Annotated in this window: 46 protein-coding genes, 1 other RNA gene and 1 pseudogene (2 of these 48 running past the window's edge); 23 read left to right on the top strand and 25 right to left on the bottom strand. The window is 72.8% G+C overall.

Annotated elements, in window-relative coordinates; all coding sequences use genetic code 11:
• Window positions 1–1439 carry the 5' portion of an alkaline phosphatase D family protein gene (locus AB0H82_RS20670; RefSeq protein WP_362994668.1) on the bottom strand. 196 nt of this gene lie to the left of the window's left edge, so 1439 of the gene's 1635 nt are visible here — the first part of the coding sequence; the start codon lies at window positions 1437–1439; its stop codon lies off the left edge, out of view.
• A gap of 133 nt (window positions 1440–1572) precedes the next feature.
• Here AB0H82_RS20670 and AB0H82_RS20665 point away from each other — a divergent pair, with 133 nt between their 5' ends.
• Together AB0H82_RS20665 and AB0H82_RS20660 are read left to right on the top strand one after the other, a co-directional pair.
• Complete coding sequence (locus tag AB0H82_RS20665) at window positions 1573–2358, top strand: SDR family oxidoreductase (protein WP_362994666.1); 786 nt, start codon at window positions 1573–1575, stop codon at window positions 2356–2358.
• Between the two features lie 148 nt (window positions 2359–2506).
• A complete protein-coding gene (locus AB0H82_RS20660; RefSeq protein WP_362994664.1) occupies window positions 2507–2977 on the top strand; it encodes a lamin tail domain-containing protein in 471 nt (156 codons plus the stop codon).
• A 112-nt stretch (window positions 2978–3089) separates the two neighbouring features.
• Here AB0H82_RS20660 and AB0H82_RS20655 read toward each other — a convergent pair whose 3' ends face one another.
• The gene (locus AB0H82_RS20655; RefSeq protein ID WP_362994662.1) at window positions 3090–3413 is read right to left on the bottom strand and encodes a nuclear transport factor 2 family protein; all 324 of its coding nucleotides are present in this window, start codon (window positions 3411–3413) and stop codon (window positions 3090–3092) included.
• A 176-nt stretch (window positions 3414–3589) separates the two neighbouring features.
• On the opposite strand from AB0H82_RS20655, the gene AB0H82_RS20650 reads away from it, so the two are divergent.
• The 4 genes from AB0H82_RS20650 to AB0H82_RS20635 all read left to right on the top strand — a co-directional run bounded on the left by AB0H82_RS20650 (window position 3590) and on the right by AB0H82_RS20635 (window position 6011).
• Window positions 3590–4153, top strand: coding sequence for a DoxX family protein (locus AB0H82_RS20650; protein ID WP_362994660.1), 564 nt, complete (start codon window positions 3590–3592; stop codon window positions 4151–4153).
• Window positions 4154–4289: 136 nt separating this feature from the next.
• The gene (locus AB0H82_RS20645) at window positions 4290–5057 is read left to right on the top strand and encodes a class I SAM-dependent methyltransferase (protein ID WP_362994658.1); all 768 of its coding nucleotides are present in this window, start codon (window positions 4290–4292) and stop codon (window positions 5055–5057) included.
• A 69-nt stretch (window positions 5058–5126) separates the two neighbouring features.
• Window positions 5127–5669, top strand: coding sequence for an MOSC domain-containing protein (locus AB0H82_RS20640; RefSeq protein WP_362994656.1), 543 nt, complete (start codon window positions 5127–5129; stop codon window positions 5667–5669).
• A gap of 90 nt (window positions 5670–5759) precedes the next feature.
• Entirely contained in the window at window positions 5760–6011 is a 252-nt protein-coding gene (locus tag AB0H82_RS20635) for a hypothetical protein (RefSeq protein WP_362994655.1), read from the top strand.
• Here the strand turns inward: AB0H82_RS20635 and AB0H82_RS20630 are convergent.
• The 4 genes from AB0H82_RS20630 to AB0H82_RS20615 form a co-directional block, all read right to left on the bottom strand.
• The gene (locus AB0H82_RS20630) at window positions 5988–6473 is read right to left on the bottom strand and encodes a hypothetical protein (RefSeq protein ID WP_362994653.1); all 486 of its coding nucleotides are present in this window, start codon (window positions 6471–6473) and stop codon (window positions 5988–5990) included. The two genes, AB0H82_RS20635 and AB0H82_RS20630, sit on opposite strands and share 24 nt — an antisense overlap.
• 165 nt (window positions 6474–6638) lie before the next feature.
• The gene (locus AB0H82_RS20625; protein ID WP_362994652.1) at window positions 6639–14078 is read right to left on the bottom strand and encodes a MupA/Atu3671 family FMN-dependent luciferase-like monooxygenase; all 7440 of its coding nucleotides are present in this window, start codon (window positions 14076–14078) and stop codon (window positions 6639–6641) included.
• Window positions 14075–17374, bottom strand: coding sequence for a beta-ketoacyl synthase N-terminal-like domain-containing protein (locus tag AB0H82_RS20620; RefSeq protein ID WP_362994650.1), 3300 nt, complete (start codon window positions 17372–17374; stop codon window positions 14075–14077). Before AB0H82_RS20620 ends, AB0H82_RS20625 begins: the two co-directional genes overlap by 4 nt.
• Entirely contained in the window at window positions 17371–18705 is a 1335-nt protein-coding gene (locus AB0H82_RS20615; RefSeq protein ID WP_362994648.1) for an MFS transporter, read from the bottom strand. Before AB0H82_RS20615 ends, AB0H82_RS20620 begins: the two co-directional genes overlap by 4 nt.
• A 258-nt stretch (window positions 18706–18963) precedes the next feature.
• Here AB0H82_RS20615 and AB0H82_RS20610 point away from each other — a divergent pair, with 258 nt between their 5' ends.
• Window positions 18964–19182, top strand: a complete 219-nt coding sequence (locus tag AB0H82_RS20610) for a helix-turn-helix transcriptional regulator (RefSeq protein WP_362994646.1) — start codon at window positions 18964–18966, stop codon at window positions 19180–19182.
• 3 nt (window positions 19183–19185) lie between these two features.
• On the opposite strand, the gene AB0H82_RS20605 is transcribed toward AB0H82_RS20610, so the two are convergent.
• The 4 genes from AB0H82_RS20605 to AB0H82_RS20590 all read right to left on the bottom strand — a co-directional run bounded on the left by AB0H82_RS20605 (window position 19186) and on the right by AB0H82_RS20590 (window position 23440).
• On the bottom strand, window positions 19186–20568 hold the full coding sequence (locus tag AB0H82_RS20605; protein WP_362994644.1) for a DEAD/DEAH box helicase: 1383 nt from the start codon (window positions 20566–20568) through the stop codon (window positions 19186–19188).
• 115 nt (window positions 20569–20683) lie between these two features.
• Window positions 20684–21089, bottom strand: an RNA gene (gene rnpB, locus AB0H82_RS20600) — RNase P RNA component class A.
• A 105-nt stretch (window positions 21090–21194) separates the two neighbouring features.
• Complete coding sequence (locus AB0H82_RS20595; RefSeq protein WP_362994733.1) at window positions 21195–21764, bottom strand: Uma2 family endonuclease; 570 nt, start codon at window positions 21762–21764, stop codon at window positions 21195–21197.
• 233 nt (window positions 21765–21997) lie between these two features.
• Window positions 21998–23440 (bottom strand): RNB domain-containing ribonuclease, encoded by a 1443-nt coding sequence (locus AB0H82_RS20590; RefSeq protein ID WP_362994642.1) that lies wholly within the window; start codon window positions 23438–23440, stop codon window positions 21998–22000.
• A gap of 132 nt (window positions 23441–23572) precedes the next feature.
• On the opposite strand from AB0H82_RS20590, the gene yaaA reads away from it, so the two are divergent.
• Together yaaA and AB0H82_RS20580 are read left to right on the top strand one after the other, a co-directional pair.
• Window positions 23573–24379: a peroxide stress protein YaaA gene (yaaA, locus tag AB0H82_RS20585; RefSeq protein WP_362994641.1), complete on the top strand. Its 807-nt coding sequence runs from the start codon at window positions 23573–23575 to the stop codon at window positions 24377–24379.
• An 83-nt stretch (window positions 24380–24462) separates the two neighbouring features.
• Window positions 24463–25080 carry a bifunctional 4-hydroxy-2-oxoglutarate aldolase/2-dehydro-3-deoxy-phosphogluconate aldolase gene (locus tag AB0H82_RS20580; RefSeq protein WP_362994639.1) on the top strand — a complete coding sequence of 206 codons (618 nt, stop codon included), beginning with the start codon at window positions 24463–24465 and terminating at the stop codon, window positions 25078–25080.
• Here AB0H82_RS20580 and AB0H82_RS20575 read toward each other — a convergent pair.
• Genes AB0H82_RS20575 through AB0H82_RS20565 form a run of 3 tightly spaced genes read right to left on the bottom strand, consistent with a single transcriptional unit; the run spans window position 25077 to window position 28188 of the window.
• Window positions 25077–26573, bottom strand: coding sequence for a bifunctional RNase H/acid phosphatase (locus tag AB0H82_RS20575; RefSeq protein WP_362994731.1), 1497 nt, complete (start codon window positions 26571–26573; stop codon window positions 25077–25079). The two genes, AB0H82_RS20580 and AB0H82_RS20575, sit on opposite strands and share 4 nt — an antisense overlap.
• 11 nt (window positions 26574–26584) lie before the next feature.
• Window positions 26585–27328, bottom strand: a complete 744-nt coding sequence (locus AB0H82_RS20570) for a C4-type zinc ribbon domain-containing protein (RefSeq protein WP_362994729.1) — start codon at window positions 27326–27328, stop codon at window positions 26585–26587.
• Complete coding sequence (locus AB0H82_RS20565) at window positions 27325–28188, bottom strand: Nif3-like dinuclear metal center hexameric protein (protein WP_362994638.1); 864 nt, start codon at window positions 28186–28188, stop codon at window positions 27325–27327. The genes AB0H82_RS20570 and AB0H82_RS20565 overlap by 4 nt, the downstream gene beginning before the upstream one ends.
• Window positions 28189–28432: 244 nt before the next feature.
• On the opposite strand from AB0H82_RS20565, the gene AB0H82_RS20560 reads away from it, so the two are divergent.
• Together AB0H82_RS20560 and AB0H82_RS20555 are read left to right on the top strand one after the other, a co-directional pair.
• Window positions 28433–29722: a hypothetical protein gene (locus AB0H82_RS20560; protein ID WP_362994637.1), complete on the top strand. Its 1290-nt coding sequence runs from the start codon at window positions 28433–28435 to the stop codon at window positions 29720–29722.
• A 50-nt stretch (window positions 29723–29772) separates the two neighbouring features.
• Window positions 29773–29940, top strand: coding sequence for a hypothetical protein (locus tag AB0H82_RS20555; protein WP_362994635.1), 168 nt, complete (start codon window positions 29773–29775; stop codon window positions 29938–29940).
• A 112-nt stretch (window positions 29941–30052) separates the two neighbouring features.
• On the opposite strand, the gene AB0H82_RS20550 is transcribed toward AB0H82_RS20555, so the two are convergent.
• From AB0H82_RS20550 to AB0H82_RS20540, 3 genes are all read right to left on the bottom strand, one after another.
• Complete coding sequence (locus AB0H82_RS20550; RefSeq protein WP_362994634.1) at window positions 30053–30994, bottom strand: 3-oxoacyl-ACP reductase; 942 nt, start codon at window positions 30992–30994, stop codon at window positions 30053–30055.
• A gap of 46 nt (window positions 30995–31040) precedes the next feature.
• Entirely contained in the window at window positions 31041–32123 is a 1083-nt protein-coding gene (locus AB0H82_RS20545) for a Zn-dependent alcohol dehydrogenase (RefSeq protein ID WP_362994632.1), read from the bottom strand.
• A 73-nt stretch (window positions 32124–32196) separates the two neighbouring features.
• Window positions 32197–33051, bottom strand: coding sequence for a MaoC/PaaZ C-terminal domain-containing protein (locus tag AB0H82_RS20540; RefSeq protein WP_362994630.1), 855 nt, complete (start codon window positions 33049–33051; stop codon window positions 32197–32199).
• A 350-nt stretch (window positions 33052–33401) separates the two neighbouring features.
• Between AB0H82_RS20540 and AB0H82_RS20535 the strand changes: the two genes are divergently transcribed.
• From AB0H82_RS20535 to AB0H82_RS20525, 3 genes are read left to right on the top strand one after another with little or no spacing between them, the layout of a single operon-like run.
• Complete coding sequence (locus AB0H82_RS20535; RefSeq protein ID WP_362994628.1) at window positions 33402–34331, top strand: ABC transporter ATP-binding protein; 930 nt, start codon at window positions 33402–33404, stop codon at window positions 34329–34331.
• Window positions 34331–35050: an ABC transporter permease gene (locus AB0H82_RS20530; protein ID WP_362994626.1), complete on the top strand. Its 720-nt coding sequence runs from the start codon at window positions 34331–34333 to the stop codon at window positions 35048–35050. The genes AB0H82_RS20535 and AB0H82_RS20530 overlap by 1 nt, the downstream gene beginning before the upstream one ends.
• 57 nt (window positions 35051–35107) lie before the next feature.
• The gene (locus AB0H82_RS20525; RefSeq protein WP_362994624.1) at window positions 35108–36445 is read left to right on the top strand and encodes a histidine kinase; all 1338 of its coding nucleotides are present in this window, start codon (window positions 35108–35110) and stop codon (window positions 36443–36445) included.
• A 143-nt stretch (window positions 36446–36588) separates the two neighbouring features.
• Here AB0H82_RS20525 and AB0H82_RS20520 read toward each other — a convergent pair whose 3' ends face one another.
• Window positions 36589–36759: a hypothetical protein gene (locus tag AB0H82_RS20520; protein ID WP_362994622.1), complete on the bottom strand. Its 171-nt coding sequence runs from the start codon at window positions 36757–36759 to the stop codon at window positions 36589–36591.
• 513 nt (window positions 36760–37272) lie between these two features.
• On the opposite strand from AB0H82_RS20520, the gene AB0H82_RS20515 reads away from it, so the two are divergent.
• Window positions 37273–37914, top strand: coding sequence for a response regulator transcription factor (locus tag AB0H82_RS20515; protein ID WP_362994620.1), 642 nt, complete (start codon window positions 37273–37275; stop codon window positions 37912–37914).
• Window positions 37915–37937: 23 nt separating this feature from the next.
• Here AB0H82_RS20515 and AB0H82_RS20510 read toward each other — a convergent pair whose 3' ends face one another.
• The 3 genes from AB0H82_RS20510 to AB0H82_RS20500 form a co-directional block, all read right to left on the bottom strand.
• Entirely contained in the window at window positions 37938–39410 is a 1473-nt protein-coding gene (locus tag AB0H82_RS20510; RefSeq protein WP_362994618.1) for an MFS transporter, read from the bottom strand.
• A gap of 98 nt (window positions 39411–39508) precedes the next feature.
• The gene (locus AB0H82_RS20505; protein WP_362994616.1) at window positions 39509–40693 is read right to left on the bottom strand and encodes a lipid-transfer protein; all 1185 of its coding nucleotides are present in this window, start codon (window positions 40691–40693) and stop codon (window positions 39509–39511) included.
• A 14-nt stretch (window positions 40694–40707) separates the two neighbouring features.
• Entirely contained in the window at window positions 40708–43101 is a 2394-nt protein-coding gene (locus tag AB0H82_RS20500; protein WP_362994614.1) for an acyl-CoA dehydrogenase family protein, read from the bottom strand.
• 248 nt (window positions 43102–43349) lie between these two features.
• On the opposite strand from AB0H82_RS20500, the gene AB0H82_RS20495 reads away from it, so the two are divergent.
• The 5 genes from AB0H82_RS20495 to AB0H82_RS20475 all read left to right on the top strand — a co-directional run bounded on the left by AB0H82_RS20495 (window position 43350) and on the right by AB0H82_RS20475 (window position 49146).
• Window positions 43350–45089 (top strand): MFS transporter, encoded by a 1740-nt coding sequence (locus tag AB0H82_RS20495; protein ID WP_362994612.1) that lies wholly within the window; start codon window positions 43350–43352, stop codon window positions 45087–45089.
• 109 nt (window positions 45090–45198) lie between these two features.
• Window positions 45199–45849: a class I SAM-dependent methyltransferase gene (locus tag AB0H82_RS20490; RefSeq protein WP_362994610.1), complete on the top strand. Its 651-nt coding sequence runs from the start codon at window positions 45199–45201 to the stop codon at window positions 45847–45849.
• Window positions 45850–45959: 110 nt separating this feature from the next.
• The gene (locus AB0H82_RS20485; protein ID WP_362994608.1) at window positions 45960–46985 is read left to right on the top strand and encodes an N-acetylmuramoyl-L-alanine amidase; all 1026 of its coding nucleotides are present in this window, start codon (window positions 45960–45962) and stop codon (window positions 46983–46985) included.
• Between the two features lie 181 nt (window positions 46986–47166).
• A complete protein-coding gene (locus tag AB0H82_RS20480; protein WP_362994606.1) occupies window positions 47167–48042 on the top strand; it encodes a hypothetical protein in 876 nt (291 codons plus the stop codon).
• A gap of 93 nt (window positions 48043–48135) precedes the next feature.
• Complete coding sequence (locus tag AB0H82_RS20475) at window positions 48136–49146, top strand: LLM class F420-dependent oxidoreductase (RefSeq protein WP_362994604.1); 1011 nt, start codon at window positions 48136–48138, stop codon at window positions 49144–49146.
• A 34-nt stretch (window positions 49147–49180) separates the two neighbouring features.
• Here the strand turns inward: AB0H82_RS20475 and AB0H82_RS20470 are convergent, their stop codons facing one another.
• Window positions 49181–49738, bottom strand: coding sequence for a hypothetical protein (locus AB0H82_RS20470; RefSeq protein WP_362994602.1), 558 nt, complete (start codon window positions 49736–49738; stop codon window positions 49181–49183).
• A 139-nt stretch (window positions 49739–49877) separates the two neighbouring features.
• On the opposite strand from AB0H82_RS20470, the gene AB0H82_RS20465 reads away from it, so the two are divergent.
• Window positions 49878–50171, top strand: coding sequence for a hypothetical protein (locus tag AB0H82_RS20465; protein ID WP_362994600.1), 294 nt, complete (start codon window positions 49878–49880; stop codon window positions 50169–50171).
• An 82-nt stretch (window positions 50172–50253) separates the two neighbouring features.
• Here the strand turns inward: AB0H82_RS20465 and AB0H82_RS20460 are convergent, their stop codons facing one another.
• From AB0H82_RS20460 to AB0H82_RS20450, 3 genes are read right to left on the bottom strand one after another with little or no spacing between them, the layout of a single operon-like run.
• Window positions 50254–51327 carry a prenyltransferase/squalene oxidase repeat-containing protein gene (locus AB0H82_RS20460; RefSeq protein ID WP_362994598.1) on the bottom strand — a complete coding sequence of 358 codons (1074 nt, stop codon included), beginning with the start codon at window positions 51325–51327 and terminating at the stop codon, window positions 50254–50256.
• Window positions 51324–52100 carry a class I SAM-dependent methyltransferase gene (locus AB0H82_RS20455; RefSeq protein WP_362994596.1) on the bottom strand — a complete coding sequence of 259 codons (777 nt, stop codon included), beginning with the start codon at window positions 52098–52100 and terminating at the stop codon, window positions 51324–51326. The genes AB0H82_RS20460 and AB0H82_RS20455 overlap by 4 nt, the downstream gene beginning before the upstream one ends.
• Entirely contained in the window at window positions 52100–53476 is a 1377-nt protein-coding gene (locus AB0H82_RS20450; protein ID WP_362994594.1) for a glycosyltransferase family 4 protein, read from the bottom strand. The genes AB0H82_RS20455 and AB0H82_RS20450 overlap by 1 nt, the downstream gene beginning before the upstream one ends.
• Before the next feature lie 214 nt (window positions 53477–53690).
• Between AB0H82_RS20450 and AB0H82_RS20445 the strand changes: the two genes are divergently transcribed.
• Together AB0H82_RS20445 and AB0H82_RS20440 are read left to right on the top strand one after the other, a co-directional pair.
• A complete protein-coding gene (locus AB0H82_RS20445; protein ID WP_362994592.1) occupies window positions 53691–54311 on the top strand; it encodes a TetR family transcriptional regulator in 621 nt (206 codons plus the stop codon).
• A 114-nt stretch (window positions 54312–54425) separates the two neighbouring features.
• Window positions 54426–55004: pseudogene (locus AB0H82_RS20440) on the top strand (response regulator transcription factor); the annotation flags it as partial.
• On the opposite strand, the gene AB0H82_RS20435 reads toward AB0H82_RS20440, so the two are convergent.
• Window positions 54930–56544, bottom strand: the 3' portion of a protein-coding gene (locus AB0H82_RS20435; RefSeq protein WP_362994727.1) for an ABC transporter ATP-binding protein. Its footprint extends 269 nt past the window's final position; 1615 of the gene's 1884 nt are visible here — the last part of the coding sequence; the start codon falls outside the window, past its right edge; its stop codon occupies window positions 54930–54932. The pseudogene AB0H82_RS20440 and the gene AB0H82_RS20435 overlap by 75 nt on opposite strands.

Genomic DNA, 56544 nt, shown 5'->3' with positions numbered 1-56544 from the left:
CAGTTGGCCGGCTTGTCCGCGCCGTCCTTGCCGCTGGCGATGGACGTGGCGACGATTTCCGTGCCGACGGTCTTCGACGACGGGTCGTCGAAGTCGGCCTTGATGTCGAAGGCGTAGCCGACGTGCACGTCGCCGGTGAGGACCATGAGGTTCTCGATGTCCGCGGAGCGCGCCCCGGCGAGGACCCGCTGCCGGGAGGCGCGGTAGCCGTCCCAGGCGTCCATGGAGAGCTTCGCCTGCGCGTTGAGGTCGAGCTTGCGCTGGGAGAAGGTGACCTGCTGCGGGACGACGTTCCACCGGGCGCGCGAGCGCCGCCAGCCGTCGATGAGCCAGCGCTCCTGCGTGGCGCCGGTGATGGTGCGCCTCGGGTCGTCCGTCTCGGGTCCCGGGACGTGCGCCTTGTCGCCGTACGCCTGGTCGGAGCGGTACTGCCGGGTGTCGAGGATGTCGAACTGGGCGAGGCGGCCCCACTTCAGCCGCCGGTAGAGCTGCGCGTCGGGCCCGCTCGGCAGCTGGCCGCGGCGCAGCGGCTGGTTCTCCCAGTACGCGCGGTAGGCGGCGGCGCGGCGGAGCAGGAACTCGGCCGGGGGGTTGCCGTTCTCGTCGATGTCGTCGGCGTAGTTGTTCTCGGCCTCGTGGTCGTCCCAGGTGACGACGAAGGGGTGCGCGGCGTGGGCGGCGCGCAGGTCGGGGTCGGACTTGTAGAGGGCGTACCGCAGGCGGTAGTCCTCCAGGGTCTGCGTCTCCTTGTTGAAGTGGGCGGGCAGCGTGCGGTCGGTGTAGTTGCGGGCGCCGCCGACCGCGTTGACGGCGTACTCGTAGAGGTAGTCGCCGAGGTGGAAGACGACGTCGACGTCGTCCTTGGCCAGGTGCTTGTACGCGGTGAAGTAGCCGTCGTGGTAGGCCTGGCAGGAGACGGCGGCGAGGGTGAGGGTGCCGGGGCGGCTGCCGGTGGGCGGCGCGGTACGGGTGCGGCCGGTCTCGCTGATCCAACGGCCGGTCCTGAAGCGGAAGTAGTAGGTGCGGCCCGCGTCGAGGTGGTCGGCCTCGACGTGCACGGTGTGGCTGAACTCGGGGTGGGCGACGACCTTGCCGCGTCTGGCGACGCGCCGGAAGCGGGCGTCGTGGGCGAGCTCCCAGTCGACGGTGACGCGTTCCCGGGGCAGGCCGCCGTCGGGCTCGTAGGGGGCGGGGGCGAGCCGGGTCCAGAGCAGGACCGAGGAGGGCTGCGGGTCGCCGGACGCGACGCCGAGCGTGAAGGGGTTCTCGGTGATGCGGCGCGCGTCGAGCTCGGCGGCGCCCGCGACGCCCGCGGTGGGCAGGTTGGTGGCGAAGGCGAGCGCGGCCGCGGCGCCGGTGACGGTGAGGAACCTGCGGCGTCCCAAGTGGCGGGCGGCGGCACGGAGTTCCGGTGCGTGGTGCTGGCCTGCGGGTGTCATGTGGCCCTCCCCTGACGATTGGTGTCAGGGGCATGTAAGTGGCGCGGGACGACGCGGGACTGTCGCGTACACAACAGCCGCATGGCGGGCGGATGATGTCCGCGTGGACAACCCTCCCGTACGCTGCGGGGCCATGAACGCTGAGCGAACCGCATCGCCGAAGACCGCCGTGGTGACCGGAGCCGGCTCCGGAATCGGCCGTTCCGTCGCCCTCGAACTGCTCGCCGCGGGCTGGTCCGTGGCGCTCGCGGGACGCCGCGCGGAGACGCTGGAGGAGACGGCCGCCCTCGCCTCCGCCGAGCCGGGCGCGCGGGACGGCGCCACCCTGTGTGTCCGCACGGACGTGTCGCGGCCCGAGGACGTGGCGGCACTCTTCGCCCGCGTCGGCGAACGCTTCGGCCGCCTTGACCTCCTCTTCAACAACGCCGGCACGTTCGGCCCCGGCGGCGTACCGGTCGAGGAGCTGCCCTACGAGGCGTGGCGGCACGTCGTCGACACCAACCTGAACGGCGCGTTCCTCTGCGCGCAGGCGGCCTTCCGGCAGATGAAGGAGCAGGACCCGCAGGGCGGGCGGATCATCAACAACGGGTCCATCTCGGCGCACGCGCCGCGCCCGAACTCGGTGGCGTACACGGCGACGAAGCACGCCCTGACCGGCCTGACGAAGTCACTCTCGCTGGACGGCAGGCCCTACCGGATCGCGGTCGGCCAGATCGACATCGGCAACGCCGCGACCGACATGACCGCGCGTATGCAGTCCGGCATCCTCCAGGCCAACGGGCAGCTGGCGAGCGAGCCGGTGATGGACGTGGCGGACGTGGCGCGCACGGTGCGGCACATGGCGGAGCTGCCGCTGGAGGCGAATGTCCAGTTCGCGACGGTCCTCGCCACCAACATGCCGTACGTCGGCCGGGGTTGAGGCGCGGGCGGGTCGACGCGGGGCGGGGTCGAGGCGCGGGCGGGGCCGATATCTCCACAAGTGGAATGGGGCATACCGCATCAAGCGCGGTCGGAGATCCCCGTATGCTCAGCTCCTCTCCACGAGAACTTCACACTTGGAGCACTCCTTGCGCATACGCACCACGGCCCCCGCCGTCCTCACCGCCACCGCCCTGTCGGTGGCCCTGCTCGCCGCGTCCCCCGCGTCGGCGGCGACCGCACGCCACCAGGGCGGGCTGCACCTCGGTGCCATCCAGTACGACAGCCCGGGCCGGGACACCCGCTCGAACGCCTCGCTGAACGCGGAGTGGGTGAACATCCACAACAACACGCGCTCCGCGATCCAGCTCAAGGGCTACCAGCTGCAGGACGACACCGGCTACACGTACGTCTTCGGCAGCTACAAGATCGGCGCCGGCAAGACCGTCAAGGTCCGCACCGGCAGGGGCACCAACGCCTCCGGCGTGCGCTACTGGGGCCGCACCAACTACGTCTGGAACAACACCGGCGACAAGGCCCGCCTCCTCAAGCCGAGCGGCGCGCAGCAGGACTCCTGCTCGTGGGCGCGGCTCGGCTCCGGTCACACCAGCTGTCACTGACCACCGTCAGGGGGAAGGGTGACCGCTTCGCGGCGAGGGCCCGTGGTTGGGGCCGCGGGAAGGACCCGCGCCGCGGAGCGGCCGCTCGGAGCCGGGGCCATGCCCCGGGCCCTCAGGCCTGGCCCGTCTCGAAGCGGGAGATCTTGCCGTTGTCGACGGTGAACCACCACTTCGTGCGCATCTCGCCCCAGGTGTCGTTCCGGTAGGAGACGATCAGCTCGCGGCCGCCGTCCGCCTCCGACTCGACGGCCATGTGACCGTGGGAGGAGAAGACCTCGCGGTCCGTCCAGTCCGCGACGTCCCGGTCGGAGCCGTCGTCCGACATGGTCGCGCCGGGCGCGAGCAGGGCATCGAAGGCGGCCTTGTCGTTGGCGTTCACCGCGGCGACGAAGGACCGGACCGTGGGGTCGGAGAGACGGTTCACCTGAATACTCATGGCCTCACGGTCACACCGGCCGGCGCGCGTCGCCACCGCTGCCGCCGCCGTTGCCGTTGTCCTGGCCTGCCACTCACCCGGACGGACCCGCGGGCCGGGTGGCGCGGGCCGGTCCGGTGGACGGTGGATGCGGACGTATCCGCCACCCCGCCGAGGGGCCGAACCGGGAGTTCCCCATGACCACCTGCTGCTCGTGTCCGGACCGCCGAGACGTCGGGCTGCTGCTGCTCCGCGCGGGCACCGGCGGAGTGCTCGCCGCGCACGGCGCCCAGAAGCTGTTCGGCTGGTTCGGGGGCGGGGGCGTCGAGGGCACCGGCGCCTTCATGGAGTCCGTCGGCTACGCGCCGGGCAAGGTGAACGCCGTCGTGGCGGGGCTCGCAGAGGCGGGCGGCGGGGTCCTCCTCGCCCTCGGCCTCGCGACCCCCGCGGCGGGCTCGGCGGCGGCGGGCGCGATGGCCGGCGCCGCGGCCGTGCACGCGCCGAACGGCTTCTTCAGCCAGGGCGGCGGCTACGAGTACCCGGCGTTCCTCGGCATGGTCTCCGCCGCCCTCGCCGTCACCGGCCCCGGCCGCTACTCCGCCGACCACGCCCTCGGCCACACCCTCAACCGAGCCTGGATGGTCCCGGCCGCGCTCGCCGGCACGGCGGTCGGGGTACTGGTGACACTGGGAGCACGGAAGAAGACGGTGGGGGCGGCGGGAGCGGGGGGCGAGGACGACTCGCTCTCGTCCAGCGCGTAGCGGGGCACCGTCGCCCGCCTCAGCCTCCGCCTCCTCCACGAATGGCCGGATTCCCCCAATCGGAAAGTGCAAAGAGGGGGGAGTGGCGCCAAAAGCCTTGGTCTGGGCGTCGGTTGGTGGGTTAGCGTGCCGGGTTATGGCCATTGATACCGATCGTCCTCCGCGGCTCACCCGCCTCACCTTTCACGGGCCGCTCTCCGAGGGCCGCGCGGACCGCCTGGTGGAGCGGCTGGCGGCGGCCGGTCCGCGTACCGTTCTCGACATCGGCTGCGGCTGGGGCGAGGTGATGCTGCGCGTCCTCGAAGCCGTGCCGGAGGCGAGCGGTGTCGGTGTCGACCTCAAGGGCGAGGACCTGGAGCGCGGCCGCCAGAGCGCCGCGGCGCGCGGGCTCGGTGAGCGGGTCGTCTTCGCCGAGGAGTCGGCGACGGACACCACCCGCGGCCCCGCCGACGTCGTCCTGTGCCTCGGCGCGAGCCAGGCCCTCAGCTCCGCCGAGCCGCCCCGGACGACGATCGAGGCCCTGCACGCGCTGCGCCGGCTGGTGAATCCGGGTGGTCGCGTCGTGCTCGGCGAGGGCTTCTGGCAGCGGGAGCCCACCGCGGGGGAGCTCGCCGCGATGTGGCCGGACGCCGACGCGGGCGAGCACCTGTCGCTGGGCGACCTGGTGGACGCGGCGATCGAGGCGGGGTTCCGGCCGCTGTGGGTGGAGACGGCGAGCGTCGACGAGTGGGAGGAGTTCGAGTCCGGCTACCGCTCCGACGTCGAGGAGTGGCTCGCCGCGCACCCCGGCCACGCGCTGGCCGCCGAGACCCGCGAGCGCGTCGACTCGCAGCGTTCCTCCTGGCTGCGCGGCTACCGCCGGGTGCTGGGCATCGCCTACCTCACCTTGGTGCCGGTTGCGTGAGAAGAGTTAGGGTCGCGCAGTAACTCGTCACGAGTCCGACGGAACTGAATGGAACAGGGGGCGCGCACCATGGGCGCCAGGGTCACTGCGGTCAGCAGCAACGGAACGTACTCCTTCTCCAAGCCGAACCGCGAGAGCGTCACGCTGCTCGCCGGCCTCGGCGTCGAGGGGGACGTGCATGCCGGTACGAAGGTGAAGCACCGCTTCCGTGTCGCCCGCGACCCCGACCAGCCGAACCTCCGCCAGGTCCACCTCATGCACGAGGAGCTCTTCGACGAGTTGGCGGACGACGGCTTCGCCGTGGCGGCGGGCGAACTCGGCGAGAACATCACCACGCGCGGCATCGACCTGCTCGGCCTGCCCACGGGTGCGCTCCTGCACATCGGGGACGAGGCCGTCGTCGAGATCACGGGCCTGCGCAACCCGTGCCGCCAGATCGACGGGTTCCGGGCCGGTCTGATGAAGAAGGTCGTCGGCCGCGACGCGTCCGGGGCCGTCCGCCACAAGGCCGGGGTGATGAGTGTGGTCCGGCAGGGCGGCGTGGTCCGGCCCGGCGACGCGGTCCGGATCGTGCTGCCGGAGGGCCCGCACCGCCCCCTCGAAACGGTCTGACGTCCTGACCGTCACATCCGGAACCCTCCGGAGCAGGGCCGCGCCGCGACTTTCGGCGGCTGTGCCGGGCCCGTCCCCGCTCCTAGCGTCTTGGACGAGACGATCGACGGGCGGGGCGGCGTCGAGTTCGTCGGCGGGCTCGACGCCTGCACGGCGATCGCCGGGACGGTGTCGCTGAAGCTGACCGACGAGCAGGTGCGCGTCGAACAGGGCGGCCGGGCACGGACCTTCGAACGCCCCGCCGTCTCGGCCGTATTCCACCTGGCCGAGACGGTGCGGGGGCTCGGCTTCGTCGTACGCGACGAGGGGGCGGCTGTGTCAGAACACGAACGGGCCCGGTGACTGCGGCGACGTGGCGTCGCAGGTGACCGTGATCCCGAAGACCACTATCTTCAGGGACTTTCCTTCCAGGCTGTCGCCCGCGGCGACGGTCCCGGTGAGCGGTCCGGTGGAGACGGCGCCGCCGGCCGGGATGGCCGGGTTGGAGTTGCCGGTGAAGTCGGTCGTCCCTGTGCCGTTCCTGGTGAGGGTGAGGGTGGAGTTGACGGAGCCCGGGCCGAGGTCGATCGGGGCGGTGATCGCCGAGGTGGACACGTTGATGGTGGCGTTGGTGCCGTCCTGGGCGGCGGTGAGGGTCGCCGTCCCGGAACCGTACGAACCGCAGTCGAACGAGAGGGTGGCGCTCTGCGGTTCCACGGCACCGGCCGCGGGCGCCATCGCGAGCCCGCCGACGGCGAACGCGCCGACGCCGAGGGCCGATCCGATGCCTCTGCCGAGCCTGCCGTGCCTGCTGCCGTCTCGCATGGAGGACCTGCCTTCATGAGGTGGGGGGAGTGAGGGGGGACGCGAGGTCCGGCCCGCCACTGGCACCTGACGGCCAGTCAGCAGGCCGGATCGCTGCCCATTGAGGCACAGGGGTCTTGGGGCGACAAGGCCGGGCGCCAAGATTCTTGACATGGCGCAATCAATTCAAGCCGTGGGGGCGCCTCCGTCCCGCAGCGCCTCCGCCGCCTCCCTCGCCAGGAGTTCGACGTACGCGGTGGTCCAGGCCTCGACCGTGGTGCGGTCCCACAGGTCCGTCGAGTACTCCAGGTACCCGGAGAGCACGTCGCCCGTGGGGATCAGCCCGAAGTTGAACTCGGAGCGCGCGCCCGGCACCGCGAGGTCCTCGACCGCCGTGGTCACGCCCGGCAGCTCGATCTCCGTCTCCAGGGAGCTCTGGTACTGGAAGCCGAGCGGCAGCCGTTCCGGCACCTCCGTGCCCAGTGCGGCACTCACGTCCGCCGCCACCGCGCGGATCGGCGCCGCGTGGTCGATGGCCCCGACCGCACTGCGCGCCACCTGGTCCACCAGCGCCCCGAACGACGCGGCCTCGCCGCCCCGCACCCGCAGCGTGAAGGACGAGACCGTGCAGGCCGCGAGCGCCTCGAACTCGCGCCGCTCGCGGTTGGCGTAGGAGATGCCGAGCACGACGTCCGGCCCCTCCCCCACCTCCGCGACCAGCCGCGCCAGCGCGGCCGCCGTCACCACGAAGGGCGTCGTGCGGTGCCGCCGCGCCAGCGCCTCGACGTCGGCGCGCGCGGCCCGGCCCACCGTGAACAGGACCACGTCCCCGGCCCCGCTCAGCTCCGCCGGACGCGGCCTGTCCAGCGGCAGCGGCATCCCGAAGGGGGCGCCCTTCAACTGACGCGTCCAGTAGTCGACGAGCCGGCCCTTGTCCTGCGTACGGCTCCGCTCCCGCTGCCAGCGCGCGTACTCACCCGGCTGCGGGACGTCCTCCGGCAGCCCGTGCGGGGTGCCGGTGACCGCCGCCCGGTACAGCGCGGCGAGTTCCCGCAGCAGGACGCTGACCGACCAGCCGTCGCAGGCCGCGTGGTGCAGGACGAACAGCAGCGCCCACCGGTCGCGTCCGGTGCGCGACAGGCGGAGCACCGGGGCGAGCTCCGCCTCGATGTCGAAGGGGGTCGCGGCCACGTCCGCCGCTGTGCGCTCCGCCTGCTCCTCAGCGGCGGCCGCCGATCCGTGCCGCGCGAACAGATCCTCCTCCGGCAGCTCCACCGGCCGGGCCGGCAGCGCCTCCTGCCACCACTCCCCGCCGTCCTCCACGAAGCGGGTCCGCAAGGCCTCGTGCCGGGCGACGAGCCGGGTGAGCGCGGTGCGCAGGGCCGGTACGTCCAGGGCTCCCGTCAGGGTGAGCCGCATCGCCACGTTGTAGATCTGCGGGCGGGGGTGCGTGCGGTGCCGGGTGATGAAGGCGGCCTGCTGGGCGGTGACGGGGGCGCGCCCCAACACGGTCGCGCCTCCTCCGGTGTCTTCACGGGCGTCTCCGTCCGCGTCTCCGCTCGCGCCTCCTGTGAGGTACGCCGCCATCGCCCGCAGCGTCGGCTCCTCGTAGAAGCGCGCCACCGGGTACTCCGTGCCGAACTCCTCCCGCACACCGTTCGCCAGCCGGATCGCCGTGATCGAGTGGCCGCCCAGCTCGAAGAAGGACGCGTCGGAGTCGATCGACGCCGCGTCCACCTCGAACTCCGCCGCCCAGAGACGCTTCAGGCGCGCCTCGATGTCCGACGTGGAGGGTGGCGGGGCGGTCGAGGTGGTGAGGGTGGGGGCGGGGAGTGCGGCCCGGTTCACCTTGCCGTTGGGGGACAGGGGCAGTTCGGGGAGCACGGCCCAGGCGTGGGGCACCAGGTGGTCCGGGAGGCGGGCCGCCAGTCGTGCTGTCAGGCGGTCGGCCAGGTCCTGGGCCCCGCCCCGGGTTTCGGCATCCGGGGTGGCCGACGACGGTACGACGTAGGCCGCGAGGTAGGCGTCGTCCCGTCGGTCGCGGCGGGCCAGGACGAGCGCGTCCCGGATCTCCGCCAGGCCGTTGAGTGCGCGCGTGACCTCCTCGGGTTCGACGCGGTGGCCTCGTATCTTCACCTGGTCGTCGGCCCGGCCCCGGAACTCAAGCGCACCGTCGCCGGTCCAGCGGACCAGGTCGCCCGTGCGGTACAGCCGCCCTTCGGCGCCCAGCGGGTCGTCGACGAAGCGCTCCGCCGTGAGGTCCGGCCTGCCCAGGTATCCGGCGGCCACACCGGGTCCGCCGACGTACAGCTCCCCCACCTCACCGGCGGGCACCTCCCGGCCGCGCCCGTCGAGGACCCGCAGGGTGACGTTGTCGACGGGGCGGCCGATCGGGATCGGGCCGTCGCCGGAAGGGTCCGGCTCCACTGTCGCGACCGTGCACAGCACGGTCACCTCGGTGGGGCCGTAGACGTTCACCGTCTCGTACGGGACGCCGGGGCGCGGGCGGGTGCGCAGTACGTCGCCGCCCAGCAACAGGTGCCGCAGCGGCGGCTGTTGGGAGGCGGGCAGCGTGAGGACCGCCTCGCCGAGCGCCGTCGGCAGGATGGAGAAGGTGATCCGCCGGTCCGCGTACCAGCGGGCCAGCGACGCCGGGTCCCTGCGGACCGCCTCGTCGGCCACGACGACCGTGGCGCCCGCCGTCAGCGCGGGCCAGATCTCCAGCGCGGCCGCGTCGAAGCCCTGACTGCACACGGCGGCGCTGCGGTCGTCCGCGGTGAACCCGAAGCGCTCGTGGTGCCACTGGCAGAGGTCCACGACGGCCCGGTGCGGGATGGCCACGCCCTTGGGGGTGCCGGTGCTGCCCGAGGTGTAGATGGCGAAGCAGAGGGAGTCGGGGGCGGGCGGTGCCGCCGTCGCCGGGTCGCTCGGGGAGGCCGGGAGAGGCAGGGGCGCTTCGGTGACGGCGGATGCGGTGCTGGCGGCTGCGGTGGCGGTGGCTGCGGTGGCGTCCACCAGTGTCGTCCCGGCCGGCCAGGTCGGCCGTACGCCCGCGGCCCCGGGCTTCGCCCCGTCCACGACCACGATCCGCGCACCGCTTTCCGCGAGGACGGCCTGGGCCCGCGCCGTGCCCTGCCCGGGGTCCAGCGGCACGTAACCGCGCCCCGACTTGAGGGCCGCGAGCATCGCGACGATCAGGTCGGCGCCGCGCGGCAGCCACAGGGCGACCGGCGCACCGGCGCCGTCCGCGGTCCGCAGCACGGCCGCCAGGCGCTCGGCTCGGGCGTTCAACTCGCCGTACGTCAGAGCCACTTCGCCGCTGATCACCGCGGTGCGGTCCGGGGCGACCTCGGCCCACCGCGAAGCCAGCGAGTCGACGGTGCTGCGCGTCCGCTGCCGGACGGGCCCGTGCCGCCACTCCCGCGGTACCACGGCCGGAACGGTCTCGGCACCCGAGGCCCCCGAGGCGCCCGAGGCCCCCACCGCCTCCGCGAGGACGTCGCGGAACGTCCCGAAGAGCGCGACGACCGTCGCCTCGTCGAAGAGGTCGGTGTGGTACTCCAGGTGGCAGCGGATGCCGTCGGGCTGGTCGGTGAAGTACACGCTGAGGTCCGTCAGCGCCTTGTCGGGCCCCGAGTCGAGCGGTGTCGCCCGCACGCCGGGCAGGTCGAAGCGGAAGGGGTCGCCGGTCTCGAACTCGGCGAGCGTCTGGAACACGGGCGTCCGGTCGAGCGTGCGGGCCGGCGCGAGTTCCCGTACGACCGCCTCGAAGGGCACGTCCGCGTGGTCGTACGCGTCCAGGGCCACCCCCCGCACCCGGGCCAGGAGCGTGCCGAAGTCCGGGTCGCCGGAGAGGTCGAGGCGCAGCGCGAGGGTGTTGACGAAGAAGCCGACCACGTCCTCGTACTCGGGGGTGCGGTCGGACATCGGGGTGCCGATGACCAGGTCGTCCTGGCCGGTGGTGCGGCGCAGTGCGGCCGCGTAGCCGGCGAGCAGGGTCATGAAGAGGGTGCTGCGGTGCTCGCGCGCGAACTGGCGGAGCTTGTCGGAGAGTTCGGGGTCGAGGGTGCGGAACAGGGCGCGGCCGTTGGAGGTCATGACGGCGGGCCGCGGCCGGTCGGTGGGCAGCCGCAGCACGGGAAGGCCGCCGTCGAGCGTCTTCTTCCAGTACGCGAGGTCCTCGGCCGCCTTCGGGCCGCCGAGCGCGGCGCGCTGCTCGCGGGCGTGGTCGGCGTAGGTGCGGGTGAGGGCGGGGAGTTCCGCGGCCGGTGCGCCCGGCAGCTGGGCTCGGTAGAGGGCGGAGACGTCGCGGGCGAGCACGGCGGCCGAGGCCGCGTCCATCACGATGTGGTGCAGGGAGAGGACGAGGACGTGCCGCCGTTCGCCGAGCCGGACGAGGCGCGTGACGAACAGCGGGCCGTTCGCGAGGTCGAAGCGGCGCTCGCTCTCGGCCTTGAGCACATCGGCGACGGGGTCGCCGCCGCCGGTGCTCGCACCCGTGCCGTCCACGACCTCGAAGTCCACGTCGCCGCCCGGCGGCAGCGTGAACTGCCGCGCCTCGCCCGCCACTTCGCGGAATACGGTACGCAGCTGATCGTGCCGTTCGGCGAGGGCGGAGAGGGCGGCGCGCAGCGCGGGGACGTCCAGCGGGCCTTCGAGCTCGATGGCCTTGGTCTCGTTGTACGCGGTACGGCCCGGCAGCATCCGCTCCAGGAACCAGACGCGCTGCTGCCCGGGTGACAGGGGCGCGCCGCGGTCGGGCACCGGCTCGGGAGGTGTCACGTACGCCCGGCGCAGCCCGTCGAAGTGGGCCAGGCCCTCCCGCATGGTGGTGGGCGCGACACCGAAGTCGACGAGGCCGACGATTTCGTCGGCGCCCGCGGCGCGCACCGCGTCCACGACGGGCCGCACGCTCTCGGGGCTGCCGATGAGGGCCCGCTGGTCGCAGTAGCGGTCGTAGGCGCGGCGGAACACCACGTCCAGGTCGTCCTCGGTCATCGCCGACAGGTCGATCCGGTGGCCCAGGCTGTTGGCGACGTTGCCGAAGAGGGAGAGGGAGGAGCGCATGTACCGCGACAGCGGCTCGCGCGCCTCGGCACGGGCCGTCGCGTGGTCCCCGGCGAGGTACGTGTGCAGCAGGACGGCCACGTGCCCGGCGTCCGGGTCCAGGCCGCACTCGGCGCGCGTGCGCCGGTAGAGCGCGACGTTGTCGCGGAGCTGTTCGACGCTCTGCGTCATGAGGTTGGTGACGATGCCCACGTCGTGGCGCGCGGCCAGCTCGTACGACGCCGGGTTGCCGACGACGGCCGTGTACATCGGCGGGGCGTCCTGGACGGGGCGGGGGAACAGCCGCAGGTCGCTCTCGCCGTCCCCGGTGGTGCGGCGCACCGGTTCTCCGCGCCACAACTGCCTTACCTGCGCGACCTGTTCGTACATCATCTCCCGGTGCGAGCCGAACCGCTCGGGGAAGAAGACGAAGTCGTCGGCGTTCCAGCCGCTGGCGCAGCCAATGCCGATCCGGCCGCCGGAGAGGTTGTCGACCATCGACCACTCTTCGGCGACGCGGATCGGGTCGTGCAGCGGCAGCACCACCGAGCCCGCGTTGATGCGGACGCGGCTCGTCTCGCGGGCGAGCGCGGCGGCGAGCACGACCGGGTTGGGGAAGAGGCCGCCGAAGGAGTGGAAGTGCCGTTCGGGGATCCACAGGGAGTGGAAGCCGTTGCGGTCGGCGAACCGTGCCGTCTCCAGGAGGTGGTCGTACTTGCCGTGCCGCGGGGCCGCCTCGTCCTGCGGGTAGTCGCCGAAGAAGTAGACGCCGAAGTCGAGGGGGCGGGAGCGAGGGCAGGACCGGGCGGGCTCCCGCCGCTCCGGCTGCTCCGGTCGCTCCGACTGGACCGCGGCCGCGCTGTTCCAGGCCATGGCCTGCGGCTTGACGGATACCTGGGCAGGCGCCTTCGCGGGCGTCTTGGCGGGGGCCTTGGCCGGGGCCTTGGCCGGGGCCTTGGCCGGGGCCTTGGCCGGGGCCTTGGCCGGGGCCTTGGCCGGGGCCTTGGCCGGGGCCTTGGCGGGGCTTCCGAGGGGGAAGCCCGCCGCGCGCAGCTCCCGCAGCGAGTCCTTCACCGCGTCCACGATGAACTCGACGTCGCTGTCGGAGTGTTCGGTGGAGAGGAAGAAGTTGCGCCACTCCCACACGTGCACGCCGCGCAGCATGAGGTGGTGGTAGAGCAGTTCCATGTCCGCGCGGTGCTCGAAGCGGAACATCGAGCCGAAGTGGCTCATGCTCAGGGCGAACCCCTCCGCCTCGAAGAAGGCGTTGAGCGTGGCGGCCATGGCGTCGGTGCGGGCGTTCAGACGCTCCTGGAGCCGCGGGCTGTGCTCCTTGAGGTGGGCCAGTACGGCACGGGTGGCGACCATCGACACCGGGTGCTGGATGTACGTACCGCCGAAGAACGTGGTGTCGGCCCGCGGGTAGCTGTCGTCGCCGTACTGCCAGTGGCCGCCGTCGATGCCGTCCATGATGTCGGTGCGGCCCGCGATGGCGCCGATGGGGAAGCCGCCGCCGAGCAGCTTGCCGTACGTCGCCAGGTCGGGCGTGACGCCGTAGAGCTCCTGGGCGCCGCGCGGCGCGGGGCGGAAGCCGGTCAGCATCTCGTCGAAGAGCAGCACGATGCCGTGCCGCCGGGTCAGTTCGCGCAGCCGGCGCACGAACTCGGCGGGCCGCAGCGACGGGTGGCGGCTCTGCACCGGCTCCACGACGACCGCCGCGATGCCCGCGGCCTCCCGCTCGATGACGGCGAGGCTCTCCTCGCTGCCGTACGGCAGGACGAGCAGGTCGGCGACGGCGTTGTGCGGGACGCCCGCGGACATCGGCACGGTGGTGAGGCCGTCGCCGCCGGTGTGCGGGGAGCGGCCGAGAACGTTGTCGTTGTGGCCGTGGTAGGCGCCCTCGAAGGTGATGATGCGGGAGCGTCCGGTGGCGGCGCGGGCGAGCCGGATGGCCGCGGAGTTCGCCTCCGTGCCGGAGTTGGCGAAGGCGACGCGCTCCATGCCGGTGAGCTCGGCGAGCAGCTCGGCGGCCTCACCGGTCTCCACGTTGCGCGGGCCGAGCTGGATGCCGCGCGAGAGGTGCTCGCGGACCGCTTCGGTGACGAAGGCGGGCTCGTGGCCGAAGAGCAGGACGCCGAAGCCCATGGTGATGTCGACGTAGCGGTTGCCGTCGACGTCCTCCAGCCGGGAGCCTTTCGCCCGCCGCCCCGCGATGGGGTACAGCATCTCCTTCGTACTGCTGCGGAAGCCGACCGCCGCCCTGCTGTCGGCGAGCACGCGGCGGTAGCGCTGGGTGATGCTCTTCGACGTGGGCGTCTTGGCGGTGTAGCGGCGGACGAGGTCGTCCAGGTGGGCCCGCTGGCTGTCGGAGGCGTTGCCGCGGAGCATGCCGGAGCCGCGGGCCACCTCAAGGCGCGGGCCGTGCTGGGCCGGGCGCGGCGCCGGAGTCTCCTCCTCCGCCACCGGATCCGACGCCCCCATCTGTTCGGTGATGCGCTGCGAGAGCTCGGCGATCGCGGCGAGGTCGCGGTCGACCGCGGCGGAGACGGAGCCAGGGCCGGAGCCGGGGTGCGTGGTCATCGGTTCCCCCGCTCGGCGAGCAGCTGGGAGAGCTGGCCCATGAGTTGCAGCTGCATCTGGGTGAGCTGGTGGACCTGGCGCACGAGGTCCTCGACCTCCTGCCGGGTGGCGTACTCCGCGGACGCCGCAGGGGCGGGGACCGTGGGCGCCGCGGGGGCGGAGGCCGTGGGCGCCGCCTGGACCGGCGGCTCGGGCAGCGGCTCGGGGAGCCGTTCCGGCTGCGGCTCGGGGTTCCGTTCGGGCAGCGGCTCGGGCAGCGGCTCGGCGCGCCCCGCCGTCGCCTTCCCCGCGATGATCTCCGCGAGCCCCCGCGCCGTGCCCGCCTCCTCGAAGAGCTCCCGCATCGACACCTTGACCTGGTGCTCCTCCTCCAGCTCCCGGAGCACCCCGATCATCTGGAGCGAGTCCGCGCCGAGGTCGAAGAAGGAAGCGTCCTCGGCTATCTCGCTCGTGTCGTAGCTGAGGTGCTTCGCGGTGACCTTGATGATGTGCTGGAGCACGCGCTCGACCGCTGCCTCGTCCTGTGCCACTTCCGCCCCACCCCTTGCCGGTTGTTCGGGTCGTACGGGCCGGGGAAGGAAGTTCTCCGGCCCTGTCCAGTAGTCCTTGTGCTGGAATCGGTAGCCGGGCAGGGGGATCCTGCGCCCCGTCCCGCCCATGAAGGCCCGCCAGGCGACGGGCGCACCGGCCCGGTACAGGCCGGCGGCCGCGTCCCACAGCGCTTCGAGCCCGGCGCCGCGCCGCAGCGACGGCAGGGCCGCCCGGCCGGGCAGCTCCCGGCGCGCGAGGCCGCTGAGCGTCGTGTGCGGGCCGATCTCCACCAGCGCGCCCACCCCGTCGTACGCCGAGGTTCCCAACTCCCGCAGGACGTCCGCGAACCGCACCGGCTCACGCACCTGCCGTACGAGATAATCGGCGTCCGGCACCCAGCCGGGCGCCCGGGTACGCCCGTCCAGGCCGCTCACGAACGGCACGTCGGCCGGGCGCGGCCGCACGTCGGCGACCAGCTCCCGCAGCCCGTCGAGGACCGGGTCCATGAGGGCGGTGTGGAAGGCGTGCCGGACCGGGAGTTCCCGTGCGTGGACGCCGCGTTCGGCGAGCAGTTCCATCAGCCGTGCCATGGCGGCCGCCGGGCCCGCGAGCACCTGGCTGCGCTCGCCGTTGCTGACGGCGAGCTCCACGCCGGGCACCCCGGCGGCCAGCTTCTCCGCCGTGGCCGGGTCCGTCGGGACCGCGACCATCGCGCCGGGCTCGCACCGCAGCCGCATGAGCCTGCCGCGCTCCGCGGTCAGCCGCAGCCCGTCCTCGGCGGACAGCACGCCCGCCGCGTACAGCGCGCCGTACTCCCCCACGCTGTGCCCGGCCACGACGCCCGGCGCGATCCCGGCCTCGCGCCACAGGCGGACGAGCGCGCACTGCAGCGCGAAGAGCGCGGGCTGCGCCACCTCCGTGGCCCAGACCGGCTCCTCCTCGCGCGCTTCCCGGAGCAGCGGGCCGAGGAGGCTGTCGCCCCCGGTGAGCTCGGCGAACTGCCGCTCGCAGGCGTCCAGGACCTCGCGTACGACGGAAAAGCGCTCGTGGAGGGCGCGGGCCGCGCCCCGGTGGAGGCTGCCCTGCCCGGTGAAGAGAAACCCGGCGCCGCCCGCGCCCTGCGCCCGTGGCCGGTGTGGGGGCCGTGTGAGCCAGTCGTCCAGGGCGCCGGTGAGCGCGGCCACGGTGTCGCCCCGCACGGCGAGCCGGTGCTTACGGTGGGCGCGGCCGAGGGCCTGCGTGGTCACGAGGTCGGCGACGTGTGTCCCGGGGTGTGCGCGCAGGTGGTCGCGGAGGGCGCCGGCGTTGGCGGCGAGAGCTTCCTCCGTGTGGCCCGCGACCAGCAGGAGGCCCGGGGGCGGTGGGGCGTCGGCCGGCCGGGGCGGGAGTTCGGGGGCCTCTTCCAGGACGACGTGGACGTTGGTGCCGCCGACGCCGAACGAGCTGACGCACGCCCTGCGCGGCACGTCGCCCTTCGGCCACGGCCGCGCGGATTCGGGGATGTAGAACGGGCTGGCCGCGAGGTCGAGGGCCGGGTTGGGGCGGCGGAAGTTGGCCATCGGCGGGATGATGCCGTGCCGCAGCACGAGGAGGGCCTTGACCAGGCTCGCGAGGCCCGAACACACGTCGAGGTGGCCGATGTTGGCCTTGACCGAGCCGAGCGCGCAGTAGCCCGTGCGGTCGGTGTCGGCGCGGAACGCGGCGGTGGCGCCCTCGAACTCGATGGGGTCGCCCTTGAACGTGCCGGTACCGTGCGTCTCCAGATAGCCGACGGTGTCCGCGCCGACGCCGGCTCGCGTCAGGGCGCGGCGGATCGCGCCGCGCTGGCCGTCCGCACTGGGCGCGGTGAACGCCTTCTTGTCCGCGCCGTCGTTGTTGACCCCCCAGCCCCGGATGACGCCGTGGATGTGGTCGCCGTCCGCGACCGCCCGGTCGAGGCGCTTGAGCACCACCGCCACGACGCCCGTGCCGCCGACCGTGCCGTCCGCGTCGGCGTCGAAGGGCCGCAGGTAGCCGCTCTTGGAGAGGATGGACCCCTTGACGTACTGGTAGCCGATCACCTGCGGCACGTGCAGTGCGGTGGCACCGGCGACAGCGATGTCGCACTCCCCCGCGACCACGGACTGCGCCGCGAGGTGCACGGCGGTGAGCGAACTGGAGCACGCCGTCTGGACGTTGACGGCGGGCCCGGTGAGGCCGAGGCGGTAGGCGGCCCGGTTGGCGGTGAAGTCGGTGAAGTTGCCGATGGTGACCTGGAGTCCGGCGACCCAGTCCGCGATGCCGCCCCGGAGGACGTTGTTCTGCAGATAGGTCTGGAGGGAGTAGAGGTGGTAGCCGGTGCTGGCGTACACGCCGACGTCGTGACCGCCCTGCTCCCCGGGGCCGTCCTGCTCCCCGGGACCGCCCTCGTGGCCGCCCGCGTACCCGGCGTTCTCCAGCGCGTGGTGCACGCACTCCAGGAACAGCCGCTGCTGCGGATCGGTGATCCGGGCTTCGTGCGCGCTCATCCCGAAGAACCCGGCGTCGAAGCCGGCGATGCCGTCGAGGACGCCGCTCGCCCCGACGAACTCCTCGGCCCGGTACGCCTCTTCGGGTACCCCGGCGGCGGCGAGCTCGGCGTCGGTGAAGCGGCGGATGCGGTCGGCGCCGTCGTGGATCGTGCGCCAGAACTCCTCCGGTGTGTCGGCGCCGGGCAGCCGGAAGGACATGCCGACGACGGCGACGGCGTCACGACTACCCACGGCGTCACGACCGATGGCGGTCACCTGACCTCACTCTCGCTCTCCACGGAACCCTTGCCTTCCACGGAACCCTTGCCGTCCACGGAACCGCCGCTCTCCGCCCGGAGGGTCTCCGCCCTGTCCGCCGTCGCCGTCCGGCCCTGGCGCACCATGACGACGAACATCCCGAGGCAGAGGGCGATCGCCAATCCGTGCAGCAGGCCCACCACTTGGAACGGTGAGAAGTGGTCCAGGAGCGCGCCGCTGATCAGCATCCCCAGGCCGAAGCCGGTGTTCTCGACCGACGCGGAGAGCCCGAAGAGCCTGCCCCGCTGCTCGTCGGGGGCCGCCTGGAGCCGGGTGACGTAGGCGATCTCGGTGAGCCCGTCGGCCATGCCGGCGACCAGGGCGGCCGCGACCGCCACCCCGGTGGGCAGCCCGGCGAAGACCACGATGAACGCGGCCGACATCACACAGGCCCCGATCGCGAACGCCCGCTCCCCCGGCCCCTGCCGTCCACCGCGCCCGCCCCACCGCCCGCACACCTGCTGCATGACGATGTTGCCGATGGCCCACGTGGCCCAGAACTGGCTGATGAACGTGGCCGGATGGGACGGGTCGAGGTCGCTGGAGTACACGGGCAGGGCCACGTTGTGGGACGAGGACCCGAGGCCGTCGGCCGCCCGGAGGGCGATCATGAGGGCGAGGACGGGCGCGGCCCGCAGCAGAAGAAGCGCCCCGGCACCGCGCCGCTCCGCCTTCCGCTCAACACCCTCTTCCTCAACGCCCTCCCCAGCACCCTCTTTCTCGGCCCTCGGCTCCGCCCTCGTCCGGATCGGCAGCGAGAGCAGCACGCACGCGGAGACGGCGAAGGTGGCGGCGTCCAGGGAGATGGCGGCGACGTAACCGAGTTGCGCGACCACGACACCCGCGGAGGCGAAACCGGCGATCATCGCGAGCGAACGCCCGGTCGCGAGCAGCGAGTTGGCGCGCAGCCGCAGGTCACTGCCGACGATCTCGGGGATGCTGCTGCGCAGCGCGACGCCCGACAGGGTCGAGCAGAAGCCGGTCACGACGGCCAGTACGTAGAGAAGCCCCGCACGGCCCGCGTCGGGGGCGATCAGCAGCGCTATCATGGCGACGCACTGCGTCAGATCGGCACCGACCATCAACCTCTTGCGGTCGTACGCCGAGACCAGCCGTCCGCTCACAAAGCCGGACACGACACTGGTCAGCAGGCGTACGGCCATGAAGATCCCAGCGGCCAGGGCGCTGTCGGTCACCTCGTAGACGAACACGTTCAGGGCGACCATGTTCAGGTAACTGCCGTACGCCGAGACGGCGTTCCCCGCGACGAGCAGGCGAAAGTGGAGCAAGCGTTCCCCCCTGGTCCGCGCCGGGCTGCCATTCAGAACGTGTACGGCTGCCGCTCAGCCGAGACCGCCTTCACACTCGCCCGCACCGAAGCGCGCCTACAGTCACCCGAATTGGGGACTTGACACCGCCGGTGGCGCTCAGTAGCGCAGCGTTTCCCCTGGGTATGCGGGGATTCCTTTCTGTTTCTCCACGACCGTGGTTAGATCACGTTGCGGCCGCAGCCGCCGTACGTGTTGACAATCCCTCCCGGAGGGAAGATGCCAGTAGACAGCCGCCCGCAGAACGCACCGGCGTTGTCCCACAGGGAGCGTCAGGTGTTGGCCCACATCGCGGCAGGCCTCTCCCACAAGCAGATCGCCAGACGTCTGGGCATCAGCGTGCACACCGTGAGCACGTACCTGCGCCGCATCCGCAGCAAGCGCACCGCGCCCACGGTGGCCCATCTGATCCACCTCAGCCGCACCGAGGGCTGTTGACCTTCAGCTCCCGCGCCGCACCCGGGCCGCCCTGCGCGCCTCCGCGAGTTTGCGGGCCTCGCTGGACTTGCGGGACTTGCCTCCCGAGCCGCCGCCCGTTCCGCGGGAGGAGTCCTTGCTGGTGCCGAGGCCGCGGAAGGGGGCGTTGACGTTCTTGGGGCGGGCCGCGGCGGGTCCGCCGTCGAGCGGCGTGCCCGAGGGAGCCTTCGCCCCGGTGATCCGGCTCAGCTCCGCCTCGCCCGAGCGCACCTTCGTGACCGTCGGCTCGACGCCGGCCTCGGCCAGCAGCTGGCTCATCTCGCGGCGCTGGGCGGACAGCACCAGGGTGACCACACGGCCGGACTCGCCGGCCCTCGCGGTGCGGCCCGCGCGGTGCAGATAGTCCTTGGGGTCGGTCGGCGGGTCGACGTTGACGACCAGGTCGAGGTCGTCGACGTGCAGCCCGCGGGCCGCGACGTTGGTCGCCACGAGGACGGTGACCTGGCCGCCCTTGAACTGCGCGAGCGTCCGGCTGCGCTGCGGCTGGGACTTGCCGCTGTGCAGGGCGGCGGCGTGCACCCCGCTGTCCCGCAGGTGCTTGGTGAGCCGGTCGACGGCGTGCTTGGTGTCGAGGAACAGCAGGACGCGGCCGTCGCGGGCGGCGATCTCCGTGGTGACGGCGTACCGGTCGGGGCCGTGCACGACCAGGACGTGGTGGTCCATCGTCGTGACCGCGCCCGCTGACGGGTCGACCGAGTGGACGACGGGGTCGTGGAGGTAGTCGCTGACCAGCTGGTCGACGTCGCGGTCCAGGGTGGCCGAGAACAGCATCCGCTGGCCGTCCGGGCGCACCTGGTCGAGGGCCTCCGTGACCTGCGGCAGGAAGCCCATGTCGCACATCTGGTCGGCCTCGTCGAGGACGGTGATCCGGACCTGCCCCAGGCGGCAGGCCTTGCGTTCGATGAGGTCGTGCAGCCGGCCGGGGGTGGCGACGACGACCTCGGCGCCGTCGCGCAGCGCGGCGATCTGGCGGCTGATCGAGATGCCGCCGACGACGGCGGCGATGCGCAGCCGGAGCGCCTCGGCGTACGGCGTGAGCGCCTCGGTGACCTGCTGGGCCAGCTCGCGGGTGGGCACCAGGACCAGCGCGAGCGGCTGCTTGGCCTGGGCGCGGCGGCCGGCGGTCCGGGCGAGCAGCGGCAGCCCGAAGGCGAGGGTCTTGCCCGACCCGGTCCGCCCGCGCCCCAGCACATCGCGGCCCGCGAGGGCACTGGGCAGGGTGGCGGCCTGGATGGGGAAGGGCTCGCTCACGCCCCGTTCGGTGAGCGTCCGTAGCAGGGCGGACGGCAGGTCCAGGCCGGCGAAGGAGGAGTCCTGGCCGGAGAGGGAGGAGTCTTGGTGCGTCATGGCGGGCCTTCCGCATCGGGAGCGTACGCGTACCGAGGAAGGCCCGGCAGGCTTCGGCCCAGCGGGCGCGGGGCCGGAGTGGAGATCCGCTCCGGGCGGGCCGGAGCGGGTGGGGCAGACGAGTCGGGCTGTACGCCGGGTTCTGTCCCGCGGGTCCTCGCGGACGTCGCGGTGACGGCCATCCATCTAGGGCCGGCATTGCTGCCGGCCTCGTGCGGTCTACCCGCGGACTCGGGCGGGCAGCCCTCGAACGTCCGCGCAGAGCGCTTGTGACGGCGCTCCTTTTGACCTTGCTCCAGGTGGGGTTTACCCAGCCGCCTGAGTCACCTCAGGCGCTGGTGGTCTCTTACACCACCGTTTCACCCTTACCGGGGGCCGGAGCCCTCGGCGGTCTCTTCTCTGTGGCACTGTCCCGCGGGTCACCCCGGGTGGCCGTTAGCCACCACCTTGCCCTGTGGAGCCCGGACGTTCCTCGGGAAGGCCCCCCGAAGGGGTCTTCACGCGGCCGCCCGCCCGGCTCGTCTGCCGTGCCGACCATGTTACCCGGCGGGGCCCCGGGCCGGACGCCGTGCCCGGGCCCGCGAGCGACACCGGGATCCTGGTGTGGGGCTCCCGGCTCCGGAGGCTCAGACGAACGCCGCGGTCTCCAACGCGAAGGCGAACGGTTCGGGCAGCTCCACCGGCTTGCCGAACGGGCGCGTGCAGTGCTCCCGGTAGTCGTCACCTTCCGGATCGCGGAAGAGCGTCACGGACGACGCCTCACGGTCGATGAGCAAGTAGAGCGGGATGCCCCCTCGGGCGTAACAGCGCCGCTTGGCCTCGCGGTCGGCCTGCGGCTTGCTGGAGGTCACCTCGACCACCAGGGCGACGCCTTCGCAGGGCATCCAGGGGTCGGCGCCCCGGAAGAGCCGACGCTCGGTGGGGGCAAAGGTGCCATCCGGGATGGCGTGGTTCTTGGGGCAGGCGCCGCCGCTCTTCAGCTTCAGGCCCTTGTTCCCGGAAAACTGCATGTCTGTCCGGGACCGCTTGATGACCTGGCTCACAACCAGGCCGACGTAGTCCTCGTGGTCCCCGTCCGGCGGCGGCGTCACGACGATCTCCCCCTCGATCAGTTCCGCCCTGAATCCCTCCGGGGTGTCCAGCGCGAGGAAGCCCTCCAGCAGAACATCTGCCTGAGTGAGCGGCTCGTGTGCCATGGCGGTCATGTCACGCTCCTCCTTCGGTCGCTCGTCAGACTGGGGCATCGGATGATCAGCCGTCCGTGGATCGGGGGTCGTTGCCTCGATCGTGGCACACCGGTGCCCATGGCGGGCAGGGGTCCGGTTCGGGCGGGTCGCGGCCGCTTGACCTTGCCGCAGCGTCAACGTTTCCCGGCCCGCCTTCTCACGGCCCTGCGCGACCACTTCACGGCGCCCGGCCACGACCGCCCTCACGCGGGCGCGAACTGAACCTTCGCCGTGCCGGGGTGGGCCCGGGTGAGCCGGACCCTCACCCGCTCCCCCAAGGGCAGCTCCGCCGCACCGCCCACGACGCGGGCCACGATCGCCGGGTCGGTCAGCTGCACGGTGCCGGCGCCCGGCGCGCCCTCCTTCACGTCCACCACCACCGCGTCGAAGACCTCCCCGACCCGGTCCTTCAGCAGGGCGGCCTCGACGAGGTCCACGCACTCCCGCTCCACGGTGTTGCCGCGCCGCGTGCCGTCCGCCATCTCCTTCGGCAGCTCGTCCAGGGCGGCGAGCACCCACTCCGGGGGCGGCGTGTCCGCGCAGGCCGCGAGGGCGAGCTCGGAGGCGTAACGGTCGACGAGGCGGCGCAGGGGCGCGGTGCAGTGGGTGTAGGGGGCGGCGACCGCGGCGTGCGTGGTGAGCGCGGGGACCTGCCCGCCGCTGAACGCCGTGTAGCCCGCGCCGCGCAGCAGCGTCGTGCACTCCTGCAGGAAGGCGGCGTGGTGCGGCTCGCGCGGGTCGAGGGAGCGTACGAGCCGTGCGTACGGCATGTGGTGGGGCCAGTCGATGTGCAGGGCCTCCGCGGTGCGGCGCAGCCGCCCCACGGCTCCGTCGGGGGCGCTGGGCAGCGTCCGCAGGATGCCCGCCCCCGAGGCGATCATGAGCTCGGCGGCGGCCATGCCGGTGAGCAGCGAGATCTGCGCGTTCCAGCCGTCGGCGGGGAGCGGGGCGCGGAAGGCGAGCTCGTACGCTCCGTCGCGCTCGACGACCTCCTGCTCGGGCACGCCGAGTGAGATCCCGCCCCGCTCGACCTCCTGCCGCTCGCGGAGCAGCCCGATGTCCCGCAGGAGCGCGACGGGTTCCTCCGCGGTGCCGTCGTCGATGGCCCGCTGCACCCCTTCGTAGTCGAGCTTCGCCCGGCTGCGTACGAGGGCACGGCGTACGTCGGTCGCCGCGGTACGGCCGTCCGCGTCCAGGTCGATCGTCCACAGGACCGCGGGACAGCTCTGGCCCGGCAACAAGCTGGCTGCGCCCTCGCTCAGCGCGGCGGGGTGCAGCGGGACCTTCCCGTCGGGGAAGTAGAGGGTCGTGACCCGCCGGTGCGCCTCGGCGTCCAGCGGGCCGCCCGGCACGACGTACGCGGCGACGTCGGCGATCGCGTACCTCACCCGGAAGCCGCCGCCGTCGCGCCTCGCCAGGTGCATGGCCTGGTCCAGGTCGACGGAGGTGGGCGGGTCGACGGTGAAGAGGGGAATGTCCGTGGCGTCGTACGCCGGCAGCCGGGGCGCGGCGGCGGCGCGCTCCGCCTCCGCGAGGACGTCGGCGGGGAACTCGCCGGGCACGTCCAGTTCCGTACGCAGATCACGCAGCGCGATCCGCAGAGGGGCGTCGGCGGCGGCGGTCACGCGGAGCTGGCGGCGGGGCATGAGTCGAGGGTAGGGCGGAGGTGGGGTTACGGCACGTGGGTGTGCGGCAACCGATCCCGGACCATCTCGCCGGCCCCGGTACCGTTTCGCGGGGGCCGCACCCCCTCCCCGTACCACCGAAGGAGTCCCACCGTGCTCGTCCTGTTGCCGCCGTCCGAAGGCAAGGCTCCCTCCGGCCGGGGCGCCCCCCTCAGGCCGGAGTCCCTGTCGCTGCCGGGGCTCGCCGAGGCGCGGCAGGCCGTTCTCGACGAGCTCGTCGAGCTGTGTGCCGCGGACGAGGAGAAGGCCCGCACGGTGCTCGGGCTCAGCGAGGGCCTGCGCGGCGAGGTCGCGAAGAACGCCGGGCTGCGCACGGCCGGCGCCCGTCCGGCCGGGGAGATCTACACGGGCGTGCTGTACGACGCCCTCGGCCTCGCCTCCCTCGACCCCGCAGCCAAGCGCCGCGCCACCCGCTCGCTGCTGGTCTTCTCCGGCCTGTGGGGCGCCGTCGGCGTGGGCGACAGGATTCCCTCCTACCGCTGCTCGATGGGCGTGAAGCTGCCGGGCATCGGCGCCCTCGGCGCGCACTGGCGTACGCCGATGGCCTCCGTCATGCCCGAGGCGGCCGGCGACGGGCTCGTCCTGGACCTGCGGTCGTCCGCGTACGCGGCGGCGTGGAAGCCGAAGGGCGAGCTCGCCGGCCGGACGGCGACTGTACGCGTGCTGCACGCGCAGGTCGACGAGAAGACCGGCACCGAGAAGCGTTCCGTCGTGTCGCACTTCAATAAGGCGACGAAGGGCCGCATCGTCCGTTCCCTGCTGACCACGGGGACCGAGCCGAAGGACCCCGGCGAGCTGGTGGAGGCGCTGCGGGACCTGGGGCACGTGGTGGAGGCGGAGGCTCCGGCCAAGGCGGGCAAGCCGTGGGCGCTGGACGTGGTGGTGCGCGAGATCCACTGACAGGGTGAAACGCGAAACCCCAGCTGTTGCAGCATGCGCAATGACCTTTGCGCATGCTGTTCCCGCCGGTGCAGGATGCCCTCATGACCTCCTCCGTGCTGGACCTCGCCCCCGTCATTCCCGTAGTCGTCGTCTCGGACCTCGACGACGCCGTACCCATGGCACGGGCCCTGGTCGCGGGCGGGCTGCCCGCGATCGAGGTGACCCTGCGGACGCCGGTCGCGCTCGATGCGATCTCGGCGATCGCCGACGAGGTGCCGGACGCGGTGGTCGGCGCGGGGACCGTCATCACGGCGCAGCACGTCTCCGAGTCGGTGGGGGCGGGGGCCCGCTTCCTCGTCAGCCCCGGCTGGACGGAGTCGCTGCTGGACGCGATGCGCGGCTCCGGCGTGCCGTTCCTGCCGGGCATCTCGACGACCTCGGAGGTCGTGGCGCTCCTCGAACGCGGCGTACGGGAGATGAAGTTCTTCCCGGCGGAGGCGGCCGGCGGCACCGCCTACCTGAAGTCGCTGGGCGCCCCGCTCCCCCAGGCCAGGTTCTGCCCGACCGGCGGGATCACGGCGGGCACCGCGCCGACCTACCTCGCGCTGGAGAACGTCGGCTGCGTGGGCGGCAGTTGGATGCTTCCCCCCGACGCGGTCGCCGCCAAGGACTGGGACCGCGTCGAGTCCCTGGCACGCGAGGCGGCGGCCCTGCGCTAGCGCAGGTGCGACGTGTCGTTGAGGAGGCGCAGCGACGCGTTGCCGTCGGCGTAGTAGGCCACGGCCGAGACCGATGCCGCCGAGAGCTCCATGCGGAACAGGGACTCCGGCGGGGCGCCGAGCGCGAGCCGCACCAGCGTCTTGATGGGCGTGACGTGCGAGACGAGCAGGACGGTGCGTCCCGCGTACGCGCCGACGAGCCGGTCGCGTGCCGCCGCCACCCGGCGGGAGACCGCCGCGAAGGACTCGCCTCCCGGCGGTGCCGCCTCCGGTGACGCGAGCCAGGCGTTGAGCTCGTCGGGGTGGCGCTCGCGCACCTCACCGAAGGTGAGCCCCTCCCAGGCCCCGAAGTCCGTTTCCCGCAGGTCCTCTTCGAGGTGTACGTCGAGTCCGAGGCGGGCGGCGACGGTGCGTGCGGTCTCCTGGCAGCGCCTGAGCGGCGAGGAGACGACGGCCTGGATCGTGCCGCGCGCGGCGAACGCGGCCGCGGCCCGCACGGCCTGCTCGCGCCCCGCGTCCGACAGGGCGGGATCGGACCCGCCGCTCCCGGAGAACCGCTTCTGCGGCGTGAGCGCGGTCTCGCCGTGCCGCAGCAGAACGAAGGTCGCGGGGGCCCCGAGGTCGGCGGGCGCGGCCCAGCCGACCTGCGGCGCCCGCGAGACGTTGCCCGCGGCCCGCGTATCGGCACCCTCCACCGCGCCGCCACGCGGAAAGGCCACACCATCGGGAGCAGCGCCACCGACCGGAGCGGCAGCACCAGCAGAAGCCCCACCAGCGGAAGCAGCCGCACCGGCAGGAGAAGCCCCACCAGCTGGAGAAGCCGCGCCAGCGGGAGAGGCCCCACCAGCAGAAGAAGCAGCACCGGCACGAGAAGCCCCACCAGCGGAAGAACCCGCGTCGGAGTCGGCGGCGCCACCACCCGCAGCGGCACCACCAGCACCGCCACGCGTGGCGCCCAGTGCCGCCCGTGCTCGCGCCGCGCCCGCCGCCGCGTCCCCCGGCAGGCCGGTGGGCGCCTCGGCCGCCGCACGCGCAGCGGACGTGTCGAGGTCGGCCGTCGAGGTCGACGGCGACCACCGCTCACCCCGCTTGCCCGCGTCCATCGCCTCGTTGGCGAGCCGGTCCGCGTGCTTGTTGCGGTCGCGGGGGATCCACTCGTACGTCACCTGGGAGGCGGGGAAGACCCGCGCCGCCTCCGCCGCGAGCGGCTTCATGTCGGGGTGCTTGATCTTCCAGCGGCCCGACATCTGCTCGACGACGAGCTTGGAGTCCATGCGGACGTGCACCGAGGCGGCCGGGTCCAGCTCGTGGGCCGCCTTGAGGCCGGCCACGAGGCCCTTGTACTCGGCGACGTTGTTCGTCGCGACGCCGATGTACTCCGCGGCCTCCCTCAGGGTCTCCCCCGTGGCCGCGTCGATGACGACCGAGCCGTAGCCCGCGGGCCCCGGGTTGCCCCGCGACCCGCCGTCGGCCTCGACGATGAACTCCCGCACAGACACGGCTCCTAGAGGCCGGACTCGGACGTACGGACCAGGATGCGGCGGCAGTTCTCGCAGCGCAGCACGGTGTCCGGGGACGCCGCCTTCACCTCGTTGACCTCGGTGATGTTGAGCTCCAGGCGGCAGCCCTCGCAGCGCCGCTGGTAGAGCTTGGCGGCTCCGACGCCACCCTCCTTCTCGCGCAGCTTGTCGTAGAGCTTCAGCAGGTCGGCCGGGATGGAGGCCGCCACGACCTGGCGCTCCTTGCCGACGGTGGCGGCCTCGCCGTCGATCTCCTCGAACGCGGCGTCACGGCGGCCCGTCGCGTCGTCGATCTTGGACTGGACCGAGGAGACCCGCTCGGTGAGCTCGGCGACCCGCTCCTGGGCGGACTCGCGGCGCTCCATGACCTCCAGGACGACGTCCTCCAGGTCACCCTGGCGCTTGGCGAGCGAGACGATCTCCTTCTGGAGGTTCTCCAGGTCCTTGGGGGAGGTGACCGCGCCGGAATCCAGGCGCTGCTGGTCGCGGGCCGCGCGCTGACGGACCTGGTCGACGTCCTGCTCCGCCTTGGTCTGCTCGCGGGCGCAGTCGCTCTCCTCGGTCTTCGAGGCGACCAGCAGGTCACGCAGTTGCGTGAGGTCCTTGGTCAGGGACTCGATCTCGGCGTGCTCGGGCAGGGACTTCTTCTTGTGCGCGAGCTGCTGCAGGCGTACGTCCAGGGCCTGGACGTCGAGCAGTCGGATCTGGTCGGCGGGCGCGGCGTTCAGTTGGGGGCTCCAGAGGATTGAGAAGTGTCAGAAGTCGTGGACGCCGCGTGGGCGGTCCAGGGGTCGGTGACCGTCTTCGAGACGTGGACGCGCAGTCCCCATCCGTTGCGGTCGGAGATCTCGTCGAGCTGGGCTGCGGCCAGCTCGCACCAGGGCCACTCGGTGGCCCAGTGCGCCGCGTCGAGCAGCGCGAGAGGCGTGCGTTCGCGGGCCTCGGACGCCGGGTGGTGGCGCAGGTCCGCGGTGAGGAAGGCGTCGACACCGGCGGCGCGCACGTCGTCGAAGAGGCTGTCGCCGGAGCCGCCGCTGACCGCGACGGTGCGGATGAGCGCGTCGGGGTCGCCGGCGACACGGATGCCCTGCGCGGTGGCGGGCAGCCGCTTCGCGGCGCGCTCGGCCAGCTCGCTCAGGGTCAGGGGGTGTTCGAGTTCGCAGATCCGGCCGAGGCCGCGGCGGCCGTGCCGGTCGGCGGGGTCCGGCACGAGGGGGCGTACGACGCGGAGGTCGAGGGCGCCCGCGAGGGCGTCGGAGACTCCGGGGTCGGCACGGTCGGCGTTGGTGTGGGCGACGTGCAGCGCGACGTCGTGCTTGATCAGCTCGTGGACGACGCGGCCCTTGAAGGTGGACGCCGCCACCGTCGTCGTACCCCGCAGGTAGAGGGGGTGGTGGGTGACCAGGAGCTGGGCTCCGAGTGCGACCGCCTCGTCGGCGATCTCCTGGACGGGGTCGACGGCGAAGAGGACCCGGGAGACCTCCGCGTCGGGGTCTCCGCACACCGTGCCGACCGCGTCCCAGCTCTCGGCCAGTTCGGCGGGCCACAGGGCGTCGAGCGCGGCGATGACTTCAGACAGACGGGGCACGAAGAAAGGCTACCTTCCCGCCGCGCCCGGCAGTTCATGCGTTACGCACCGCTACGGGACCGCTACTGAGGCTGCTGCCGGGGCTGCTGCTGGCACCGCTGCTGGGCGCCCCCCTCGCAGCACAATCGCCCCTGCCCTCTCAGGCGAATCCGGACATCTCCACCCTTCTGTGTGAAGCGGACGCTCGTCGGTGCCACGTCAGTGCGTGCGAAAACTAGCTTCGGGGCCGGAGGTGACACCCACGATGACAGCGCCACCAGCACCACCGGCGCCGGCGGCGCCCCCAGTGCCGCCGTCGGCGCCCCCAGCGCCCCCAGCGCCGCCACCGCCCCGGGCCCGCGTCCGCGTCCGTACGCCCGCCCGCGCCGCGGGGTGCACGATCGCGGCGGACGGGTCGTACGCCGCGCGCCTCGCCCGCGCCGCAGGCCCGCCGGACGCCTGGTATCCGGAACGCTGGACCCTCGGCTCCGCCGAGCCGTACGCCGTGCCGCTGCCCGGCAACCAGCCGGAGGAACCGGCCACCGAAGTGCTCCCGATGGCCGACGGCCGTGTCCTCATCCACCGCGTGGTGGGCGAGCGGCACACCTTCGCCCTGCTGTACCCGACGGGCCCGGCCACCGGTGAGGTGCCGCTGGGGGCCGTGGAGTGCGGCGAGCTGAGTTTGCTGCCGCCCGCGCCGGGCGGCACGCGCGCGTACGCCCTCGCGCCCGGCGCGCGTGCCTCGGACGTCTGGCTGGTGGCGGGCGGCGCCTTCGGACCCGAGCACCTCGCCGAGGTGCCGGGCCGGTGCTCGGGCGGCGTCTGGCTGGACGGCACGGACCGCATGCTCGCCCTGGACCGCGAGCTGGACGGCCGCACCAAGACGGTCGCGGTGGACCTGGAGCGCGGCGGCGAGGTCTCCCCGCTCCTGCAGATCGCCGAGGACAGCGACGACCGGCTGCTGCTCGCCGACGCGGACAGCGGCCTGCTGCTGATCCGCTCCGACGCCCCGGGCGAGCACCGCCTGGGCTGGGGCGTCCTCGGCGGTACGCGGCCGGTCCGCTTCCCCGAGAGCCTGCGGCTGCCGGGCCTGACGGTGACACCGTTCGCGATCCAGCCGGGGCAGGTGCTCACGCCGGAGTCCTGCGGGGTGGCGCTGCGGATCGACGGCCCGGCGGCCGGCGGAGGCGGTGCGGGCGGTGTCAGTTGGCTCGGGCTGTGGCGGCCCGCCCGGCGACAGGTGCAGCAACTCGCGGCGCCTCCGGGGTGGTTGACCGGGTCGGGGTGGTGGACACGGGACGGCACCCTGTGTCTGCCGTACGCGACGGGCGCGGTTCCGTGCGGAGTGGCCCGCGTGCGGGCCCCCGCACCGCCCGCCCCCACACCCGCACCCACCCCGGCCTCTGAAGCCCCACCGCCCATCGTCGGCGCGCCCCCGCCGGCCGGCGTCCCGCCCACCCCGCAGCCACCTCCGGCGCACCCCTCGAAGCCCGCGGCGGCACGCCCCGTACCGCTGCAGCAGGCACCCCTCGGCGGGCGGACGGCGGGCGGTTAGACTCGCTCGGCTGTACGAACGATCTTCTTTACGGGGTGAATGGCTTGACTATGACCGAGACCGTCACGGAGACACAGCAGAACACCGCACCACAGCGGCCGACGACCGTGCCCACCGGCGCGCACGTCGGCGCCGGCAGGCACCGGGGCCCGGTGGCCGAGCACGACGAGGCGACGGCGCCGCGGGGGCGGCACCGCAGGCAGGACCAGCAGTCCTGACACCGAGTCGCTCGTCGCAGAAAGGTCTCGCCCCCGCGCCGTCACGAGCGGCACGGGGCGGGACCTTTCTCCGTCACTCCCCCACCCCGATTCCGGGCTCAGCCGCACTCAGTCAGCCGCGCTTGAGCCCCAGGACCTCCGCCGCCGCGAACGTCTCGTTCGCCGGGCGGTCCGCGTAGTAGGGGGAGAGCACCTCGTCCAGCTCGTCGAAGGTGAACGCCTCCTTCGCCGCGTCGAACTTCGCCGCCACCCTGGGCCGCTCGACGACGGCGACCATGCCGCCGTGGACCACGAGCAGCTGCCCGTTGACCCGCCCCGCGGCGGGTGACGCCAAGTACCCCACCAGCGGGGCGACATGCTCGGGCGCCAACGGGTCGAGACGCCCTTCCGCCGGCTCCTCGAACCCGGCGAAGACGTCCTCCGTCATCCGTGTACGGGCCCGGGGGCAGATGGCGTTGGCGGTCACCCCGTACTTGGCGAGGGCCAACGCCGTCGAGGTCGTCAGGCCGACGATGCCGCCCTTCGCCGCCGCGTAGTTGGGCTGGCCCGCCGACCCGGCGAGGAAGGCCTCGGACGAGGTGTTGACGATCCGGCCGTACACCGGGCCGCCCGCCGCCTTGGAGCGCTCGCGCCAGTGGGCCGACGCGAAGTGGGTCGTGTTGAAGTGGCCCTTGAGGTGGACGCGGACGACCGAGTCCCACTCGGACTCGGTCATCGAGAAGATCATCCGGTCCCGCAGGATGCCCGCGTTGTTGACCAGGATGTCGAGCTTTCCGTACGTCTCGACCGCCGACCGCACCAGTCCGCGGGCCTGCTCGTGGTCCGCGACGTCACCGGTGTGGGCGACGGCCTGCCCGCCCGCCGCCCGGATCTCGGCCGCGACCTCCTCGGCGGGCGCCGCCGACGCCTCACCCGAGCCGTCGCGTCCCGGCTGCCCGAAGTCGTTGACGACGACGCTCGCGCCGAGCCGGGCCAGTTCCAGCGCCTCGGCACGGCCGAGCCCGCGGCCCGCGCCGGTGACGATCGCGGACAGGCCCTCAAGTGGCAGTGACATCAAAGTCCCTTCGACGCTCGGAGCGGGTCAGATCTCTGTGCGGGGGTCAGATCTCTATGCAGGTGCGCAGGGCGACGCCCGTGCGCATCTGGTCCAGCGCCTCGTTGACCTCGGCGAGCTGCACGCGGTGTGTGATCAGGCCCGCCAGGTCGATGCGGCCCGCCCGCCAGAGCGCGATGGCCCGCTCGTACGACGTAAGGACGTCCCCTCCCCCGTACATGGAGGGCAGGATGCGCTTCTCGTCGAAGAACAGCTCGAACATGTTGAGCCGCAGGTGGTCGTCCATGGCGCCCGCGCCGACGACGCAGAGCGTGCCGCCGCGCCGCGTCGTCTCGTACGCCGTACGGGTCGTGGCCGACTTGCCGACGACCTCGAAGACGTAGTCGAAGCCCTCGCCCGCGGTGATCCGCTGCTTGGCGTCGGCCAGTTCGTCGGGCGCCACCGCCTCCGTGGCGCCGAACGCGAGCGCCGCCTCCCTGCGCGACGCGACCGGGTCGACCGCGACGATCTGCGCCGCGCCCTTGAGCCGGGCGCCCTGGATCGCGGAGATCCCGACGCCGCCGCAGCCGATCACGGCGACCGACGAACCGACCGCCACGTCCGCCGTGTTGACGGCCGCGCCGAGCCCCGTCGTGACGCCGCAGCCGATCAGCGCAGCGATGTCGAAGGGCACGTCGTCCGGGATCGGCACGGCGCACCCGGCGTCGACGACGACCTCCTCGGCGAACGTGCCGGTGCCCGCGAAGCCGAAGACGTCGGAATCGCCGCCGGGTCGCTTGAAGTTGGGGGTGCCCGCGTTCATGAACCCGGCGAGGCAGAGGTGGGTCTGGCCGCGTCGGCAGGCGGGGCAGGTGCCGCAGGCGGGGAGCCAGCAGAGGAGGACCCGGTCGCCCGGGGCGAGGCCGCTCACGCCGTCGCCGACGTCGATGATCTCGCCGGCGCCCTCGTGGCCGGGGACGAAGGGGGCGGGCTGCGGCAGCACGCCGCTCATCGCCGAGATGTCGGAGTGGCAGAGCCCGGTGGCCCGGACCCGGATCTTCACCTTGCCGGGACCGAACCCCGCCGTCTCCAGGTCGTCGATGACTTCGAGCTTCTCCTGGCCTGTCTCGTGCAGTACGGCTGCGCGCATGGTGCGGCTCCTCTCGTACGAAGACGTATTCGACGCCTCGGGCGTGGTCGACGCCTCAGGCGTGCTCGGCGCCTCAGGCGTGTTCGACGACCGTGTCGGCGAGGACCGGCGCGTCGCCCCGTTCGACCGCCGTGACCGTGGCCTGGACGCGGCCCTCGGTGCGCCACATGCGGATCCGCAGCGTCTCGCCGGGGAAGACGACGCCGGTGAAGCGGGTGCTGTAGCCGCGGACCCGGCTCACGTCACCGCCGAGCTGGGTGTCGACGACGGCCTTGAGTGTCATTCCGTAGGTGCACAGGCCGTGCAGGATCGGCCTGTCGAAGCCGGCGAGCGCGGCGAACTCGGGGTCGGCGTGCAGCGGGTTCCAGTCCCCGGAGAGGCGGTAGAGGAGCGCCTGGTCCTCACGGATGGGACGCTCGACCTCCAGGTCGGGGTCGCCCTCGGGAGCGGGAACACGGGTGGAGGGCCCGCGATCGCCACCGAACCCGCCCTCACCGCGTACGAAGATCTGCGCGTCACTCGTCCACAACGGCGCGTCGTCGTCGGCTACTTCGGAGCGCAGGACGAGGATCGCGGCCTTCCCCTTGTCGTACACGGCGGCGACCCGGGACGTCGTGACGGCCTTGCCCCTGACCGGGATGGGGCGGTGCAGCGTGATGCTCTGGCCGCCGTGCAGGACGGCGGCCAGGTCCACCTCGATGCCGGGCGCGGAGAGTCCGCCGACGACACCCATGCCCGCGCCCGCGACGGTGGCGAAGCTGGGCAGGACGTGCAGCCCGGACTCCAGGGTGTAGCGCAGCTCGGCCGGGTCCGTGGCGGGCAGTCCGGCACCGAGGCCCAGGTGGTAGAGCTGGACGTCCTTGTGGTCCCAGGCGATCTCGGCGGACCGGGGCTCGGCGGCCATGGCCTTCTCGGCGTCGATGGGCATCGGGGGGCAGCTCCTTGGGCCGACGGGAGAAGACCTCGGTGCGACCGTCCGCACCGTCGGCCGCACCGAGGTCGTGACAGGGCCGGAGGCCGCTCCGCGAACGGTCCGCGGAACCGGCCGGTTCTAGAACGCGTTCCAGTCCGGCGATCCCATGTATAGCCGAGGCCCCAGCACTTGTGAACCCTCCTGACGCAACGTCAGATCGCGGGCTCCGCCCGGGTACCGGTGACATTTGTACCGGCCGGGTCCGTACAACCGCATCTGCCGCCGACCCGCCCCAGATTCGTAGCGTCGTAGCCATGACGAACACATCAGACACATCAGATGCATCAGAGGCATCAGACGTAGCCATGACGGGCTCCTCGGAGGCCGGGCCCGCGGTGGCATTCGACGGCGCGGTCAAGACCTTCGGCGGGGTACGCGCCGTGGACGGCGTCGACCTGCGGATCGGGCGGGGCGAGACCGTCGCGCTGCTCGGCCGCAACGGCGCGGGCAAGTCCACCGCGCTCTCCCTCCTGCTCGGCCTCAACGACCCCGACGCGGGCACGGTCCGGCTCTTCGGGCGCTCCCCGGAGCGCGCCGTGGCCGCCGGCCGGGTCGGCGCGATGCTGCAGGAGGGCCGCCAGGTGCCGCGCGTCACCGTCCGCGAACTGGTCTCCTTCGTCGCCCGGACCTACCCCGAGCCGATGTCCGTCGCCCGGGCCCTCGACCTCGCGGGCATCGCCGAACTCGCCGACCGGCGCGTGGACCGGCTGTCCGGGGGCCAGAGGCAGCGGGTGCGGTTCGCCGTGGCGCTGGCCGGCGACCCGGCGCTGCTCGTGCTCGACGAGCCGACCGCCGCCCTCGACGTCGAGGCCCGCAACGCCTTCTGGGCCTCGATGCGCACCTACGCGCGGCGCGGCCACACCGTCCTCTTCTCCACCCACTACCTGGAGGAGGCCGAGGCGCACGCCGACCGGATCGTCGTCCTCGACCGCGGCCGGGTCGTCGCCGACGGCACCGGGGACCGGCTGCGGCGCGCCGCCGGCGGCAGCCTCGTCTCCTTCGACCTGGCGGGCGGCGGCACGGCCGGGCTCACCGAGCTGCCCGGGGTGCGCTCCCTGGAGGTGCGCGGCGGCCGGGCCCGGCTGCGTACCGACGACTCGGACGCGACGGTCCTCGCGCTCGCCTCGCTCGGCGCGATCCGGGGCCTTGAGGTCGCGCCGGCCTCCCTGGACGACGCGTTCCTCGCCCTCACATCGCCCCGACCGACCCCTCCTGCCGCTCTGGAGTCCTTCTGATGTTCGCCTACCTCCGACTTGAGATCCGCAGGACGCTGCGCGACGTGGGCTACGTGATCTCGGCGATCGCGATGCCGGTCCTGATGTACCTGCTGTTCACCAACATCGGCGGGGGCGACGCGGACGCCTGGAAGACGCAGTCGATGATCGGCATGGCCGCGTACGGCGCGCTGGGCGCGGCCATGAACACCGGCACCGGCGTCGCCGAGGACAAGTCCGTCGGCTGGCTGCGCCAGCTCAGGGTCACGCCGATGGCCCCGCGCGAGGTCGTCGCGGGCCGCGCCCTGAACGGTTCGGTCACCGTGCTCCCCTCCATCGCCGCGGTGTTCGTCGCGGGTGGCCTGGTCAACGGCGTACGCATGGACGCCTGGCAGTGGGCGGCGGCCACGCTGCTGCTGTGGCTCGGCTCGCTGCCGTTCACCTTCCTCGGACTCGGCAACGGCTACCGCCTCACCGCCCAGTCCACCGGTGTCGTGAACGTCGCCTGCAATCTCGGCCTCGCGGTCCTCGGCGGCCTGTGGTTCCCGATCACGCAGTTCCCCGACTGGCTGCGCGCCGTCGCCGACTACACGCCCACCCACCGGTTCGCGGACCTCGGCGTCGCGGTGACCGAGCACAGCGCGCCGGGCCTCGTCACCGTGACGGTGCTGCTCGGCTGGCTGCTGGCGTTCGGTTCGTACGCTGTTGTCTCGTACCGGCGGGCCGCGCGCACCGCATGAGCCGTGCGAAGTGCGAACCGTGCGAACCTCGCGAGCCGGAGAACGAGGAACACGAACATGAACAGGCCCTGGATGAACAAGGTCAGCTGCCGGATGCACGAGTGGCAGCACGCCCGCCGGGCGTGGAAGTCGGAGTGGGCGCAGGCCAAGCAGGCCAAGCAGGTCAAGCCCGCCTGTCGCGCCAAGAAGAAGGCGGGCGAGATCCCCCCGCACGAGTTCGGCCCGCCCAACGGCTTCGCTCTGCTGCCCTGGCTGCTCATGGGCATGGGCGCCTTCTCGCACCTCCTCCAGGGCAAGACCCCCAACCCGTGGATCGCGGGCGTGGGCCTGCTCGCCTTCAACTCCCTCTACATCGCCGTGGTGTTCCGCGCGTTCGACAAGGAGAAGCGCACCGCGCCCGCCACTCTCCGGGCGCTCGGCGCCCTGGCCGCGCTCACCGTCGCCCTCGCCGCGGGCTACGGCGGCAACTGGCTGATGTTCTTCCCCCTCCTCGGCCTCGCCGCCGGAGCCGTCGTGCGGGGGCGCGGCCTCGGCCCCGTCGGTCTGGGCCTGAGCACGCTCGCCGGCGTCATCGGCGGCTTCAGGGACGGCTGGGGCGCGGTGAACATCGCCTACGGCACGTTCCTCTCCACCATGGTGACCGCCGCGATCCTCTCCCTGTCCGAGGCCGTACGCGAACTCCGCGACACCCGCGAGGAACTGGCCCGCGCCGCCGTCGAGAAGGAACGCCTCCGCTTCTCCCGGGACCTGCACGACCTGCTCGGCCACACACTCTCCGTGATCGTGGTCAAGGCGGAGGCCACCCGCCGGCTGGCCCCCCGCGACCTGGACGCGGCACTCGGCCAGGTCGCCGACATCGAGTCCGTCGGCCGGCAGGCCCTCACCGAGATCCGGGAGGCCGTCACCGGCTACCGCGAGGGCAGCCTCGCCACGGAGCTCGACCGCGCCCGCGATCTGCTCGGCGCGGCGGGCATCGACACAGTCGTACGCCAGTCGGGCCCACCCCTCGCCCCGCAGACCGCGGCACTCCTCGGCTGGGTGGTCCGCGAGTCCGCCACCAACGTCGTACGCCACTCCGGCGCCACCCACTGCGAGATCGAGGTCACCGGCACCGCGGAGCAGACCCGCCTGGACATCACGGACGACGGCCACGGCGGGGGCGCGGGGGCGCCCGGCACCGGCCTGAAGGGCCTGGCCGAACGCCTCGCGACAGCAGGCGGCTCCCTCACCTCGGGCCCGACCCCCCACACCGGCTACCGCGTCACAGCACTCCTCCCGCTCACCGAGGTGATGCCCGCCCCGGTCACCTCCCCGGGGCTACGGCAAGCGGACCCCGATCCGGCTGGAGAACCACCCGCCCAGCCACGCGGGCACGCTCTGGATGATCACGTGTAGACCGCCGCAGCGGATCTCGAAAACGGGTGCCTTCTGTGTCCTCATGCCCACCAGCATGCACACGGAACAATCCACACAGGAGCTCGTGCACCGCATCACTGCCTCGCGCCACTCGGCGCCACATCCATTCGCCACCCCAGCCTTCACCGGGTCGTGAGCCACGCCGCGAGCCCGCTTCCGGTGGCTGTGGAGAGGGCTGCCACCAGCCAGCCGGGGACGCGCTGGACGGTCAAGTGCAGGCCGCCACAGCGGAGTTCGAAATGCGGGGGCTGCGTGTTGCTGCCCAGTGCGTTGCTGCCCTCTCTGCGGGTCATGGTCACGGTTCGCAGTCCTCTCGCCGGTCTTCGATCAGCTTGGTTCGCATGACCTCTGACTCCTGTCGCACGCCGTTGCGTGACGTCGGTGGAAGAACCGACGCAATGCCAAGACGTGAAGTGGGGCGTCCGGTCAGCGTGGACGCTATGCAGCGATGAGAGATGCACGGGGCGGTATCGGCCACCACAGCACATGCTGTGCCGAGCCCATCACCCCGCGGACGGCAAGTCCCGCGCTGCAGCGGCGTGTTCGGGCCGCTCAGGCGTCTTCGATGCCCTCTCCGGCCTATCGCGCTGATTACGGAAAAAGCCTATCGCCTCCGTCCCCCAAGCCGTCATGAGCCGTATCTGTACAAAAGGAGGGATGGAAATTCGACGTTCTGCACACCGCCGCGTCCGGCGGTGCCGATGTGCAGGTAGTAGCGCTGGAGGCAGAGGGAAAGCCCCGATCGGCACGCTGCGGGCGGGGTTCTCTACTGCTCTGACCAGCAAATTCGCACGTATTCTTGACACATGGAAGAAATGCCCCAGGACCACCGCCCCACCAGATCCATCAGAGTCCTCCTCGCCGAGGACCAGGGCATGATGCGGGGTGCGCTCGCCCTGTTGCTCGGGCTTGAGGCGGACATCGAGGTCGTCGCGCAGGTCGGGGCGGGGGACGAGATCGTCGACGCGGCGCTGGCCGCCCGTCCGGACGTGGCGCTGCTCGACATCGAACTCCCGGGCCGCAGCGGCCTGGACGCCGCGGCCGAGTTGCGCGAGGAGTGCCCGGACTGCCGGGTGCTCATCCTCACGACCTTCGGCAGGCCCGGCTATCTCCGCCGTGCCATGGAAGCGGGCGCGGTCGGCTTCCTGGTCAAGGACGGGCCCGTCGAGGAGCTCGCCGAGGCGGTCCGGCGGGCGTTGCGGGGCGAGACGGTGATCGACCCGGCGCTCGCCGCGGCCGCCCTGAGTGCGGGGCCGAACCCGCTGACCGGCCGTGAGGCGGACGTCCTCAAGGCCTCCGTGGACGGCGCCACGGTCGCCGACATCGCGGGCAAGCTGCATCTGTCGGAGTCGACCGTGCGGAACTATCTGTCCGCCGCGATCGGCAAGACGGGGACACGGAACCGGATGGAAGCGGTGCGGGAGGCCCGGCAACAGGGGTGGTTGTGACCCCCGGGGACGACCGCCCACCCCTACTCCGGGGAAGAAGCCCGCTGCTGCCTCGGCATCCACACCAGCAGCACCACCACACCCACCAGCAGAATGAACCCGCTCGTCCGGAACGCCATCGCGTATCCGTCGGTGAGTGCCTGCCGCGACGCCGAGCCGTTCATCCGCGCGGCGGCCACCGTGGACAGCACCGCGAGGCCGAGTGCGCCGCCCATCGTGCGGGAGGTGTTGACCAGGCCGGACACGAGTCCCGCGTCGCCCGGCGCCGCGCCCGAGGTGGCGAGTGAGGCGAGCGGCGTCGTGGCGAGGCCCGCGCCGAGCATCATCGCCATGCCGGGCAGCAGGATCGAGGTCGCGTACGCCCCGTCGACCGTCATCGCCAGCGACTGCCAGCCGAAGCCCGCGGCGGCCACGAGGATGCCGAGGGCGGAGACGCTCTTCGCACCGAGCACCGGCATCAGGCGCGGCGCGAGCATCGAGCCGAGGACGACGGTGAGCGAGGACGGCATGAGGGCGAGGCCGGCCCTCAGCGGGGAGTAGCCGAGGACGTTCTGGGTGTAGAGCGTCATGAACATCCACATGGCGAACATGCCGCCGCCGCACACGAACATCGCGGCGTTGGCCGCCGACACCGTCCGCACCTTGAACAGCTTGAGCGGCATCAGCGGCGTCTTCGTGCGCGACTCCACCACGAGGAAGGCCGCGAGGAGCGCGAGCCCGGCCGCCAGGGGCACCAGGGTCGGGGCGGCCGTCCAGCCCTTCTCCTCGGTCTGCACGATGCCGTACGCGAGCGTGGCGAGTCCGGCCGTGACGAGGACCGCGCCCGGCACGTCCAGGCGGCGCGTCCGGTCGGCCCTGCTCTCGGTGAGCCAGGCCAGGCCCGCGACGATCACCAGGGCGCCGACCGGCACGTTGATCAGGAGCACCCAGCGCCAGGAGAGCAGGTCGGTCAGGACGCCGCCGACCAGTCCGCCCGCCGCGCCGCCGCCCGCGCCGACCGCCGACCAGACGCCGATGGCCCGCGCCCGCGCCGGGCCCTCGGGCACCGCGGAGGTGAGGATCGTCAGGGTCGACGGCGCGAGGACGGCGGCGCCGAGGCCCTGCACGGCCCGTGCCGCGAGGAGCTGCCACTCGGCCTGCGCGAGGCCGCCGCCGAGGGAGGCGGCGGTGAAGAGGCCGAGCCCCACCAGGAACATGCGCTTGCGTCCGAAGAGGTCCCCGGCCCGCCCGCCGAGCAGCATGAAGCCGGCGAAGGCTATGGAGTACGCGTTGACGACCCACTGCAGCCCGATGGCGCTCATGCCCAGGTCGGAGCGCATCGACGGCAGCGCGGTGTTCACCACGGACACGTCGAGGACGACCAGGAACTGGCCTGCGCAGGCGGTGAGCAGGACCGCCCACACCGGGACGGACCTCTTCGGCGAGCGGCCGGGTCCGGCGGAGGCGGTTGCGGGAGCCGTACCGGCTGTGTAAGTGGTGGAGGGCGTCTGGACCATGACAGTCATCCTCTCAAGCGGGATTCGAGCGACGCATCGGGCGTTCGCTCCCCCCGCCCTGGTCCGACGGACCTAGGTCGAACGCCCCTCCCGTCCCGCTACCCGCGCAGGAGCGTCACCACCGCCGCCCCGCCGAGTCCGATGTTGTGCGCGAGGCCCACCCGCGCCCCCTCGACCTGGCGCGCCGCCGCCTCGCCGCGCAGCTGCCAGGTCACCTCGGCGACCTGCGCGATGCCGGTCGCGCCCAGCGGGTGGCCCTTGGAGATGAGGCCGCCGGAGGGGTTCACCACCCAGCGCCCGCCGTACGTCGTCGCGCCGCTCTCGACGAGCTTTCCCGACTCGCCGGGCGCGCACATGCCGAGCGCCTCGTACGTCAGGAGTTCGTTGATCGAGAAGCAGTCGTGCAGCTCGACGACGTCCACGTCCTCGATGCCGAGCCCGGACGCTTCGTACACCTGGCGTGCCGCCTCCCGCGACATCGGCTGTCCGACGGCGTCGACGCACGAACCGGAGGCGAAGGACTCGCCGGTGTCGGTGGTCATGGCCTGCGCGGCGATCTCCACCGCGCGCCCCGCGAGGCCGTGCCGCTCCACGAACCGCTCGGAGGCCACGACCGCCGCCGCCGCACCGTCCGACGTCGGGGAGCACTGGAGCTTGGTGAGGGGGCGGTGGATGGTCCTGGCGGCGAGGATCTCGTCGACGGTGTACGCGTCCTGGAACTGGGCGTACGGATTGTTCACCGAGTGCCGGTGGTTCTTGGCGCCGACCGCGGCGAGCTGTGCCTCGGTCGTGCCGTACTTCTCCATGTGCTCGCGGGCCGCGTTGCCGAAGATCTGTGCGGTGGGCGGGGTCATCTCGAAGCCGTGGCGCGCGGCCATGATGCCGTAGTGGCGGGCGACGGGAGAGGTCGCGAAGTCGCCCTCTCCCCCGCCCCCGAGCGCCCCGCGCGCCATCTTCTCGAAGCCGAGCGCGAGCACGCAGTCGCTGAGGCCGCCCTCGACGAACTGGCGCGCCGTCATGAGCGCGGTCGAGCCCGTCGCGCAGTTGTTGTTGACGTTGTAGACGGGGATGCCGGTCAGGCCGAGTTCGTAGACGGCGCGCTGGGCGGCTGTCGAGGCCTGGAAGCAGTGGCCGACGGCGGCCTGCTCGATCCTGTCGTACGTGATCCCGGCGTCCTCCAGTGCCTTCGTGCCCGCCTCCTTCGCCATGTCCCAGTACTGCCAGTCCCGCGTCTCGGGCTTCTCGAACCTGGTCATCCCGACACCGACGATGTAGCTCTTCATGAGGTGTGCGCTCCTTAGTCCCTCGGCAGGCCGAGGATCCGCTCGGCGACGACATTGAGCTGGACCTGTGTGGTGCCGCCCGCGATCGTCAGGCAGCGCGACATCAGGAAGCCGTGCAGCGCCCGCTCCCCCGGGCCCTCGCGCACCGCGCCCGCCGCGCCGAGGAGTTCGAGGGCGAGCTCGGCGACCTTCTGCTGGTGCGGGGTCCGGACGAGTTTGCGGACGGCGGCGCCCGCGCCCGGCTCCGCGCCCGCGACCTGCCGGGTGGTGGTGCGCAGGCCGACGCAGGCGAGGGCGTGGGCCTCGGCGGCGAGCGCCCCGATGCGCGCGCGGTACGCGTCGTCCAGCTCGCCGGCGCGGGCGATGAGCGCTTCGAGGCCGGTGCCGAAGGTCAACTGGTCGGCCATGTGGACGCGTTCGTCGCCGAGGGTGTCGCGGGCGACCCGCCAGCCGTCGTCGACCTGTCCGACGACCGCGTCCTCGGGGAGCAGCACGTCGTCGAAGTACACCTCGTTGAAGAGCGAGTCGCCGGTGATCTCCTTGAGGGGCCGGACGTCGATCCCCGGGGCGTTCTTCATGTCGACGAGGAAGTACGTCAGCCCCTTGTGCTTGGGCGCCGACGGGTTCGTACGGGCAAGGAGGATGCCGTGGTCGGCCCACTGGGCCGCGCTCGTCCACACCTTCTGGCCGTTGACGCGCCACCCCCCGTCGACGCGTTCGGCCCGGGTGCGCAGGGCGGCGAGGTCGGAGCCCGCGTCCGGCTCGCTGAAGAGCTGGCACCACAGCAGTTCGCCGCGCAGGGTGGGCGGGAGGTAGCGCTCCCGCTGGGCGTCGGTGCCGTACGTGAGGAGGGAGGGGATCACCCAGGTCGCGATGCCGAGGTCGGCGAGCTTCACTCCGGCCGCCTTCAACTCCTCCTGGACGACGAGCTGTTCGACGGGTCCGGCGCCGAGCCCGTACGGCTCGGGGAGGTGCGGGGCCGCGTAGCCGGTGGGGGCGAGTGCCTTGCGGGCCGCGTCCGGGGCGAGGCCGCGGGCCGGGGCGATGGCCGCGCGGGCCCGGGCGCGGCAGGCCGCCGCCTCCGCCGACGCCTCCGCGGGGAGTTCCAGGTGGAGTTCGCGTCGCGCGCCGCCCTCCGCGAGCCGCACGGCCCGCAGCCGGTGGGCGTCGCCCGCGCCGAGCAGCTGCCGCGCCACGACGGCCCTGCGCAGGTACAGGTGGGCGTCGTGCTCCCAGGTGAAGCCGATGCCGCCGAGGATCTGTACGCAGTCCTTGGCGCAGGAGTACGCGGCGTCCAGGGCCGTGCCCGCGGCGAGGGCGGTGACCAGGCCCCGTACGTCGTCCGGCAGCTCCGGGTCGTCGGCCGCGCGGGCCGCGTCCCAGGCCAGGGCGCAGGCCTGTTCGACGCGGACCAGCATGTCGGCGCAGAGGTGCTTGATGCCCTGGAACTGCCCGATGGGGCGCCCGAACTGCTCGCGGGACTTGGCGTGTTCGGCCGCGGTGTGCAGCGCCCACGCCGCGGTGCCGCAGGCGTCGGCGGCCAGCACGGCGGCCGCCAGGTCGCGGACGGTCGCGGAGTCGACGGCGAGGACCCGGTCCGCGGGCACGTGCGCGGCCCATGCGGTCACTTCGGCGGTGGGCCTGGTCGGGTCGGCGCTCCGGTGGGTACGCACGGTCAGCGCGGCGGCGTCGACGGCCAGCCACACCGGGCCCGCCGCCCCCTCGACCGAGGCGGCGGGCAGGACGAGCAGGTCTGCCTCGCCACCGGAGAGGACGGGCGGTGCCGTGCCGTCGAGGACGTACCCGTCGGGTCCGGAGACGGCGGTGAGGGTGCCCACGTCGCCCACGTCCAGGGCGACGGCGCCGATCCGGGCGCCGCGGGCCAGCTCGGCGGCGAGCGCCCGCGCGCCGGCGCGGCGCAGCACCAGCGAGGCGAGGGAGCTGGCCACGAAGGGCCCGGGAAGCGCGGCCCGCGCCGCCTCTTCAAGAACCACGGCGAGGTCGAGGAGCCCCCCGCCCCCGCCTCCGTGCTCCTCGGGCAGGTGAACCCCGAGCAGCCCCTGCCCGGCAAGCCCGTCCCAGTGGGTGGGGCGGGTGCTGATGGGGGTGGGGCGGGTGCCGCTGGGGCTGGGGCGGGCACCGCTGGGGCTGGGGCGGGCACCGCCGGAAGCGGGACCGTCGCCACCGGAAGCGGGGCCTTCCCGAGCCGGACGGGGTGGCGAGGCCGGGCGGGACGCCGAGGCCCGGCGGGATGGCGAGGCCCGGCGGGATGGCGAGGCCGGCCCGGGTGGTGGGGCCGGGGACGTGTCGAGCAGCTCGCGCGTCTGCTCCGGCGGTGCGGCGCGTGCGATCCAGCCGCGTACCGCCGACGCCAACTCCCCTTGTTCCCGCGTGATTCCGATCCCCATCGCGATCTCCCTGCGCATCCTCGCCGGTGACAGCTGCCGGGACGGAGGCAGAGTAGAACACGTTCCAATCTGACGGAAGGTCAGATGCGGGACAGTCACCGAGGCGGGGCCCCTCCGCGACTGATGACTCGGTTAACAGCAGGTCAAGAATTCCCCTCGTACGACATCCGTCGGAATAGTCGCCCGGGGATACAGGTTCGACCTACAAGTACCTGCCGAACCCGACCTTCCGCCGGAGGCCCCCAGCAATGTCGATGTCGACGACCCACCCACGCGGCATACGCGGAGTCGTCCCCGTACTCGCCTTCTCCGGCATCGTCGTCGCGGTGATGCAGACCCTGCTCGTGCCGGTCATCAAGGATCTGCCCGCGCTGCTCGACACCTCGCCGTCGAACGCCACCTGGGTCATGACGTCGACCCTGCTCGCGGGCGCCGTCTCCACGCCGATCATGGGCCGCCTCGGCGACCTCTACGGCAAGCGGAAGATGCTGCTCACCAGCCTCGCCGTGATGGTCGTCGGCTCGCTCGTCTGCGGTTTCACCGACAACCTGATCGTGATGATCGTCGGCCGCGCGCTGCAGGGCTTCGCCATGGGCGCCATCCCGCTCGGCATCGGCCTGATGCGCGACGAGCTGCCCCGCGAGAAGCTCGGCTCGGCGATGGCCCTGATGAGCTCCTCCATCGGCGTCGGCGGCGGCCTCGCCCTGCCGCTCGCCGCGCTCACCGCGCAGCACGCCGACTGGCACGCCCTCTTCTTCGGCGCGGCGGGCCTCGGCGTGCTCTCCATCGTCCTGACCCTCGTCTTCGTGCCGGAGAGCCCGGTCCGCGCCCAGGGCACCTTCGACGTGCTCGGCGCGTTCGGCCTCTCCGCCGGCCTCGTCCTCTTCCTCCTCCCCATCACGAAGGGCAGCGACTGGGGCTGGACCTCCGGCATGACGCTCGGCCTCTTCGGCGCCGCGGCCGTCGTCCTCGTCCTGTGGGGCGTGATGGAGCTGCGCCTGAAGGCCCCGCTGGTGGACCTGCGCACCACGGCCCGCCGCTCGGTGCTCTTCACCAACCTCGCCTCGATCATGGTCGGTGTCGCCTTCTACGCCGTCTCGCTCGTCCTGCCCCAGCTCCTCCAGCTGCCCACGGCAACCGGCTACGGCCTCGGCCAGTCGATGGTCGTCGCGGGCCTGTGCGTGATGCCGCTCGGCCTGACGATGATGTTCACGGCCCCGGTCTACGCCCGCCTCTCGGCGAAGTACGGCCCGAAGGTGACCCTCATCCTCGGCATGCTGATCATCGCGATCGGTTACGGCGCCGGGCTCGGCCTGATGAGCGCCGCCTGGCAGACCGTCGTCATCGCGGTGCTCCTCGGCGCGGGCATCGGCCTCGCCTACTCCTCGCTGCCCGCCCTCATCATCGGCTCGGTCGACCCGTCCGAGACGGGCGCGGCCAACGGCCTCAACACGCTGATGCGCTCGATCGGCACGTCGGTGTCGAGCGCCGTGATCGGCATGGTCCTCGCCAACACCGCGGACCACGTCGGGGGCGTCGCCGTGCCCACCATGCACGGCTTCCGGGTCTCGTTCCTGATCGCCACGGGAGCGGTCGTCATCGGCCTGCTCTTCGCCCTGCTGCTGCCCTCCGCGCGCCGCCCCGCCACCACGCAGCTGCGCGCGAGCAGCGAGGAGGACGCCAACCTGGAGCGGGCCACCGAGGCACTCGCGGGCTTCCACGGCCAGGTGCGGGACGCGGCCGGGACGCCCGTGCCCCGCGCGAAGGTGACGCTCATCGACCGCAGGGGCCAGCAGGCGGGCGCGGCCCTGACGGACGACGGCGGACGGTACGAGCTGGCGGTGCCCGGGGACGGTTCGTACGTCCTGGCGGTGCGCGCCACGGGGCACGGGCCGCTCGCCTCGGCGGCGGCCCACCCCGGCCAGGACCGACCGGTCCGGATGGACCTCGCCCTGCCGAGCGAGAGCGGGAGCGACGTCCCGGCCTGAGCGGAGCCGCCCCACGGCACCCCCGTCACCACGGTGGCGGGGGTGCCGTGCATCATGAGCCGGACCGCACCGCCCGCGCACGCACACGCGCACGCCCCCGGAGGAAGCCATGGCCGCCGAGCCCAAGCCGGAGATTCTCGCCGCCTTCGAGGCCGCCAAGGGCTTCATGCCCCGCGACGAGGGGCTCGCGCTGTACGCGGCGGCCACGGAGGCCGCGGTGCTCGGGCTGCCCCTCCTGGAGGTCGGCACGTACTGCGGCCGCTCCACGATCCTGCTGGCGGACGCGGCCCGGCAGGCCGGCGTCGTCGCGATCACCGTGGACCACCACCGCGGCAGCGAGGAGCAGCAGCCCGGCTGGGAGTACCACGACCCGGAGACGGTGGACCCCGAGGTCGGCCGCATGGACACGCTGCCCACCTTCCGCCGCACGCTGCACAGGGCCGGCCTGGAGGACCACGTGATCGCGGTCGTCGGGCGCTCGCCGCAGGTGGCGAAGGCGTGGGGCGGCGCGCTCGGCCTGGTCTTCATCGACGGCGGTCACACGGACGAGCACGCCACGGCCGACTACGAGGGCTGGGCACCGCACGTCGCGGAGGGCGGGCTGCTCGTCATCCACGACGTGTTCCCCGACCCCGTCGACATCATGACCGGGCAGGCGCCGTACCGCGTCTACCTCAGGGCTCTGGAGTCCGGCGCGTTCACCGAGGTGGCGGTGACGGAATCGCTGCGGGTGCTGCGGCGGACGGGGACGGGGATCTGACCGTCTCCTGGAGCCGACCGAGGGTCTGACCGCCGCCCGCACCCGCGCGGGGACCCGCCCACCGGCCCGTACCCAAGCGGGGATCCTGCCCCGCGGATAGGCTCGCCCTCGTGTCGTACGTAGGTCCGGAATTCGATCCGTCCCAGCCGCCCAAGCGCCGCATCGGCCGTCCGCTGACGGTGGCCGTCGCCGTGCTCGTACCGACGTGTCTGGCGGGCTGGCTCGTCCACCAGGCCACGAGCGGGTCCGACGGGAACGAACCCGCGAGATCGCTGCCGGCGTCGTCGAGCGCGTCCGCCGGACAGGGCGCGTCGTCCGGGTCCACGTCGTCCTCCTCCTCGGGCACCAGCGAGCCCGGCGACGGGGAGGAAAAGGGTAAAGACGGCAAGAGCGGCAAGGTCGGGACGGGCGACGACAACGATTCGGCCACGAAGACGCCTCCGCGCCGCCCCGCGGCCGACGGCCCCCTCAAGGGCAAGGTCGTCGTGGTCGACCCGGGCCACAATCCCGGGAACTTCCGCCACACGGCGGAGATCAACCGTCAGGTCGACATCGGGACGAACCGCAAGGAGTGCGACACGACGGGCACGTCGACCAACGACGGCTACACCGAGGCGAAGTTCACCCTGGACGTCTCCCGCCGCCTGCGCGTCCTGCTCGAAAAGCAGGGCGCCACGGTCAAGTTCACCCAGGACGGCGACCGCCCCTGGGGCCCGTGCGTCGACGAGCGCGCCCGGATCGGCAACAAGGCCAAGGCCGACGCGGTGGTCTCCATCCACGCCGACGGCTCCGGCGCGGGCAACCGCGGCTACCACGTGATCCTGCCCGCGAAGGTGAAGTCCGGCGCGGCCGACACCTCCGCGATCGTCGCCCCCTCCGCGGAGCTGGGCGAACGCATCGCCGGAGCCTTCGTGGGCGCGACCGGCAGCGCCCCCTCCAACTATGTCGGCGGCGGCACCGGCCTCGACGTCCGCAAGGACCTCGGCGGCCTCAATCTCTCCACGGTCCCCAAGGTGTTCATCGAGTGCGGCAACATGCGCGACGCGAAGGACGCGGCGTTGCTGAAGAGCGGTGCGTGGCGCCAAAAGGCGGCACAGGGCATTTCTGAGGGAATCGCGGGATTCCTGCGGAAGTAGAGGTGAACGTCTTCGCGACGAAGCGTGGACGTCTTTATCCCGAGCAGACACCCCGCGTGTCCGGACGATATTGTCCTCCCTACGATGAGGGGCCACCCCCGCGCTTCGCGCACCGCGACACGAACGCGACTACGGCGACAGCGACGCCTCCACTGACGAGACGACTGACGAAGGACCTGAAGTGAATTTCCGCTCCCTCACTAGAGGCGACGGCGTGGTGATCGGAGCAGCGGTGTTGCTCTTCATTGCCTCGTTCCTCGGCACTTTCGACGGCGATGGTGACGATGTCCCCAACGCCTGGGACAACGGCAACCTGCTGATGAGCGTGTATCTGCTCGGCATCATCGGCGCGGCGCTCATCGCTGTCGGCCGCGCCATGCAGCCGCAGCGCAAGATCGCGGGTCTGGACCTGGGGCAGCTGGGCATCGCCTTCACGCTGGCCGCCGCCTGGTCCTCGCTCGGCGCGATCTTCGACACCGACCAGTCCTTCGGCGTCGTCTTCAAGCAGCTCAGCCAGTTCGGCGGCGGGCAGGGCAGCACCGACTCCCCCGACGCCGGCGTCGGCCTCATCCTCGGCCTGATCGGCGCTCTGGTGCTCGCCGCCGCCGCGGTCGCGACCCTGGCCGTCCCGGCCCTGAAGGCCCCCCTCATGGGCGGCCCGAAGCCGATGGCCCCGCAGCCCTACGGCGGTCAGCCGCAGGGTGGCTACGGCTACCCGGGCGCCGGCGCGGGTCAGCCGCAGCCGGGTGCGCCGTACGGCGGTCAGCCGGGTCAGCCGCAGGGCGGCCAGTCCTTCGGCGGGCAGCCGCAGCCGCAGGCCGGGCAGACCCCGCCGCCCGCGCAGGCGCAGCCGGCCGGTGACTTCTCGCCGTTCTGGTTCGCCGTGCCGGTGCCGCGTCCGCTGTACGCGGAGGACGGCTCGCCCACGCCGATCGCCGAACTGGCGCCCGGTACCTGGTACTTGGCCGTCGAGCAGCGCGGTCCCGGCCTGGTGGCCCAGACGCAGGACGGTCGTCGCGGCGTGCTGCAGGACACCACGGGGATCCAGCGCGGCTGACCCCACGCACAGCGGTATCGCGGCCCCTCGCCCTTCCGGGCGGGGGGCCGTTGTCGTACAGTCGCCCCTCGGTCCCGGCGACTGGGAGGGCGTATGCGGCTCGGGCTCGCACTCGGCTACTGGGGACACGGCCCCGATCCCGGGCACGTCGCCCTCGCCCAGGAGGCCGAGCGGCTCGGCTACGACTCCGTGTGGACCGCCGAGGCGTGGGGCTCGGACGCCTTCACGCCGCTGACCTGGATCGCATCGCAGACCTCGCGGATCAAGCTGGGCACGGCCGTCGCGCAGATGGCGGCGCGCTCCCCCGTCACCACCGCCATGCACGCGCTCACCCTCGACCACCTCTCCGGCGGCCGGCTGATGCTCGGGCTCGGGCTGTCCGGGCCGCAGGTGGTGGAGGGCTGGTACGGGCGGCCGTTCCCCAAGTCGCCGCTGACCGCGACGCGTGAGTATGTGGAGGTGATCCGGCAGGTTCTGCGGCGTGAGGGGCCGGTGGAGGTGGCGGGGCGCTTCCACGCGCACCCCTATACCGGTGAGGACGGCACCGGCCTCGGCAAGGCCCTCAAGCCGATCACCCACCCCCTCCGCGCCGACCTGCCCGTCCTGCTCGGCGCGGAGGGTCCCAAGAACATCGCGCAGACGACGCGGATCGCGGACGGCTGGCTGCCGCTGTACTGGTCGCCGCTGCGGACGGATGTGTACGAGGCCTCGCTCGCCGATATCCCCGAGCGCTTCCTGATCGCGCCCATGGCCCGCGCCAAGGTCTGCGACGACGTCGCCGAGGGACTGCTGCCCGTCAAGGCCATGCTCGGCTTCTACATCGGCGGAATGGGGCACTCCGCCCGAAACTTCCACGCCGACCTGATGGCCCGCATGGGGTACGAGGCGGAGGCCCGGCACATCCAGGAGCTGTTCCTCGCGGGGCGCAGGGAGGAGGCGGTCCTCGCCGTGCCCGACGCCTTCGCGGACGAGATCTCGCTGGTCGGACCGCGGGCACGGATCGCGGAGCGGCTCGAACTGTGGCGCGAGGGCCCGGTGACGGACCTGCTCGTGCTCGCCCCTGACCCGCACACCCTGCGGGTCCTCGCCGAGCTCAACTCGTGAGGTCCGGGCGGCTCAGCCCTTACGTCCGGGCGGCTCAGCCCTTCGCCAGCTCGCCCGCCGACGGCACCTTGTCCTTGACCTCGGCGCCCGCCTTGCTGCCCGCGCCCTTCACATCCTTGATGATGTCGTCGAAGGAGTTCACGACCGAGTCCGTCCCCTCGCCCTTGCGGAGCTTGGAGGGGAGGTCCTTCAGGGCGTCGATGCCGGACGTCAGCGGGGCCACCGCCTTGGAGAGGGTGGGATCGCCCTTCGCGTTCTTCGTCGCGGCCTTCAGCCTGTTGTACGTGAACGCGCCCGCGAGGCCCGCCTTGACCAGGGCGAACTTACGGCCGTTGGCGCCCTTCTTGAACTTGCCCGCGCGGTACGGCTTCACGATCCACTGGTAGGTCGCCCCCGCGGCGAGCCCCGCGTTGGCGACGAAGCGGGTCTTGGCGAACTTCTGCTTCTCGGCGCTCGCACTGGCGCTGGTGGACGGGGCGGACGCGGTGGCGGTGTCCTCGCCGCTGCCGCCGCAGGCCGTCGCACCGGCCAGCAGGGTGCAGCAGAGCGTGAGGGAAACTCCGGCGCGGCGGACGGTTACGGTGCTGGGCACGGCGGGGGCCTCCAGGCGTGGGCTGGGTGGCCCGCGGGAGAGCGCGGACCTCTTCGCAGCCTCACCCGGCCCGTCGGGCCCCGCCACTGGAGCGGCCCGAACGGGTTTCGAACAGGGCGCTCCCCGGTACTCGGCCGCCATGTCTCCCACGCGGAACTCCCACGGCAGCACCGCGGCACGGGTCATCGCGCTCGTCGCCGACATCATGGCCGCGATCCTCGCCCTGTGGATCCTGATGTACCTGCTGGACGCGAACCGCGCCAACGACCTCGTCCAGTTCATCCACGACGCGGCCCGCTGGCTGGCAGGCTGGTCCCACGACTTGTTCACCTTCGACGAGACCTGGGCCCGCGTCGTCGCAGGCTACGGCCTCGCCGCAGTCGTCTACCTGTTCATCGGCCACGCCGTCGCGAACCGCCTGCGCCGCTACTGAGGCACGCGCCCCGCCAGGGGCGCGGGGAACTGCGCGCCCGGCCACGTCCGGCCCGCAGACTTCCCCACTGCCCCGCGGAGCGTCAGTCGCAGCACTCCGGGTCCAGCCCCCGCGGCAGGCGGTCGCCCGAGAAGACCGCGCAGGTCGCCTCGTCGCCGCCCAGGGCCGCTGCCGCGAGGAGCAGGGAGCCCGCCGTCCAGGTGGTGAGTTCCTCGGGCCAGATCGTCTTGTCGTCGAAGACGTAGCCCGTCCAGTACAGGCCCGACTCCGGGTCGCGCAGGTGCTGGATGGACTGGAGGATCTCCAGGGCGCGGTCCGACTCGCCGAGGATCCAGAGCGCGAGGGCCAGTTCGGCGCTCTCGCCGCCGGTGACCCAGGGGTTCGGGACCACGCAGCGCACCCCGAGGCCGGGGACGACGAAGCGGTCCCAGCCCTCCTCGATACGGGACTTGGCCTCCGTGCCGGTGAGCGCGCCGCCCAGGACCGGGTAGTACCAGTCCATGGAGTAGCGGTCCTTGTCGAGGAAGCGCTCGGGGTGGCGGCGGATCGCGTGCGCGAGGGCGCCGGCCGCCAACTCCCAGTCGGGCTGCGGCTCGTCGCGCTGCTCGGCGATGGCGAGGGCGCAGCGCAGCGCCTGGTGGATGGAGGAGGAGCCGGTCAGGAGGGCGTCCGTGACGGGCGTGCCGTCGTCCTCCCGCTTCCAGCCGATCTGCCCGCTGGGCTGCTGCAGCGCCAGGACGAACTCGACGGCGGCGACCACGGCGGGCCACATGCGGTCGAGGAACGCCTCGTCGCCGGTGGAGAGGTAGTGGTGCCAGACGCCGACCGCGAGGTACGCGCAGAAGTTGGTCTCACGGCCGCGGTCGGTGACGTCGTGCGGGTCGCCGTCGGCGTACGCCGCGTACCAGGAGCCGTCCGGGTTCTGGTGGCGGGCGAGCCAGTCGTAGGCGCGCTCGGCGGCGGCGTGTTCGCCCGACGCGTCCAGCGCCATCGCGGCCTCGGTGTGGTCCCACGGGTCGAGGTGGTGGCCGCGGAACCACGGGATGGCGCCGTCCTCGCGCTGGACGGCGAGGATGCCGCGTACCGTCGCCGCGGCCTGAGCGGCCGTCAGGACGCCGGGCAGGACGAGGTGTTCGGTCCGCTCCGGGCTCGTCACTTGGCGGCCGCCGCGGCGTCGGCGGTAACTGTGGGGTCTGCTGCGGCTGTGTCCGCGGGCAGGTGCGGCTTGGTGGCGTAGGCGACGAAGCTCTTGCCCACCACCGGGTTCAGCAGTTGCTCCGCCACCCGCGTCGCCAGGGGCTTCTTCATGATGTCCCAGACCAGGAGCTTGTGGTACGCGCGCACCGGCAGCGCCTTGTCGTTGTCGACGCCGAACGCGCACTTGAGCCACCAGTACGGCGAGTGCAGCGCGTGCGCGTGGTGGGTGCCGTACGGCTTGAGGCCCGCTTCCTTCATCCGCCCGAGCAGCTCGTCCGCCTTGTAGATGCGGATGTGGCCGCCCTCGACCTCGTGGTAGGCGTCGGAGAGGGCCCAGCAGACCTTCTCGGGGCCGTAGCGCGGGACGGTGACCGCGATGCGGCCGCCGGGCTTGAGGACGCGGACCATCTCCGCGAGGACGCCCTTGTCGTCGGGGATGTGCTCCATGACCTCGGAGATGATCACGACGTCGAACGACGCGTCGGGGAAGGGGAGGTTGAGCGCGTCGCCCTCCATCGCAGTAGCGGTCGCGCCCGTCGGCGCCTCGCCCGCCTCCTTCATTGCCGCGAACCACTTGGCGACCTCGCGGATCTCCTCGGTGTTCCGGTCGAGGGCGACCACTCGCGCGCCGCGCCGGTAGCACTCGAAGGCGTGCCGGCCCGCGCCGCAGCCCAGGTCGAGGACGCGGTCGCCCGCGGCGAGCGGGAAGCGGGTGAAGTCGACGGTCAGCATCAGCGATGGCTCCCGGAGTGCGTCGAGTACGTCGTGGTGGCCGCGGCGGCGCGGCCGGGGTTCGTGGCCGCGGCGCGGGCGATGGCCTCGCGGTAGCGGTCGGCGGTGCCCTTGGCGGCCTGCGCCCAGGTGAACTTGGCGAGGACGCGTTCACGGCCGGCCGCGCCGAGCCGCGCCCGCAGCCCGGGGTCGCCGAGCAGCCGGTTGAGGCCGACGGCCAGCGCGCCCGCGTCGCCCGGCGGGACCGCGAGGCAGGTCTCGCCGTCGGGGCCCGCGACCTCCGGGATCGCGCCGCCGGTGGTGGCGAGGAGCGGGGTGCCGGTGGCCATCGCCTCGGCCGCGGGGAGCGAGAACCCCTCGTACAGCGAAGGGACGCAGGCGACCTGCGCCGAGCGGACGAGGTCGACGAGTTCGGCGTCGGTGATGCCCTTGACGAACTCGACGGCGCCTTCGAGGCCGTAGCGCTCGATGGCCTGGGCGACGGGTCCGTCCTCGGCGCGCTTGCCGACGACGACGAGGTGGGCGCCGGGGTGTTCGGCGCGGACCTTGGCGAGCGCCTCGACGAGGTGGACGAGGCCCTTGAGCGGCACGTCGGCGCTGGAGGTGGTCACGATCCGCCCCGGCACCTCGGGGACGGCCGGGTCCGGCGAGAAGAGGCCGGTGTCGGCGCCGATGTGGACCACGCTGATCCGGTCGTCGCGGACGCCGAGGTGGTCGACGATCTCCTGGCGGGAGGTGCCGGAGACGGTGAGGACCGACGGCAGGCGGCGCGCGACGCGCTTCTGCATGCGGGTGAACGCGTACCAGCGGCGGACGGAGGCGCGGCGCTTCCAGTCGGGCGCGGCGTCCAGCTCCAGCTGCCGGTCGACGGTGATGGGGTGGTGGATGGTGGTGACCAGGGGGGCGCCGAGGTCGCCGAGGAGGCCGTACCCGAGGGTCTGGTTGTCGTGCACGACGTCGAAGTCGCCGCGCCGGGCGCGCAGATGCCGCCGGGCCCGCAGGCTGAAGGTGACGGGCTCGGGGAAGCCGCCGGTCCACATCGTCGCCACTTCGAGGGCGTCGACCCAGTCGCGGTACTCGTCGCGCCCGGGCGTGCGGAAGGGGTCGGGCGAGCGGTAGAGGTCGAGGCTCGGCAGCTCGGTGAGTTTGAGACCTGCCAGGTCCGCGCCCTCGTCCAGGACGGGGTAGGGCTGGGCGCCGATCACTTCGACGCTGTGGCCGAGCCGGGCCAGTTCGCGCGAGAGATGGCGTACGTAGACGCCCTGTCCCCCGCAGAACGGGTTCCCTTTGTACGTGAGGAGTGCGATGCGCAACGGGCGCTCGCCGTCGGCGCCAGAGCCCTTTCGGGGGCCTGCCTCCATGGCCTCAGCGGTCACTCTCGGCCCCCTTCTCCCTGCAGTTCTCCGCGAGGTTACGCCGGGACGGTAATCTAGAACAAGTTTCAGACTTGATCGCTGAATGATCGCTGAACGAGCTTTGAATCTACCGGCAGGTAGGCGAGGTGTAAGGCCCGGATCAGGTGATTCGCGCCACCACGGGCTCCCTGCCATGCTGTGCGATCTCGCGAGGCGTTTTCGGAGGGGCATCGACATGACAGCGGAAGTCAAGGCGGCGAACCCTGCGGCGCCGCCCCTCACCGAGCGCCAGGAGGCGCGCCGCCGCCGCATCCTGCACGCCAGCGCCCAACTGGCCAGCCGGGGCGGGTTCGACGCCGTGCAGATGCGGGAGGTCGCCGAGGCCGCCGGGGTCGCCCTCGGCACCCTCTACCGGTACTTCCCCTCCAAGGTCCATCTGCTGGTCGCCACCATGCAGGACCAGCTGCAGCACATGCACACGACCATCAGGAAGCGCCCGCCGGCCGGCGAGACGCCCGCCGAGCGGGTCGCCGAGACGCTGATGCGGGCCTTCCGCGCGCTGCAGCGCGAGCCGCACCTGGCGGACGCGATGGTGCGGGCCCTGACCTTCGCGGACCGCTCGGTGAGCCCCGAGGTCGACACGGTGTCCCGGCTGACGACGGCGATCATCCTGGACGCGATGGGGCTGGCCGGGACGCCGACCGCGCAGCAGCTCTCCGCGGTGCGGGTCATCGAGCACACCTGGCACTCGGCGCTGATCACCTGGCTCTCGGGCCGGGCCTCGATCGCCCAGGTGAAGATCGACATCGAGACGGTGTGCCGGCTCATCGACCTGACGGCGGAGCCCCGGGCGTAAAGAAGTCCGCCCCGCCGTCTGTCGCACAGGGGCGCACAGTCGTATGGCAAATGCGCCCCCCGCGTCCTCCTTGGCCAGTTCTCTGCGTCACGAAGGGGGTACTCACCGCTATGAATGGTCAGCGTGCTTGAACGGAGCAACCGGAAGCGGGGGGCTGGAGGGGCAAGTGTGATCCGGGTTCTTCTCGTGCACGACGCCTGTCTGTTGCGAATGGCTCTGGCGGAACAACTCGCCCGGGAGCCGGATCTGGAGGTGTTCCACGCGCCGTGGTCACACGCGCGCGGCCGTCAACGCAGCGTAAGACCGGACCTCTGCGTGGTGGATCTCGACGACGAGGCCACCTACGCGATGGACCCGCTCGGCGAGCTGACCGGGCCCTCGGCACTTGGGAGGGGCTGCCGGGTCCTGGTGCTCGCCACGGCCAACCGGCCGGGCCAGCTGCGGCGGGCGGCGGAGGCGGACGCGCTCGGTTATGTGAACAAGGCGAGCCCGCCGGAACGGCTGCTCGCCGGTATCAGACAGGTGGCGGCAGGTCAGCGGTTCGTCGACGAATCGCTGGGGTTCGGCTTTCTGAAGGCGGCTCAGATGCCGCTCACCCGGCGGGAGTTGAGCGTTCTCTCACTCGCCGCGAGGGGCGCGTCGGTCGCCGAGATCGCGAACAGCCTCCATCTGTCCAACGGCACGGTGCGCAACTACATGGCCGCGATCACCCGCAAGACCGGGGCGCGGAACAGGATCGACGCCATAAGGATCTCGCAGGGCGAGGGGTGGGTGTGAGCCGGCAGCCGGCTCTCCCCAGTCCCCCGCCCCGTTGAGGTCCCGGTAGAGAGAGGACCGCTCCAGCAGCTCGTCGTGCCGGCCGCACAGGGCGTTCGCCCCGTCCATCACCAGGACGCGGTCGGCACGGCGGGCCGAGCTGATGCGGTGGGCGATCACCACCAGGGTGCCGCCCGGGCGCGCCGCGAAGGCCCGTTCGGCGCGCGACTCCGCGACCGGGTCGAGGTGACACGTCGCCTCGTCGAGGACCGCCAGCGGGGCGTACGAGAGGTGGGCGCGGGTCAGCGCGACCAACTGCCGCTCCCCGGCGGAGAGTTCCGCGGGGACGAGCGGGGCGTCGAGCCCGCCGAACCGCTCGATCAGCGGGGCCAGGCCGACCGCTTCGGCGGCGGTGAGCATCTCCTGCTCCGGGACGGGGTCCGCCCGCAGGTAGCACAGGTTGTCGCGGAGCGTCCCGGTGAAGACGTACGCCTCCTGCGGGATGAGGACGCGCCGCCCCACCGCCCTCTCGCCGCACACGGGAAAACCGTCGACTCGCACGTCTCCCGCGTCCGGTTCGAGGAGTCCGGCGACGATTCCGGCCAAAGTTGACTTGCCGATCCCGCTGGGTCCGACGACGGCGAGATGCTCCCCGCGGGCGACGGTGAGCTCCAGGTCCCGCAGGACGGGTTCGGCGTGGGGGCCGTAGGCGAAGGTGACGGAGGAGAGGCGGAGGGCGGGGGTCTCGCCTCCGCGCGCCCCGGCGCCCGCTGCGGCCTCCGGCGAGGGGATTTCGGCGGCCTCCTGCGGCGGGTCCCACGTGAGGCGGCGCAGGACGATCGCCAGGCGGGAGCCGCTCGTGCCCAGGCCGTTGATGAGGTTGTTGAGGGCGGGAAGCAGGGCCTGGGTGACGTAGGCGAGGGCGCCCACGAGCGCGCCGGGCGTCACTCCGTTGTCCAGGAGCCAGGGGCCCGTCGCGAGGAGCAGGACGAGCGGGAGCTGGCCGCCGATCGCGAGGGCCGCCGTGCGCAGGACGCCCCAGCGGGCGAGCGCGCCGGCCGCCGCGTACTCCTGGGCGACGCCCCGGCCGAGGTCCTCCGCCACCCCCTGCTCCGCGCCCGCCGCGGCGACATCCCGCAACCCCGGCCCCACCACGCCCAGTTGACCCGCGAGGCCCTCGTCCGCGATCAGGAAGTCCTCCTGCCGGCGGGCCAGCGGGCGCAGCGACGCCACGAAGAGGCCGATGCCCGCCAGGAGCGGCGGCGCGACCACGAGGAGGAGGAGCGGGTCCAGCGAGAAGAGCCCGGCGAGCGCGCCCGCCGCCGTGAAGACGAAGGAGCGGGAGACCATCACCAGGCCCGCGAAGGTGTCCCTGGCGATCTCCACCTGCTGGGTGAGCCGGGACACGGCGCCGCCGTCCGCGTCGCGCAGGCCCCGCCCGACGACCTGCCGCACGAGGGTGTCCCGCAGCGGCTCC

It is taken from the genome of Streptomyces sp. NPDC050732 (assembly GCF_040654255.1).
Taxonomy (GTDB): domain Bacteria; phylum Actinomycetota; class Actinomycetes; order Streptomycetales; family Streptomycetaceae; genus Streptomyces.
The sequence above is the reverse complement of the archived record's forward strand: the minus strand, read 5'-3'. Positions and strand labels throughout refer to the sequence as shown.

Excerpts from the sequence above, each read along its gene's own strand:
- AB0H82_RS20665 (WP_362994666.1), top strand. The coding sequence starts at position 1,573 with ATGAACGCTGAGCGAACCGCATCGCCGAAGACCGCCGTGGTGACCGGA.
- AB0H82_RS20655 (WP_362994662.1), bottom strand. The coding sequence starts at position 3,413 with ATGAGTATTCAGGTGAACCGTCTCTCCGACCCCACGGTCCGGTCCTTC.
- AB0H82_RS20650 (WP_362994660.1), top strand. The coding sequence starts at position 3,590 with ATGACCACCTGCTGCTCGTGTCCGGACCGCCGAGACGTCGGGCTGCTG.
- AB0H82_RS20645 (WP_362994658.1), top strand. The coding sequence starts at position 4,290 with ATGGCCATTGATACCGATCGTCCTCCGCGGCTCACCCGCCTCACCTTT.
- AB0H82_RS20640 (WP_362994656.1), top strand. The coding sequence starts at position 5,127 with ATGGGCGCCAGGGTCACTGCGGTCAGCAGCAACGGAACGTACTCCTTC.
- AB0H82_RS20630 (WP_362994653.1), bottom strand. The coding sequence starts at position 6,473 with ATGCGAGACGGCAGCAGGCACGGCAGGCTCGGCAGAGGCATCGGATCG.
- AB0H82_RS20625 (WP_362994652.1), bottom strand. The coding sequence starts at position 14,078 with ATGACCACGCACCCCGGCTCCGGCCCTGGCTCCGTCTCCGCCGCGGTC.
- AB0H82_RS20610 (WP_362994646.1), top strand. The coding sequence starts at position 18,964 with ATGCCAGTAGACAGCCGCCCGCAGAACGCACCGGCGTTGTCCCACAGG.
- AB0H82_RS20605 (WP_362994644.1), bottom strand. The coding sequence starts at position 20,568 with ATGACGCACCAAGACTCCTCCCTCTCCGGCCAGGACTCCTCCTTCGCC.
- AB0H82_RS20595 (WP_362994733.1), bottom strand. The coding sequence starts at position 21,764 with ATGGCACACGAGCCGCTCACTCAGGCAGATGTTCTGCTGGAGGGCTTC.
- AB0H82_RS20590 (WP_362994642.1), bottom strand. The coding sequence starts at position 23,440 with ATGCCCCGCCGCCAGCTCCGCGTGACCGCCGCCGCCGACGCCCCTCTG.
- AB0H82_RS20580 (WP_362994639.1), top strand. The coding sequence starts at position 24,463 with ATGACCTCCTCCGTGCTGGACCTCGCCCCCGTCATTCCCGTAGTCGTC.
- AB0H82_RS20560 (WP_362994637.1), top strand. The coding sequence starts at position 28,433 with ATGACAGCGCCACCAGCACCACCGGCGCCGGCGGCGCCCCCAGTGCCG.
- AB0H82_RS20555 (WP_362994635.1), top strand. The coding sequence starts at position 29,773 with ATGACCGAGACCGTCACGGAGACACAGCAGAACACCGCACCACAGCGG.
- AB0H82_RS20550 (WP_362994634.1), bottom strand. The coding sequence starts at position 30,994 with ATGTCACTGCCACTTGAGGGCCTGTCCGCGATCGTCACCGGCGCGGGC.
- AB0H82_RS20545 (WP_362994632.1), bottom strand. The coding sequence starts at position 32,123 with ATGCGCGCAGCCGTACTGCACGAGACAGGCCAGGAGAAGCTCGAAGTC.
- AB0H82_RS20540 (WP_362994630.1), bottom strand. The coding sequence starts at position 33,051 with ATGCCCATCGACGCCGAGAAGGCCATGGCCGCCGAGCCCCGGTCCGCC.
- AB0H82_RS20535 (WP_362994628.1), top strand. The coding sequence starts at position 33,402 with ATGACGGGCTCCTCGGAGGCCGGGCCCGCGGTGGCATTCGACGGCGCG.
- AB0H82_RS20530 (WP_362994626.1), top strand. The coding sequence starts at position 34,331 with ATGTTCGCCTACCTCCGACTTGAGATCCGCAGGACGCTGCGCGACGTG.
- AB0H82_RS20525 (WP_362994624.1), top strand. The coding sequence starts at position 35,108 with ATGAACAGGCCCTGGATGAACAAGGTCAGCTGCCGGATGCACGAGTGG.
- AB0H82_RS20520 (WP_362994622.1), bottom strand. The coding sequence starts at position 36,759 with ATGACCCGCAGAGAGGGCAGCAACGCACTGGGCAGCAACACGCAGCCC.
- AB0H82_RS20515 (WP_362994620.1), top strand. The coding sequence starts at position 37,273 with ATGGAAGAAATGCCCCAGGACCACCGCCCCACCAGATCCATCAGAGTC.
- AB0H82_RS20510 (WP_362994618.1), bottom strand. The coding sequence starts at position 39,410 with ATGGTCCAGACGCCCTCCACCACTTACACAGCCGGTACGGCTCCCGCA.
- AB0H82_RS20505 (WP_362994616.1), bottom strand. The coding sequence starts at position 40,693 with ATGAAGAGCTACATCGTCGGTGTCGGGATGACCAGGTTCGAGAAGCCC.
- AB0H82_RS20500 (WP_362994614.1), bottom strand. The coding sequence starts at position 43,101 with ATGGGGATCGGAATCACGCGGGAACAAGGGGAGTTGGCGTCGGCGGTA.
- AB0H82_RS20495 (WP_362994612.1), top strand. The coding sequence starts at position 43,350 with ATGTCGATGTCGACGACCCACCCACGCGGCATACGCGGAGTCGTCCCC.
- AB0H82_RS20490 (WP_362994610.1), top strand. The coding sequence starts at position 45,199 with ATGGCCGCCGAGCCCAAGCCGGAGATTCTCGCCGCCTTCGAGGCCGCC.
- AB0H82_RS20475 (WP_362994604.1), top strand. The coding sequence starts at position 48,136 with ATGCGGCTCGGGCTCGCACTCGGCTACTGGGGACACGGCCCCGATCCC.
- AB0H82_RS20465 (WP_362994600.1), top strand. The coding sequence starts at position 49,878 with ATGTCTCCCACGCGGAACTCCCACGGCAGCACCGCGGCACGGGTCATC.
- AB0H82_RS20455 (WP_362994596.1), bottom strand. The coding sequence starts at position 52,100 with ATGCTGACCGTCGACTTCACCCGCTTCCCGCTCGCCGCGGGCGACCGC.
- AB0H82_RS20445 (WP_362994592.1), top strand. The coding sequence starts at position 53,691 with ATGACAGCGGAAGTCAAGGCGGCGAACCCTGCGGCGCCGCCCCTCACC.